We start from the raw sequence: 57671 nt of genomic DNA, 5'->3' as shown, positions 1-57671 counted from the left end.
ATAAGACTGATATCTTTAAGGTAAATAATTTTCATCTAGTAATTGAACAAGAGTGTAAGGACACTTTTCTAGAAAAATAGTTAAATCGGTTTTAATTTTCACAAAATCAACCGCACTTTGATAAATATTCTCTAAATCATCCTGTAACTTGTTTATTAAATTCGTCGTTAAATGATTATTTAAGTCATATCTAAAGGTTTTGATTTCTCCAATCCAATGACGATAGTTTCTCTCATATTCTATCTGCCAATATTGGAGTAATAATATATGAATAATAATTTGCCTTAAAAGACCTTTGGCTTTAGCTAAATCTCTTTTGCCCAAACTGATTAATTCCTCAATTAAGTTTTCTAAATCAAGTTGGTTAAACTGTTTTTGTTTTAATAATTCAATAGTTTTTTCTAACCATAAATTCTCATCGGTTTCATAAAGTTGCTTTAAGTTGGTAGTAATTGTCATATTTTTACCTTCTACCTACGTTCCATAATCTAATCATATATAATTATAAATTTATAGATGCAAACCACCAAAATCCAGAGAACTGGTAAAGACTATCAATGCACCAAGTTAATTTGAAAGAAGCTGAGACTCACCTAGCAGAATTAATTGAAGAGGCGGCTGGTGGAGAAGAAGTCATCATCACGCGTAATGATGGGACATCTTTCAGAATTGTGCCGCTTGGTGGAGTAGAAGCACGCCCAAAGTTTGGTAGTGCTAGAGGTTTAGTAAAAATGTCAGATGATTTTGATGAGCCGTTGGCAGATTTTGAGGAATACGCTCAATGAGGCTCCTGCTCGACACTCATACGTTTTTATGGTTTATTGAGGGCAGTTTAAACCTCAGTGACACAGCAAAAAACTTGATTGAAGATCGGGGAAATCAAAGATTTTTGAGCATTGCGAGTCTTTGGGAAATTTCTATCAAGGTCAGTATCGACAAGCTAAAACTGGAAATGACTTTTACCGAGTTGGTCAAGCAACAAGTTTATGGTAATGCTATTGAATTGCTTGAAATACGACCAGAACATTTAGATGAGTTAGCAAAGTTACCTTTTTACCATAAAGATCCATTTGATCGGCTCATAATTTCTCAAAGTTTAGTAGATAGCATACCTATAATTACTAAAGACAGTGTGTTTGAAAGTTATCCCGTGCAGATATTGTGGTGAATCGTACCACATTTATACACAATAGAAGTTATTAAGTTATTGGCAAAAGTTCAGGTCGGAAAGTGATGCCTACGACGGCAAGCGATGCTCAAGACTAGTATCAGCTTCAGCCTATACTAAAAAGGTAAGACTAGAACAATCTTGATCTCAAAATGCCACTGGTTTCAACAACTGACCCACTTCCGCTTGTAACCGAATTATGAAAAATATTGGGTTGACGCAAGGAAAAATTACAGTTACAAAAAGCACGATACTTACGGTAAGCGGCGCTAACGCATTGTATCTTGCTGCAAAGGTACTGGATCACGGCGTCTTCTGTAAGATAATTTGACACCGGATGTTTGTGTAAGTAGCGGAGAATGAACGACAATGGTCAGTTCTAATAGTGCGTTGAACATAGCAGAAATTTCCCTAGATGTTAGAGTCGCAAAGCAACAAGTCAGTGAACAAGAGTTACAACCTTTAACCCAAGGATTTCAACTGCAATACACACATCCTCATGGACAACTTTATCAAGGTAATTCAATTGATTGGCTTGCATCGCTTGATAATGAAAGCGTTGATTTAGTTTTTGCTGATCCACCTTATAACATTAAAAAAGCTGACTGGGACAACTTTGAAAATCAAGAGAAATATATTGAGTGGTCAATTCAATGGATTAGTCAAGCTTCACGTATCCTAAAGTCAACTGGCTCTTTTTATATTTGTGGTTTTTCCGAAATCTTAGCTGATTTAAAGCATCCAGCATCAAAATATTTTAAAAATTGTCGTTGGTTAATTTGGCACTATAAGAACAAGGCTAACTTAGGTAGTGATTGGGGACGTTCTCATGAAAGCATCATTCATTTTCGGAAATCTGATGCCGTTAAAGTAAGTATTGATGATGTGCGAATTCCTTATGGGGCACATACATTAAAATATCCATCTCACCCGCAAGCACAGACAAGCGCCTATGGAAAAGGAGCAATCAAAAAACACAATAACTGGACACCTAACCCAAGAGGTGCAAAACCTAAAGACGTAATAGAAATTCCTACTACTTGTAATGGAATGGGTGAGACAACACCCCATCCAACTCAAAAGCCAGAAGAATTATTGAGAAAATTTGTTCTTGCATCATCCAATGAAGGAGATTTGGTCATTGACCCATTTTCAGGTTCAGGAACAACTCTTGTGGTTGCAGAGCAACTTAACCGTCGTTGGATGGGATGCGATTTAAATATTGAGTACAACTGTTGGGCAACTAAACGATTAGAAAATGTCCGTCGGATGACAAAGGAAGAATGGATAGCCTTTGATCGTAAAAATGCAGAACGAAGAGAGTCTATCCGATGAGGCTAGAGGATTTGGTAAATGAAGATTAAATTTGACACTCAATGAAATGGTATTACTATTGTCTGCGATCGCCTTAAGCATTTGCTTCATGAACTTGCTCATCCCGCCACAATTGATATAGCCGTGTCGCTGGCATTGTCATATATAAAACATCACCAGCGCTGAGGTTAGTTTCTAGCAAATCCCAGCCATGAAGAGTTTGGTGATTTGTTTCTACATATAAAGGTACACAGTCAGCAGACATAGCTACATCTTTCACCCATTGACCACAAAAGGCGTGTGAAGGTGTAATCACAGTTGCAAAAGCTACCCAAAGACTATCCGCTGTGATGCCATTGCCAAGGATGCGTCCTCCTAGTGCAGCGGCGGCAAAGGCTGGGGCGGCTAGTTCAGCCGGACTCAGTACGGCCTCGAAGCCAAATAGCTGTTGCGCTATGCCAGCAAAATCAGGATCGGCGTAATGAACAATCACCGGAATGCTGGGTGTCAAACCTTTGGCTTTGAGGGCAATTTCCAGATTGGTCGCATCATTGCTAGTAACAGCAAGGACTGCGGCGGCAGATTCTATATTGCTGGCTTTGAGTATTGTACGGAAACTGGCATCGCCCTGAATCACGGGGATACCGAGTTCGCGGGCAGTGTTGATATATTTGTTGTTGGAATCAGGTTCAACCACTACAACTTCATGTCCGCTGGCGTGGAGTTGCTGGACAATTCTCACCCCAATACCACTCAAGCCACAGACAATGTAGTGATATCGCTGGGGAATTCGGGCTGCATCCCAAAATTGCTTAAAGCGGCTTCCCAAGACAAAATCGGTGAGCATGGCATACCAAATACCAATCACCACTGCTCCAACCAGCATCATCACAACGGTAAATAACTTAATACTGTTAGGAGCATTTTCTACTACTTTGTCATTCCCACCTGCTCCAGTAATCATGCCTACAGAAAAATATAGAGCATCGACAGGAGACAAACTCAACTCAGCCGACATATAGGTGAGTGTAGCAATGAGAATAACCGCCAATAGGACAATAGCACCCACCACAACCGATCGCCCATGTTGCTGAAACTGCCTAAAATTAGTCAGGACTTTCAGCAGTTTTCTAATTAATGATCTCCGTGGGGAACGGATGCGGGGTTGAGTGCCAACAATTAAGCGATCGCCTACTTTTATCTCTTGTCCAGATATGACGGCTGACACCAAATCCATCTCACCTTTTACTGGCAAGTAATAAATTAGCATCCGCGATCGGTCTTCCCACAATTCACTCAGCTTTCGACCCTTCCAGAAGTGCTTTTCATCAATGTATTCTTCGTGAATCGGCCAAGTTTGCTGAAATAATTTGATTTGTCCGATCGCTCGGTTTCCCAGTGCTGCAAAGGTGAATACGGGTGCTGCTAATCCGACAACACTCATACTCAAATGGTCTGGCAAACTTTGATCTAGGCGCTCGCCCAAATTTGTATTATAAAAACGGTTGATAATCCGAATCTGGGGATTCAGTACCCGCGCTTGCATCATAATAGACAAATTCAGAGCATCTTTAGATCCAGCGATGACTAAAGTGTGCGCCTGTTGAACTCCTGCTGCTGTTAGGGTAGAAGCTGCTTGTAAATCGCCAACAATCACATCTCCTGCTGTTTCGCCGGGGACAGATTGGTGATGAATGCCAACAACGAAGGCTCCCTGGTGTCTCAGCAAACGAAAGGTTTTATATCCGGTACGTCCTAAGCCACAAACAATAATTCGGGGTTTCATGAAACGGCAGCATCTTTTACAGGTAGGGCTGCATTTCTAGTTATTTATTAATATTGTTGCCCACTTTGTTGGAAGATAACTGTAGCTGACAACACGATTGTTTTAATTAGAGGTAGAAACTAGAAAGAAAGTAATGAGTAATGAGTTAGGAGTTAGGAGTTAGGAGTTAGAAGTAATGAGTGGATCAGAAATGGGTATTTACTCATTACTTATTACTTATTACCCCAGAATCCCCACTTTTCAAGGCTGGGGAGTATGTCAATCCTGCCTTCTTCACGTCTGTATTGAATTCAACTGCAAATCGCGTAGGCGTAGCCCGCCGCAGGCATCGCACAAGTAAATATACATAAGCTGATCACTTTAGCGAATCTAGTGGCTCACAAAAATTGTTTACGCCTTGCTTGAGGACATAAATCAAAACTGGCGTTGCCAAAATCTTCGGAAATGTCGGCATTGCTTTTAGACGTTCCATCATTTTTTGAGGTGAAGTATTCAGCAAATCTTCCCGATATTCTTGTTCGCAAATGACCGCACGCCATTTTCTAGCCAAAGCATCTAACCACTCGGCATTTGCTCTTTCTGGTTGTTGTCCTGCTCGGATAGCTAGCGTCATCGCCGCATCTTCTAAATCTCCATCACAGTCTTCAATCAAATCCAGCGCTTCCATATCGCTGGGATCATCTGCTAATTGAGAGCGAAACTGTGCAATTTCTTGAGATGTTACTTTGGTCATGAGTCTTTGACAAGGCGAGCGATGAACACTCAGTTATGCTACATCATTTCACAAAATTCTTGTTATCAAAAAGCCTCATCTTTCAATGAGGCTTTTAGAATTTTTAATTTGAAGATACAGCAGTTTGCAAGTAACTGAAATAAAGAGTTTCTACCTCCTGCCCCCTGCCTTCTGCCCCCTGCCTTCTGCCAAACCGATAGCTTTGTACTTCATGCAAAAGAAAACTGCTCTAAGTCAAGCAATACTAGCGTAGTGCTCTGAGGGTAACAGACCTTTGTAACTGAGCTAAAGCGCGGTTATAATCCAAAATTGCTGTGACTCGATTACCTTCAGCCCTTGTGAGGTCGTTTTCAGAGTTAATGACATCAGTTTGAGTGCCGACACCAGCTTGGAATCGCAAACGTGCTAAACGTAGAGCTTCTCTAGCTTGTTCTAAAGCGGTATTAGCGGTTTGAACATTCTCCAAGCTAGATTGCTGGGTAGAATAGGCTTGTTCTACCTGAAAGCGAATTTGGTTGCGCTGTTCAGCAAATTGAGTTTCTGCGATCGCAATATTAACTTTTGATTGAGCCGCCCTTGCTCTTGCTGCTCCTCCATCATACAAATTTAGGCTTGCTCTAACTCCCAATGAATAACCGTCAGTAACGCTGACACCATCATCGAACTGATCTAGTAGGTTATAGCTGGCTACCAAACTCACTTGAGGGCCTATTTCCCCAAGGGCCTGCCGACGCTGTTGCTCACTGATATTGCGTTGTGCCAACTGCTGTTGCAGTTCGGGGCGATTTTGAAAAGCCAGCACAATACTTTGTTCTAGCGACGGGTTCCAAAGACCAGCTAATTGTACAGGGTCAGCAGCACTGATATTTACCGCTTGGGGCAAACTTATCCGAGTTGCTAATTGACGACGGGAAATTGTCTGCTGGGATCTAGCATTAGTCAAATCTTGTTGGGCATTTGCTAAATTCACCTGCGATCGCAACACATCGAACCGTGTACCAACTCCTGCTCGCTCTAAAGCTTCTGCATCGCGCAAACTAGCCTCGGAGTTTTGCACAGCCGACTGGGCAATGCGTACTTGTTCATCCGCTTGTTGCAGATTGTAGTAGTCAGTGGCAACATTCAAACGGATTATCTCAGACTGAGTTTCTACAGCCAACTCGCTGAAACGTACCTGTTCTTCAGCCGCTCTGACACTAGCTCGCACTCTCCCAGAAGTGTAGATGTTATATGAAAGTTGAGCTTGACCGGAAAAAGATGTACCAGCTTCATCTGGAGATGCTATGCCCGTCTGTTGTTCTTGCAGTTCCGACGAGAGCTGACTACCAGCAGACTGACTGCGAGTAATATCCGTACTAACATCAAGAGTCGGCAACAAAGCGGCTTGCGCCTCTTTTAGAGCAGATCGATTGCGTTCTAGCTCCAATATAGTCACCTGTAAATCTCGATTGTTACGCCGTGCTAACTCCAAAGCCTGTGCCAAAGTAATCGGCTGATTTTCCTGAAGTCTCACTTCCTCCGGTTTAGTGGGAAATTGCAAAGGATTTGAGTTAGGAATCAGGTTATCAGGAATTTGCACCGCCCCTGACGGCACAGGAGTTACGGTTCTCGGCTCAGTGCTAGGTTGCACTGAATCCGCTGGTGCAGGAATTACAGTTTCCGGCGCAGTGGGAGTTGGCGTTGAATCTGCCGGAATTGGGGTATTGCTCTGAGCGAGGCGGCCAATTGCATTTTGTTGTAAGCAGGTGCTTGAGGCCGTTAGCAAAGCAGCCAAGGAATCCCTTTTGCTTTTGCCTAACTCCTGTGGACATCTTTGGGCTGACAACAGTTTTGCTGAACCTACACCTGTAGCTGAAGTTTGTAAAAATGTCTGTAATTCAGTAACAGTATTTACCTTTTGAGCCACTGGCTGCTGTGCAGAAGACAGGGACAAAATTTCTTTTTGGACAGAAGAGGGTTTTGAAGTGTAGTTAGGAACTACTATCTTCTTTAATTTCTGCCCAGATACGCTGGAATTACTCTGTTTTTTGTTATTTTGAGCAGAACGGCTGACATCAAGCTGTTGGGAAGAATTAGAGGTAGATGTCAAACTGAAAAATCTACCTTCGTCTTTCTTAAGTACTTGTTTTATTGGCACAACGGTATTTTCAGTCGTGAATACTGGAATACTGTTATTACTTAAAGGTTTCAGACTAAGTTTAGTGAAACCAAAAGCAGGTACTATGGTCGGAACACTAACATCTGTACCTTTAGGCAGTTGTGTATTCATGGTGTCCACAACCAAGTCTTGACCATAAGTAGAAGTCAAAACGCTAGGAGAAGACGCCAGTTGTGACCCAGTTAGTTTTGCAGTACCAGCCCAAGCAGGCTGAGTTGTTAAGACCGCTGCCGTTACACCAGGTAAGAAGCTATAAAAAAATAATTGCTGTCCTTTCACCGCATCCCTCACACGAAAATCAATCTAGCGGCAGAAAACCTTTCTTCACCACAGAATATAGCACGATACTAAACTTAGGAAAGAATATACTACGATACTAAATTTAGGGTTCGGAACTCTGTTTGTCTTCAAAACGTCTAACAATGCGAGAAAGTTCCGCCTTTTCATCGATACTAACGCGAGTAGGAGCACCGCTGATAATCCGTTCGTAGTTCCGGAAAGAATCTTTAATATCGGGCCCGTCAGCAGTGATATTATACTCACGAATTCCCTTATCGTGCCACGAACCTCTCATTTTAAATACGTTAATTGCCCGCGACATTTCTCCACGAATTTCTACGTACTGTAACATTATAATTGTGTCGGTGATCGTAGAGATATGAGAGTCAGTAATCGAATGCGCTCCCAGAAATTGGTCAGTTGTGTTAGTAAAGAAACCAGTAATTTCTTCTTGTTTAGCATAACCTGTTACACCAATTACAAACTGCCGAAATGCATTATTGCTCACTCCTCTAGCTAGTGCCGAAAGGGAATCAATGGCGATGCGAGTTGGTTTGAAGACAGAAATTTCTGATTTAATAATTTGTAAGTGGTCTTCTAAACCAGTTGATTCGGGATAGGTACAGATTATTTTGAGTAAACCTTGATCTTCTAATTCCTCAAAATCAATTCCCCAAGAGGAAGCATTACGAGATAGTTGGGCGCGTGATTCTTCATAAGCAAATAATATCGCCTGTTCTCCATTGAGGCAGCCATCTTGAATAAACTTACTTACTAACAAGGTTTTGCCCGTACCTGTGGCTCCGGTTGCCAAAATAATCGAATCTTTAAAGAAACCACCACCGCACATTTCATCTAAGGTTTTAACACCAGAAGATACCCTAACATTAGAAGATCGTTGAGTTAAGCGCATTGCTCCCAGTGGAAAGATGTTAACTCCTTCATTAGTAATTGTGAAAGGATACTCGCCTTTCATGTGAGTTGTGCCGCGCAATTTGAGAATTTCAATTGTGCGACGGCGGCGTTCTCCTTCTAAAACGTTGCGAACAATTACTACATTATCAGAAACAAATTCTTCTACTCCAAAAGAGGCAACTGGCCCATATTCTTCACTACGTTCAGTGGTAATTACAGTGGTGACACTCAGCAGTTTGAGACGGGCTACCAGGCGAAAAATCTCGCGTCGCACTACTCCCATCGCTTCATACTGCTGAAATACTGCTGTTATTGAGTCGATTGAAACTCGTTTAGCTTTGTATTTGCGGATGGCATATTGCAGGCGTTCAATGAGTGCAGAAAGGTCAAAGTTTCCAACTATATCTTGACCTTCCGGATCGGGAGATGCATCCAGAATAAACAACTTGCCTTCTTCAATTAAGCGCGGCAAATTCCAACCAAAAACATGGGCATTTTTAATAATATCACTCGGTGATTCCTCAAAGGTTACAAATACTCCTGCTTCATCAAAGTAGGTGATACCGTTATAAAGAAATTGAAGAGAGAATAAAGTTTTACCTGTGCCGGATGTGCCACTGATCAAGGTGGTTCTACCAATTGGTAAACCACCATGACTGATATCGTCAAACCCCTCAATCATCGTCCGAATTTTTTCTACACCCCCAATTTTTGGTGCTTGCTTTGGTTCTACTTGATCGTTTTCAGTCATTGCTTAATAAGAAATTGGTTTTAAACCTGTTTTTTATTACTAATTTTTTATGATTAAAATCTTACTCTTCAAAATCTTCTTCACTCAGTTCTTCATAGAGCAAATCTAATCCAATCAATACTCTTTCTCTATCTGAAAGATCCCCGATAATTTTGCGAACAGGTGGGGGTAAAATTTTCGATAGTGTTGGCGTCGCCAATATTTTATCTTCTTCCGCCAGTTGTGGGCTTTTTAGCACATCGATCACTTTTAAAGCATAAACACCTTCAAATTCCTGTTCTAAAATATCTTTGAGTGTTTTTAATGCCCGGACTGAATTAGGGGTGTTCCCTGCTACGTAAAGCTTAAGAACGTAGGTTTTTCTGGCTTTAATCATATACTTAATGGCTAGTCATCATAATAGAAATACAATATGCGATCGCAATTTGGGAATAACTTACAGCAGTAGCTTGTTCCAAGGAAAACATAGATAATTTTACTTTATTTAGGAATGGAACTCCTATAGACTTCGCACAGGTGAGCCAGGATGTCTATCAAAGTTAAACGGTAATCAAGTAAGGTTTCATTGCTCCTTCCTTCTAATTTTAGCTGGTTAGAAAATTCTTCAATTACCTCCATGTGAATTTCGATGATTTGGGGCACAGGAATATTAGCATAAAATATAGTATTGATAAATTTATCAATTTTTTCTTTGAGTGTTTTGTCTGTGGTAAAATAATCTATAAGGATCAGGCTGTAATCTAATTTAAGCTGTCTTAATAATCCTTGCCTTTCTGCTGGAGTCATCTCCTGGAAATGCTGCTGGCTTTTTTGCATCTGACTGGCAAATACATAGATGTATTTGCTAGTGTATGGCTTACTTGGATTTTGTTGCGGCCAATTTGGTAAATAGTTGATTTTTCCAGTGGTAGTTGCAGCAACAGGTAGGTAGGAAAATTTGGCAATAATCGCGTCAATAAACCTCCACACCAACGTCCTCAAACCTTTTTGGTTGGTTAAGTCAACTGGATTATCTAAACATTTGTTAACATTAGGCGGCAGAATCAATATCGGTAATAACATTTACTCTTGAATATATCTCCTTGATCTTCCTGACCAAGAAACGTGTGCTGATAAGTTTGGCTAACGCTTCTAGGGGAATACTGGGTGTGTAGTAAACTGGTGATTCCACCCAAAAATAACGCTCTGTGTTAGCAGATAGTGCTAGCCACTCAACAACAAAAGTGCAACAACTGAGTAGTAAGACTTAGTAGGTATTTGATGATGAAGGATTTGTGGGGATAGCAAGACACAGTAGCTAATTTATTATTTGCATATTTATGTATATAGATAGATAGATTTTTTTATTTTGCTCCTTGATAAGATACTTAAACGAACTTAAAGGATTGTCGCATTCTAAATCATTATAATTCCTCAAGGTTCTAAAGCGAATCTTTGGGGCCATAATTGTTTTAGCTGTCGCTATCGATGAGGAGTTTAAACACCAGTAAGAGACTGGAGAGGTTAGTTGCTAAAAATAAGAAACGTGGTCTCTTAGAAAAATGCACTCGTCCACAAGCAAGTGTCCGTGAGGGGAGATACCGTTGTTTTAATGGCGTTGAAATAACCAGAGTTGCTTATATGAGTCTTCTTAGAGGATATGACTTCAGGCGAAAAGACCATCAAAATTTGGCAGATGGAAATGCCGGAGGGTTCCACAGGAAGAATGACCCCCAAAGCCCTATGTTAATGCTAGATTACCCGCTTTATGACTTTCAGGCAACCGTACCTAGCTGCCCTCAAACAAGTTCTCTGGCAGTGGTGTTAGAGATTTTTGAGCAAGAGCAGTGCGATCGCTTGGTAGTAGTGAATCAACAGCAATGCCCGATAGGATTGCTGTATTCTGCCCGTTTAATCCCAAAATTATTAACACATCGTGACGATAAAAATCTAAATTTCAACCAATCGCTCTCTACCTGGGGTCAAGGTCTGATTGAGCCAATACAGACAATATTAGCTTCTGAGCGTGTAGAGCAATTAAGCTTGCATTTGTGTGATCCACAAGCCGAAAAACACCAAAACTTAGATTGGGCACTGATTGACTCTGAGGGTCGATATTTGGGGCTGCTAGATAGTTCACGTCTGTTGCGATCGCTGGCTCAGGAACGCATGGCTGGGTTACAAAGTTCAACCGCCCAGAGATCGTCTTATGATGCTGGTAGGCAGACGCCAAATGAACCCAAATCCTTGGGACATCAGCCATTGGTACAGTTGTTGGAAAGACTGCCTTGGCCTTTGATGTTGCAAACGGGTAATGGCCAGGTGATAGCACGAAATCCCGCTTGGTGGCAGCAATTAGGAACCTTGAAAGATCCAGAAGGAGTTAGGCAACAGGTGGAGGCAATACTTGTGCCTAACTCCTCCGAAAAATCAGAATATGTCACCCAACGAGCAGTCAAGGTGCATCCCAATGGTAGGGAAAATGAGTATGGTGATGAACAAGAACTGACCCAGCAAGAAGCCTCATCTGATGCTGTATACAGTCGTTGCTATTTGGATAGTCAAGTGGGTACTTGTACCTGCGTTGTCGAAGTGCAAAACGGTCAGGAGCGAATTTGGCAGTTTGCCAAAATTCCCTTAGATAGCCCTGAGTTTAAAGTTATGAGTGCTGAAGAGGAGGTTGCACTCAGCACTGATTTGTGGTTGGTCTTAGCTACTGATGTCACTGAACAGCAGCAGCTTTGCAAAGAATTAGCAGCGAAGAATGCCGATTTAATTCAACTAAATCGGTTGAAGGATGAGTTTTTAGCTTGTATTAGTCATGAACTTAAGACTCCCCTAACTGCCGTTTTAGGATTATCGCGCTTGCTTGTGGATCAGCAGTTAGGAGAACTCAACGAGCGTCAAGCCCGTTATGCAGGACTGATTCATCAAAGTGGACGCCACCTGATGAGTGTGGTTAATGACATTTTGGATTTGACCCGCATGGAGACGGGACAAATGGATTTGACGCTGACTCCGGTGAAAATTCGGGCTGTGTGCGATCGCGCCCTATCGGAAGCCAAAGCCATCCACACTCAAACCACCAAAGCTACATCAGCCTCGCCACCTCCAAATGCCCGTTCATCTGCTCCCCAATTCTGCCTTTCCATTGAACTAGGCTTAGATCAGATGGTGGCGGATGAGTTGCGCTTACGCCAAATGCTAGTACACCTGCTTTCCAACGCCTTTAAATTCACCGAAATATCTGGCGAAATTGGGCTGCGGGTAAGTCGTTGGGAAGGATGGATTGCCTTTACGGTTTGGGATACAGGCATTGGTATTCCTGAACACCAGCAACACTTAATCTTTCAAAAATTCCAACAACTAGAAAATCCTCTCACCCGCCAATTTGAAGGCACTGGTTTGGGGCTGGTGTTAACTCGCGCCTTGGCTCGTCTCCACGGAGGAGATGTCAGTTTCTTGTCGCGTGAAGGAAAAGGTAGTCAGTTTACACTACTTCTGCCACCCAGTCCGCCAAAAACAGGCTTTTCTGAACCAGAGATGGGAATTGGAGAAGACGAAGAAACACGATATCAACAGATACGAGAAATCCCCGCACCAGCTCGTCAGCAAGTTAGTACATCCACACAGCATCATCCCGCTAGTTCGCAACGGTTAGTCTTGGTAGTCGAGGCAGTAGCCCGATATATTGAAGACTTGACCGAACAACTCAAAGGTTTAGGATATCGGGTAGTGATTGCGCGATCGGGGACAGAAGCAGTCGAAAAAGCTCGGCGCTTGCAACCAATAGCGATATTTTTGAATCCGTTGCTACCCCTGCTATCAGGCTGGGATGTGCTGACTTTACTGAAATCTGACACTGCAACCCGTCATATATCTGTAATTGTGACCGCGACGGGAGCCGAAAAGGAGCAAGCATTTGCTAATCGAGCCGATGGTTTCTTAAGTTTGCCAGTAGAGCATCAGGTTTTGACACCAGTCCTAGAAAAATTATGTACTGTACAAGCAGTTCCACAGCAAGGGTTAAACAACAGCGCAAGTATCCCAACTAAAACCCCACTGCGAATTCTTAGGTTGGTGAATCCCCAGTTGGAATCAGTCAATCCCCACCCCTCACTTCGAGAACACCGGGTGATTGAAGTAGATGACCTAGATCAGGCAGAACTTTTGGCGCGGGTATGGCAATTTGATGTCATTTTACTAGATGTCGAAAGTACCACCGCCCAAATTTATCTGCAACAACTAATTCAGCACTCGCGTTTGGCGGCTATACCACTAGTTACTTGCGATGTTGCAACTACCTTAATAGCTTCTAAAATCCCAGGGCTATCTGTATTTCCTTACTTAACACCATTTACCAAAGACAACAGCAGTCGCACTGAGAAAACCGATGCCTTACTATCAGTACTGCAAATTGCTTCTGGTATTTGCTGCCCTCCTAACATCTTAGTAGTGGATTTGACAATGCTACGTGACTTTCCACAGGTAAGACGTAAGCCAGCGAAGGGTTATCGGACAGAAAAAAATTGCTCAATTAGTAGTGAAACTGCGGAACGGGGGTCTGAATGGTTCCAAGCTTTAATTCAGTACCTCCAAACAGCAGGTTTTAAAGCGGCGATGAGTCCCTGTTGGGCAGAAGTGTTACAACAAATTCGCCACCAAAGCGTTGACTTACTGCTAATTTGTTTAGGAGAATCCGCTATCCACAAAGACGTGCTCAAAGCACTGAAAACATTGGGAGATTCGCCTTTAAAGTTACCACCAATTTTGGTACTTAATCAGCGATTAAATAGCCCAGAGACAACTTTACAGCCTGGGGTAGCTTATAAGGCTATTGACAAGCAGAAGAAGAATGGTTTGGAATCTATAGAAACTGTTGTTGGTGCGATCGCTACCCAAATATTACCGCGATCAATCTCAATGGAAGACCTATTAAATCAGATCAATCAGACTTTAGCTGTCAATGGTTACAACGGCAAATGTTAATGGGAATGGGGAATGGGAAAGATGAGGAGAATAGCCATACCCAATGCCCAATGCCCAATGCCCAATGCCCAATTACGATATATCTATTTTTTCATTTTTCTTTTTCTTAAAAGGAATTCTAACCAAGTTATAAGCACCCTTGGTCGATAAACTCTTATAATCATCTGGCTGTAAGTCCATTTGTAAAAACTTTTTCTGTTCAGCCAACAGCAGGAGCGAGGGAGGTTGTAGTCCCTTTGCAGCCTGGTTTTGAATGTGTTCTGTAGCTTCTTGAGGAAATCTTAAATAATTGATGCGGATGTTGCTGTAAAATACCACACTAGGCTTTTTGAAGCCAAGCATGATCAATTCTTCATTCGGTTGTTTTGCTTCTAGGATGACGGCAGACAACTCCCTTAAGGGTAATTGACGTTCTCGATCAATAAAGAAGGAAGCAGGTGTTAGAACAAAAATCAAAAACGCCACAAACCCCAGCAAGTTAATACTGATAATGTACTTCCAGCGGCGACTCAATAGTAACCCTGCAACTACAACGGCACAAACAAGCCAAATTACACCAGCGATTACTGGTAAACCAGATTGTTTAATTAGTTCGTGGAAGTTGGTTATAGCTGGATCGCTACCTAATATCTGAGTTATGTTAAACAGTGCTGTTGACAGAACTGATAAAAATATTACATTCACCCAACCACTCACTCGCAGAAAAGAGGTGGAAATAGGAGGAGTGGGAGAGGAAGAAACAGAATTTGTTTGCCGTGTATCCTTATCTTGGAAAAGGTCGCTCCATAACAGGGCTACCAGGATTGCTGCTGCTGGCATTAAAGGCAATACGTAGCTAGGAAGTTTGGTGACAGCAATGCTGAAAAAGCTAAAGATGCCAGCAAACCAGAACCACGCAAATAAACCAAATTGCTGAAAACGTTCTTGGGAACTCCAATGCGATCGCTGCCAAAACTTTAGTCTTACTATAGAGGCTGGTAAATACACGGAGTATGGAGCAAAGCCCAACAGCACCACCAAGAAGTAAAAATACCAAGGTGCTGAGTGACCATTAACTACTTCTGTAAAGCGTTCTAGGTTGTGATAACCAAAAAAGGCATTAATAAAATTCCAGCCATTGCGCCAAATTACTAAAGCATACCAGGGCACTGACAAACCGATAATTATCAGTATACCTACGAGGACGCGCATTTCCCGCAACACCTCTAGGAACTTTCCTACATACAGCAAAAAGGCGACAACAATTAGCCCAGGCAAAACAATCCCCACTGGCCCTTTAGTTAAAATTGCGCCAGCAATCAGTACATAAAATGCTAAATACCACTTATTTGGGAATAGGGAGGTCGCTTCGCTCCGAGATTGGGAAAAGTTCTCCCCAGTCCCCAGTCCCAAGTCCCCAGTCCCTCCCTTCCCCGCGTACCCTAGAAAGAAACATAACAAAGCTGATGCCATGCATCCGGTGAGCAGCATATCAGAGACGCCGATTCTCGCCCAAATAATAGTTTCGCCATTGAGCGCCATGAGCGCTGCGGCCATGAAAGATGTTGAGTAGCGGCGAGTAGGACGTGAAACTTGTTCTAATTCGTCTTGTTTACCCAAGTACCAGTGTACGGTGTAAAAAGCCAAACAAACTAAGCCGAAAGCTGCGATCGCAGAGGGAAGGCGTACTGCCCACTCATTTACACCAATAATGTAATATGCGATCGCTTGACACCAGTAAATTAAAGCCGGTTTATCGAAACGAGTTTCACCATTGAAAAATGGGGTAATCCAATCACCTGTGAGGAACATCTGGCGGGAAGCTTCGGCAAACAACGGCTCTGTCTCATCAATCAAGCCAATATTGCCCAAATTCCACCCAAAAGCTATCCAGCCAATCACTATCAACCACAAAATCGACACAGTTAAACCAAGGGCTGGATTCTTTCCTATTTTGTTGAACCACTGATCAACAGTGCGATTAACACTCAGTTTCATTCTCATTTAGTCAATAGTCAACAATCACTAATCAATAGTCGTTGGTTATCTATATTTTGTTCTTCTTCAACAAAACAAGTGTTAAATACTGAGTTATAAACTTAAAATTTAACATTTTTACTACTTAGCACTGGCGCAACGCGCCGCTACCGCATTTATTGACTCAGCACTAGTTGCCATTCTCTGTTTTGAGAATTCCATTTAGGTAATTGAGTTTCGCCGACAACATAAGGGCCCCAGTAACGACGGGAACCATCTTGTGCAAAAGCAACTAAAATATCTCCTTTCTCCAGCTTTAAATTATTCTGAGGTAAGGATAGAACCAATCCCTTCTCACTACCTTCTTGGGGAGCAAAATCCCAATGTGCCGGTAGGTCATAGTTAGCTTGTTTACTACTAGTTCCTTTTGCTACCGACTGTCGCGCCAGTAGAGCCAGCCGTACAGGCTGATTTGTTTGATTGCTCATCCGCAAAGTCCCTTGATCTTTGGCAATGCTTGCTGATTTATCACGCTCTGCCAAGACAGGATAAGTATTCTCTTTACTACTTTGTTCTACCTGATTGGTTGGAGTAGTTGCTGGAGTAGATAAATTAGCGGAAAGACTTTTTTCAGGTGAAACAGAAGTTGCTTCCCACTCTCGAGTTTCATCTGGCAGTTGTGAAGATGTATCTGGGTTTGTAGACTCAAAGGATATGCTAACTCCAAAGTATCCCACCAGAGCAACAAGCAGTCCCAAGCAAGAAGCGGTAACACCGACGTTACGATATACTGAGGATTTCATATTGATAGTTATTAGAAATAAATATTTTGTCTAGGCTTGACCAAATACTAGCCTATTATCACAAAAGCTAATCACAGAAAGTAGCTTATTATAGACTTTCTTAAAATTAGGCAAGCAAATGTATTATAAACATCATTGTGAGTACAAAATATGTATATCAAATAATTTCCTTGATGTTTGACAAACAAGGATTACAGACACTATTTGCTTTGTATATTCACTGTAGGCTTGGATAAAAATAATGAAATTTGATACCGAGCCAGCCCATAATATGTACAAATTTAAATCAATACTGGAAGCCCAGTAGATATTTATAATATTAACAAACAAGCTTATGCTAAAACCAATACCCTCCTTAATATAGAAGAGATATTTCAAGATATCTTGACTTTTCCCCAGAAGTCCTTTTCATGCAAAACACTCGTCTGAATAACTTGTTAGATGCCATTGCTACACGCTTGGGGCAATGGTTTTTAAATCCTTGGCGGCGGCTATCGTTACTAATAATTAGTTTTTTGTTCGGTTTTTTTCTGGGAAACGCGGTTTCCACCACAGCTGGACAACAGGGTGTATTAGACATTGTGGTAGCTGCTTTTTTAGTACTATTGACGGAAATTACTAGTAGGATATTTTACAGTCAGAGTTTTTTCGCCAAGCGATCGCTCTTGGTAGAATCACTAAATCTCCTTAAAGTTGGTTTCATGTACAGCCTGTTTCTCGAAGCCTTTAAGCTGGGATCGTAGGATGGGGGATGAAAGAGATGGGGAAGCAGGAAGCAAGAGAAGCGGCGTTAGCAGATAAGTCAAGGGCTAAAGCTTTTGGGATCACGCCGGAAAATGTAGATGAAGTGATCGAAAGGCGATCGCATTTACTAAAATCTGTTTTACCAGCTTTTAACGAATTCTGCGAAACTAGCCTGAAAATCGAACCCAAGGAAATGTTACAGGTATTGTGGGACTTGTGGCTACCTTTGGGGATCAAACTAGCATCGCAGCGTCAACAGTTGGAACGTCCTCTGATTCAGGGAATTTTGGGAGGACAAGGTACTGGTAAAACTACAACGTGCAAAATTCTCAGTTTGATTCTCGATCAGTTGGGATATCGGACTGTGAGTTTATCTTTGGATGACTTATATAAAACTTACAGCGATCGCTTACTTTTAACACAGCAAGATCCCCGCTTAATTTGGCGCGGGCCACCAGGAACCCACGATGTAGATTTAGGTTTAAATGTACTAGATCAAATTCGCCAGTTGCAAAGTCCAGTGATGGTTCCGCGCTTTGATAAATCTGCTTTTGGAGGTGCTGGCGATCGCACTAATCCAGAAATCGTCACAAACATAGATATTGTACTATTTGAAGGCTGGTTTGTGGGTGTGCGACCAATTAACGCAGATGTATTTGATACTGCACCGCCGCCAATTGTCACAGATGAAGATAGAGCATTTGCCCGTGATATGAATCTTCGCCTCCAAGATTATCTACCACTCTGGGAGCGATTAGACAGCTTAATTGTGCTATATCCCACCGATTATCGCTGTTCTTTAGAGTGGCGCAAACAAGCGGAACAGCAGATGATTGCTGCGGGTAAGTCGGGGATGAGCAATGCAGAGATAGAGAAATTTGTCAATTATTTTTGGCGATCGCTCCACCCGGAATTATTCATCAAACCGTTGGTAAAAGATGCAACAGCAGTTGATCTAGTGATTGAGATCCATACTGATCATAGCTTTGGTGAAGTTTATTGCGATCGGGTTTAGGGGGTTAGCTCTCAAGCAAATCAGGTAAAAACACTATAATTTGCTTAAAGCGTGATTTATCCTACTCCTTAGACCAAAAATGCCAGAGGAATCGTTAAAGCTTTTCTTTTCTTACTCTCACAAAGACGAAACTCTACGGGATGAACTAGCTAAACACCTGGCTATCTTAGAATGGCAGGGTGTGATTTCAAGTTGGTGCGATCGCAGGATACTACCTGGAGAGGAGTGGGATCACCAAATTAATGATAATTTAAAAACCGCCGACATCATTCTTTTGCTCATCAGTTCAGATTTTCTTTTTTCTAAATATTGCTGGGATGTCGAAGTTAAGAGGGCAATAGAACGTCACCATGCTGGAGAGGCTTGTGTTATCCCAGTTATTCTGCGAAGTGTTGATTGGAATGGCGCACCGTTTGGAAAACTTCAAGCTTTGCCTAAGAATGCTGAACCTGTAGTATCAAAGCATTGGCACAATCAAGATGAAGCCTTGACAGATGTAGCTAGAGGAATTCGGGCGGTTGCTGAGAAGCTAAAGAAGGAAAGAGACGAACTAAGGCAGAAACAGGAAGCAGAAAGACTACGAAGAGAACAACAACAAAAAGAGGCAGATAGGCTACAAAGACAAAGAGAACAAGAAAAAGCCGATAAGCTGCGACTAGAACAGCAATCTACCGATAACGATCTCCTTTCTGAGAAAGGTGTAGACTATAGGCGGTTGCGCGATTTACTTAAAGCAGGGAATTGGAAAGAAGCGGATCAAGAAACTCTGGCTGTTATGCTTAAAGCCACTGGCAGAGAACAAAAACGCCACCTTGATTCTGAATCTATCAATAACTTTCCTTGCACTGACTTACGCACCATTGACCAACTGTGGGTAAAATACAGCAATGGGCACTTTGGGTTTAGTGTGCAAAAGCGGATTTGGAAAAGCGTTGGACAAGACTACCAAAAGTTTGGCGATCGCGTCGGATGGCGAAAAGAGAATGAGTGGCTAATGTACTATGACTTGACCTTCACAACAGCCTCTCCACAGGGACATTTGCCCGGCGGCTTCATGGGTTTGGTGGGGCTGGGGAGTGTGGGTGGGCTTCGGCTGGGCCGCTTGGGTGGGGGTGTGTTTTGTCGGGAATTCTCTTTTCTCGCATCGAGAATTATAAACTGTAACATATAAGGCTTACAGGAAATTGTAAAGATTCACAAACAAGTCATTTAGCACGAAGTATTGCGGTTTCTATGTTTCCGTTACCTGGCACTGTGGCAAAAAAACGTCTTCTTGTTGTGCTTGTAGTACAATGCTAGCTTTTTGGGTGTCATAGCAATTAGCAAAGATAAATTTGCTCACTACTTGTACTTGTACTTGATTCAAATGAAAAATATTTGTCATTCAACCAGATATTAACCTACAGCAAAATCTGTAAACTGTCTTTTGTAAGGCGAATGAAATCCTAAAACAATATTTTCTTTAGGAACGCCCAAAGCAACTAATTCATCACCAATATTAGCTTCAGTTCCATTATGCTGAATCCAAACCTTTCCATTCTTAATATCTAAATGTAATACACAGCCATATACACGCCGCTTATTTTCCCAACCCACATATACTAATTGGTAGTGGTCGTGTTCGGTATCAAAGATAGTCTGTGCTTCCACTTTACTATCAGATTTTTCATACTGACTATATAATGTTAATAGTTGCTTAATATACTTTCTATATTCCTCTAAGTTAGCCATTTGACAATCACCTCATTTTCGATATCATAAATTAGCAAACGTAATTGATATTGTTGAATTATCATCTGAGGAAATGGCAACTGAAAGAAAATTTGATATGTATCTGAAGGAACCGCTAAATATAAAATACGTTCTGGTTGTTCTTGGGAAAGTGCAAAGCGATAGTTAATAAACTGTCCAAGTGCAGTATGAAATTCTGAAATAGTTGATTGACCAAGAAAACTTTTAACCTCTACAGCGATTTTTTGCCCTTCTCTTTCAGCCGCAATAATCTTTTCTGCTCCTAAATCAATATATAATTCAACCAAACCCCACTCTATACGTAAAGGGTCATCTGTAATAGTCCAGCCATCTTTTTGTAAGCCTAATTTTACAATGTCGTGAAATTTATCTTTTGCTGACATAACATATTTGTTTGCTCTGTGAAGCATTCTATCTACATATTATCTCCCTTCTCAAGCCGGGGACTTAATATGCCAAATTAGTTAACCGAGTAACACACTATCTTCATCTCATCTGTTCAGGTGCGTTAGGCTGCGGGATAACACACCCTACTGAAAATTATTATGTATCGTATTTCTTTTGGCGTTTAACGGGATTCATCCACATTTCTAAACGGCTAAATGCCTGTGAAGAAAGTAACGTCAAACATAAATAAACCACCGCTACACCCGCATAAATTTCAAAAGCGCGATAGTTATCAGCGACAATTAGCTGTCCTTTGCGGAACAATTCTTCAAACCCAATCACTGCAACTAAGCTAGTATCTTTCAACAAACTGATAAACTCATTACCCAACGGTGGAATCATCCGCCGGAAAGCTTGGGGAAAAATGACATAACTCATGGTTTGCACAGAACTCAAACCTAATGATTGTGCTGCTTCTGATTGTCCTGTTTCAATCGATTGAATCCCCGCACGCACAACTTCGGCAATATATGCAGCGCTATTCAAACTTAAAGCAATTACTCCAGCAGTGAGGCGATCAAAAGTAAATGTCAAACCAAGTTCTTGCAAAATTGCTGGTAAGCCAAAGTAAATCATAAAAATTTGCACCAGCAAAGGCGTTCCCCGAAAAAAATCTACATACGCCCTCGCCATCCAACGCATAGGTGCGATACGAGAAAGGCGTGTAATACCAATCAGCGAACCGCCAATTAAACCAAACACTACAGAAAGTATCGTCAATTGCAATGTTACCAATGCACCCTGCAATAGACTTGGCAAAGCCTGTAAAATCACGCTAATTGAAGTAAATATGTTAGATGCGTTAGTGTTAGTTTGATTCTCAAATGGTGATTTATCTGGTAATGATGGCGGTTCGATTTGAAACCATTTTTGGTAAATTTGGGCATAAGTGCCATTTTTCAGCACCCGATCCAAACCATCATTTATCAATGCCAAATTCGGCGAATTTTTAGCCGTAGCAATTCCATAAAACTCTTCTGTCAGTAATTGCTCTACTACTTTAATTCCCTTGAGATTGCCCGTTTTAATAGCATATAAAGTAACAGGTGCATCATTAATTACTGCATCCACATTACCATTGGATAATTCTTGCAGGGCTATAGGTGCTGAATCAAAACTGCGAATTTGCACCCCAGGAACACTTTTAGCCTTTGTAGCCCCAGTTGTGCCAATTTGGACTGCGATTTTTTTATTTTTGAGACTGTCAAAACCAGTAATATCTTGATTGTCTGCACGAATTGCGATCGCTAACCCAGCCTTAAAATAAGGACGGGAAAAAGAAATCGTCTTCGCCCTCTCCTCTGTAATCGTGATCGAACTAAGGGCCGCATCTACCGTTTTGGCTTGCAAAGCTGAGATCATCCCATCAAAAGGCAGACTTTGAAAATCCACTTTAAAGTTAGCTGTAAGTGCGATCGCATTCATCAAATCAATCGAAAAACCCTGCAACTCACCACCTTGTCTTTGAAACTCAAAAGGTGGAAACGTCGGTTCCGTAGCAACCCGCAGAGTTTTCCCCGCGCTAGAGTTTATAGCACAGCTAATCAGTAATAAACAGCTAAAACCTACGAAGACACATAAATACAGCCAACGCGCAAAACCAAATTTAGCCATATTATTTTCTCTCTCCCTCTGCGCTCTCTGCGCCTCTGCGGTTACTTAAAACCTTACAATCAACTGTAGAGCAGCTTGACATAAGTAATGAACAATACCATCCCCGCCATTATTTTTGACAATATCGAAAAAAACTTTGGTTCCCTCAAAGTCCTCAAAGGAATCACCGGCGAAATCAACCGGGGAGAAGTCGTTGCAGTTATCGGTTCCTCCGGTTGTGGTAAAAGTACTCTACTACGCTGCTTTAACCGGCTAGAAACCATTGACAAAGGGCGTTTAATAATTAATGGTATCAACTTATCCCGACCCACCGTCAAATATAACCAACTGCGGGAACTACGGACACAAGTAGGCATGGTTTTCCAGCAGTTTAACCTGTTTCCTCATCTCAGCGTCCTGGAAAATATGACACTCGCACCGCGTAAAGTCTTGGGTAAAACACCGAAAGAAAGCGCCGAAATAGCGAGATTATATTTAGAAAAGGTTGGCTTATCTGACAAAGCCTCTGCTTATCCCGAACAACTTTCTGGCGGACAAAAGCAACGAGTAGCGATCGCCCGTAGTTTGTGCATGAATCCCCAAATCATGCTATTCGACGAACCCACCAGCGCCCTAGATCCCGAACTTGTCGGCGAAGTTCTGCAAGTAATGCAACAATTAGCCGCAGAAGGGATGACAATGGTGGTTGTCACCCATGAAATGCAGTTTGCTAAAGAAGTAGCCCATCAGGTGATATTTTTAGATAAAGGTATTGTCACAGAACAAGGCCCAGCTTATGAAGTGCTGACTAATCCCCAAAGCGATCGCCTACGTATTTTCCTAAGTCGCCTTCAAATAATTCGTAATTCGTAATGACGCTCGTGGACTCGCTACCGCTGCGCTAACGTAATTCGTAATTAAAGACTTCCTTGAAACTCCTCACTCAGCACTCCTCACTCATCACTCAGCACTAATTAAAGGTACTCGCGTAAGAAATCAAAGGGATCATCTTCCCAACAAGGTTCAGGTATTAGCCAAAACAAACTACCACTGATGTCGGCTTCAATTTCATCACCGTCGTCTCTATCAAATAGTTCTATCAAAGCTGTCCAATCACGTTCTCTCAGAGACGTTAGCGATGGGGCATATACCTGAAAATTATTTGAGTAATTCACGCGCAAAGTTGTGCTTGATAGCCGTAAATAGTTAATATAGGATATTTGTAAATAATTATACCAATTTGAAAAAAGAATGCGACAAATAGACCATTTGTAGAGACGCGATTCATCGCGTCTTCACCCAAAGATGTGTTGTAATCATTAATTGAATTGGTATTAGATTTTAGTTTTGACAACCGCAGTGAAATAGTTGTTTTTATACTATTAAATATGGACTCATATCATAAGTGTCTCACAATTTAAATAGGACTGCTATAGTATTTATTACATAATTACAAGCTGAATTTACTCAGACCGGAACAATCCTTAAGGCTGCGACTCTACTAATTCCACTCCAAATACTTCAGCAAAGGACTGCGCTACATAAAAACGGACTTCTTGGCAAGTGATACCTGGAATCCACTCGGACAAACTGCCTACAGGTTTATCAGAAATACCACAGGGTACAATGCGTTCAAAGCCTGTCATGTCTGGACAAACATTTAATGCAAAGCCGTGCATGGTAATCCAACGGCTGACTTTAATCCCAATCGCCGCAACTTTTCGCCCTTGCAACCAAACGCCAGTAAAAGCCGGAATTCTTTCTCCCTGCAACCCATAAACTGCTAATACGCGAATTATGACTTCTTCGAGTTGGCGTAAGTACCAATGGAGGTCTTTACGATAACGTTGCAGATTTAAAATTGGATACCCGACCAGTTGACCAGGACAATGATAAGTAACCTCGCCACCTCGTTCAACTCGTTGCACATCATATTCACCTTTGTCAATATCAAATTTGAGAAAATCTGAGTTGCTTCCTTGTCCCAAAGTATAAACAGGTGGATGTTCTAGCAAAATTAACACGTCATCTAGACTGGGGTCATGGATGCGCTCAGTGAGGAGCGATCGCTGCCATCCATGAGCTTCTAAGTAAGGCATCAATCCTTGGTTATACAGCAAACAACGGTTTATGTGTGGTTCCATACTACGGATAATGCCAAAAATCAACTGTATTAAGAACGAAATATATTTCAAATTAGAAGATTGGAGTCAAAAAATGTAAAGATTTGCAAAGGATTTTAAAGGAAAGTCAAGGGAATATGCATTAGAAAATACAAAGTGCTAGCTTGAATATACAACCTCAATAGGTTTTAGGAGGAATTCTCTGCAATAAGCATCATGCCAAGACGATAAAGACGAATGTACTGGCTGATGACTCTCATAAAGTTAGTTTGCATTTCAAACAGAATCAAATTTCCACAAAGACTTGTATTATTGAACAACAGCAAGCAAACTTCAACCGAACACAGAAGGAGCAAATATCAACAGTTCTGTAAGCGTTGTTTTAACACAAAAGACAGTTACAGGAGCTACTGCTCAAATTTCCTCACTAAAGAGTTCTAGGTGAATATCCAATTGGATATCAGCGCAGAGATGAGGAGGAAAATCAAGGGTATAATGAGCAAAAACCCAGACGTAGTAAGCTTAGAGAGAGCTTACAAGCAGTACATAGATAAAGTTCACAATTTGTTTTGGCGGGAGTAATAGACCTTACCGCAATTTCTTTTCATACAAAGCAAATTCACACATCAAATATTCAGTGGGAGAGTTTACATGAAGCTTGTCATCCACGGCAAAAATATTGAAATCACCGATGCAATTCGTGAGTATGTACATCAAAAGATTGAGAAAGCAGTTAGTCACTTTCAGAGCATTACAAATGAAGTGGATGTGCATCTTAGCGTAGCCCGTAATCCCCGAATTAATCCAAGACAAGCGGCTGAAGTAACTATTTACGCTAATGGTAGCGTTATCCGTGCCGAGGAAAGTAGCGAAAATCTATACGCCAGCATTGACTTAGTTGCAGATAAAATTGCCCGTCAACTGCGGAAGTACAAAGAACGGCGTCAAGATCAGAAAACTCATGCCCTACCAACAGAAGTAGTTGTTGCAGATGCGGTAGTCACAGATTTAATTGGCGATCGCACCCCCGAATTGCCTAACGAAGTCGTCCGCACCAAATATTTTTCCATGCCGCCAATGACCCCTACAGAGGCCCTGGAACAACTACAACTCGTGGGACACGACTTTTATATGTTCCGCAATTCTGAAACTGGAGAGATTAATGTAATTTACGAACGCAACCACGGCGGTTATGGTGTGATTCAACCCCGCAATGGTAACGGCCATACCAATGGCAAGAATGGCAAATCAACTCACGCAAGTATTGGTATGCCGGAAAAGTCGCATTCGAGTAAATAGGGACTAGGGACTAGGGACTAGGGACTGGGGACTAGGGACTGGGAAAGAGTTTCCCAATCTCCAATCCCCAATCTCCAATCCCCAGTACCCAGTACCCAATCCCCAGTACCCAATCCCCATTCCCTCATTTCGCAAGCTGTTGCAAAGTTTTCAGCGCTTCCTCAACGTGACCTTTAAAGTTAAACATTGAATCAAATACGTATTGCACAACTCCTTGTTGGTCAATGACGTAAGTAACGCGACCAGGGAACAAGCCAAAGGCAGCTGTTGCGCCATATAGCTTCCGCACTTGGTCGCCTTTATCAGTTAACAGAGTAAAAGGGAGATTGTATTTCGCAGCAAATTTTTGGTGAGATTCGCTAGAGTCGGCACTCACGCCGACAACTTCAGCACCAGCGGTTTTAAACACTTCATATTGATCGCGAAAGGCGCATGATTCAGCCGTACATCCAGGTGTGTCGTCTTTGGGATAAAAATATAGGACAACAGCTTTTTGTCCGCGAAAATCCTGTAGGCTAACTGTTGAGCCGTTTTGAGCAGGTAGACTGAAATTAGGAGCGGTATCTCCAACTTTGATTGCCATAATAAGTGGTGGTAATTACTTAACAAAATTTTACCTTGTATCCAAGTCCATAAATTTTGCTTGATTACTTGCATCAAGCGGAGTAGCTTAGATACTCATCTAACACAAAATTCCGTTTATGCGCCTGACTTCACTGGATGTTTTTCGCGGCATTACCATCGCTGCTATGATTCTCGTCAATATGGCGGGAGTTGTAGATGATGTATATCCTCTCTTAGCCCACGCCGATTGGCACGGTTGCACACCAACTGACTTGGTATTTCCCTTCTTTCTCTTCATTATCGGTGTAGCGATGACTTTCTCACTGTCAAAGTACACCGAAGGCAATAAACCAACCTCAGCTGTTTACTGGCGGATATTGCGCCGTGCCGCCATTCTCTTTGCCTTGGGATTGCTGCTAAATGGCTTTTGGAATCAGGGTATTTGGACTTTTGATTTGAGCAGCATCCGCATTATGGGAGTGTTGCAGCGCATCAGCCTTACCTATCTGCTAGCTTCTTTGGTAGTTCTCAACCTACCGCGTAAAGGTCAATGGATACTAGCAGCAGTGCTACTGATCGGCTACTGGGTGACGATGATGTATGTACCAGTGCCAGAATATGGTGCAGGAGTTGTGACGCGGGATGGTAATTTCGGCGCTTATGTTGACCGCTTGATTATTCCCAAAGCACATTTATATAAAGGTGACGGTTTCAACTTTATGGGAGATCCAGAAGGACTTTTCAGTACTATTCCCGCCATAGTAAATGTCCTCGCTGGCTACTTCACTGGTCAATGGATACGCAGCCAACCTGTACAGTCACGCACAAGTATAGGTTTAGGATTATTTGGAGTCGGTTGCTTAATTATTGGTTGGGCGTGGGGGTGGACATTCCCCATCAACAAAAAGCTGTGGACAAGTTCTTATGTGGTCTTTAGCAGCGGTTGGGCGTTACTGTTGCTAGCGGCTTGTTATGAACTGATCGAAGTACGGGTGATGCGTCGCTGGAGTAAGCCTTTTGAAATTATGGGCTTAAATGCGATCGCTCTTTTCGTTGCATCGGTTTTATTGATTAAAATCTTAGTCAGAACCACTATCGGCACTGGCAAAGACGCTCCCAGTACTTACAATTGGATTTACCAGAATTTTTTCGCATCTTGGGCGGGGGCGTTGAATGGTTCTCTGTTGTTTGCCCTAGTCACTGTGTTGTTGTGGTGGGTTGTTGGTGTTTTGATGTATCGGCAACGTTGGTTTCTCAAAGTGTAAATTTGAAGGCAGCCGTCAGAATATAAAAAGATTTTTGTTGTTATTTACGTTTTAGTGTTATCAAGGTTACAACAGGTATTAAGTGATAGATTTGTCACATTTTAGGAACAAAGGCGATCGCAACTTTATCTATATTATTAGCGCATTAATCTGCGCTTTTTTTAGCGAACTCACTTAAGTTCTAATATCGTTTCTAACGGCAGAATAGTCTACAAACTTATCTGTGCGTTGAAAATTCTTATTTCTTCTAATTCACTAAATTAATCCATAGCAAAATTGTGAGGTAATGGATGCGTCGCATAAGATTTTGGCTATTTTTTCCAATTGCTTTAATATTTGGCTGCTCAGATCAACTGTTTCAATCTAATCCATCTGTCGCCAACCCTAACCCAACGGTAGTTCCACAACAAACTAGTCCGACATTGTTAGCAAAGGCGAGTTACCTTTCCCCGTTGGAACAACAGGTAATTATTGAAACAAATAAGGTACGAACAAATCCCAAAGCATATCTCCCGATTCTGGAAAATTATAGAAAGCGATTTGAGGGGAACCGAGTCAAAATTTCTAATAATACCTATTTGCGAACTCAAGAAGGAGTTAAAGCAGTTGATGAAGCGATCGCATTTTTGAAAACAGCGCGTCCTGTAGGAGCATTGAGTGCATCTAAAGGTATGTCTTTAGGAGCAAAAGACCACGTTAAAGACCAAGGCCCAAAAGGTGCTACAGGTCATAATGGTAGCGATGGTAGCAATCCTTTTACTCGCATCAACCGCTATGGTAAATGGCAAACAACCGCAGGCGAAAATATCAGTTATGGCCCAAGCACTGCTCAAGATATCGTGATGCAGTTAATTATTGATGATGGTGTGCGCGATCGCGGTCATCGAAAAAGCATTTTTAACGGCGCTTTTAAAGTCTCCGGTGTTGCTTATGGAACTCACAAATCATATAGAACAATTTGTGTAATTAACTACGCTGGAGGGTATCAGGAAAAATAACTTGAGATGGGGAATGGGAAAGAAGCAGGAAGCATGGAAAAAGGGAGAAGAGTTTTCCCCTCTGCACAATGCCTCATTCCCAATCTAAAATCAAAAATATAAAATATAAAATCCAAAATTGTATGTTCTATGTCTAGAGACTTTATTATTTTTATAGTATTTTTTACTCTTGTAGCTGTTGTTATAAATGTTTTATGTTTTCAATGGAAAACCAAAAAATAACAACACATAAGTGACAAAATAAAACTTATTGCTGCTCAGTTAAAAATGAAATTTGTTATTTGATTTATTGAGAGCAAAAGTATCCGACGATTAAAGGATACTGTCAAAATTATCCCAAACTGAAAGCTTGGCGATCGCAGGTAAACTAGAAAATATCCCTTTCAACATGGTGATTGCGGTTTTTGCTCTGAGTTGCGTCCTCGAAGATTTTGACAGGAGAAATCTAAAGCTATGTTCCACTTTACGGAGGTGAGCAAATTTTAATACACCCTTACCCCTGTAAATTCAAGAATAGTTAGATATATTTCTAAGTTGAGTTGTTTAAAAGGCGCAACTTCGAGGTTCAGAGGCTCAATATTCAGGTACTACAATGCTTTAAGAAGCAAAAGTAGGTGTAATTGTAATGCAATCAATTTTCTGGAGTGTAGAAGAAGTAGCCCTAAGAGCTAAACAGTTTTACGAAAACGGTATTCGTCAAAATGTTGAGTGTGGTGACAATATCGGCAAGATGATTGTGATTGATGCTGAAATGGGTGAATACGGGATAGATCCAACTGGTGTAGAGACAGCGTTAAAGTTAAAACAGAAAAACCCTAATGCTAGATTGTTCACCATCCGAATTGGTTATGATGTTGCTGTAAGTTTTGGTGGTGCGATGGAGCGTACTGCTGAATGATTTATGGCAAAGTAATCAATGGTAAGGTAATAATTCCAGTGGTTTTTCGTTTACCTTCCCAACCAGCTTTTTCTCTAGATTTTGTCATTGATACTGGATTTAATGATCTGAGGCTAAAAGGTGCAACTTCGAGGTTCAAAGGCTCAACGCCGAGGTTCAAAGACGCGATAAATCGCCGTCTCTACAATAATTAGTCCTTTGTAGAGACGGCGATTCATCGCGTCTCTTGCCTTAAGCGAACAGTATTATCTACCTAACTTATTCCTCAGCAACCCAAGCACCATGAAACCCATAAGGCACCCGCTGGGGAATTATTACTCGCGCTACAGGTTTAGCTGTTATGTCTTGGGCATTCACCACTACCAATTCGGAAGTATCTGAACCCTCATCATGGACGAAAGTCATAAGCCAACCATCGTCCTCAGCCGTTGCACCAGGACGCGGCGCAAACACAGCTTCACCGCCATAGCGTCCTTCTCCAAATTCATGGGTTTGGGACTTTCCACTGCTGAGGTCGTACTTAATAATACCTTCAAATAAAGGTAGGGGACTGTTTGCCGCTTTATTACTGTAGCCATATCGGGTTTTTCGCCCCAATAGGTTTTCGTTGACGCGAGGAAATTCGGAAGCTACATCATCCAACATTTCTTCACGTACTGTACCCGTGCTGAGGTTAAATCGCCAGCGATGTAAACGGGGGATATTTGCTTCTGGGTCGGGTTGAGAATCATCTAAACCCAAAACAGTAGTAGAAGTCATGCGACAGGCAATCAGCACTACTTCGTCTCCATCTTCGTAGGCGTTGAGGGTATGGAAGACGTAGCAAGAGGGACTTTCAAACCAGCGGACATTACTGTTGTCACCGTGACGTGGTAGAATTCCAAAGCGACTGGAGCGATCGCGCTCAAACATCATTACAGGTTCTCCCCGTTGCGCTCTTTCCGGATTAAAAGTCAGCGGCAAATCCATGAAAATTGTGTAGTTTTCAGTGATGGCGAAGTCGTGCATCATCACCCCTATGGGCAATTCAATTGGCACTGTCCACAACAGTTCGCCTTGTGCTGAGACTACACTATATTGCAGGTACGGTGGCACAAACACAGAGTAGCCAAAGAAGATCATTTCGCCTGTAATTGGGTCTACTTTGGGATGGGCTGTGAAGGCAGAAACCAGCTTCCCATTGTAGCTATACTCACCAATGGTTTCTAATTCAGGCAGCTTGATTGCGTGAGGTTTACCCCCCTCATTCAGTGCCAACATTTGACCAGCGTGCCACACTAAGGCAGTATTGGCAGTATTTTTGTAGCCACCGTGAGGATTATCTATTTGCGGTGGTTCTAATAACCCACTCCAGATAGCTTTACCCGCTTCTCGTTCTTTTTTCCATCCGGCTGTCTGCACGTAGCGGTTACGATAAGTGGCTATGCCGTTGCTAATTTGCACACCATGCAACATTCCATCGCCATCAAACCAATGATATTGACCGATGGGTGTCCATTGAGGATTAGGGCCATTCCGCACAAACATCCCCGATAGTTCAGGTGGTAATTCACCGATAACTGACAATTTTTCGGTGGTGATTTCTTCACGGATTGGAGCAAAGTTGCGATCGAGATATGGATTGACTGCTATTGTTGGCATTGTTTTGATTTAAATGTACATTTCGGTTTGCTATCAATGCCCACGGAGAACTTTTGAGGGCGTTGGGGAATTTTTGCAATCTGTCTACAAATTAAACCTTTTTCTCTAACTGTTTAATTCGTTTTATTTGCAAGAGGTTCCACTCATCATCAGAAAAGGGTGTGCTAAACCAGGTATCTAATATTTCTTTAGCGATCGCTTCTGTAGTAGCACGTAAACTTAATACTAGAACATTCGCATGATTCCAGATCCGGGCCCCACGTGCCGTCTCAGCATCATGGCACAAGGCTGCACGTATCCCAGAGACTTTGTTGGCGGCAATAGATGCGCCAGTACCAGTCCAACAAAAGACAATCCCCTCATCTGCTTTCTGGGTTGCCACTGCCAAAGCAACTTTACTACAACTAAGAGGCCAATCGACTTCAGGATCATTCTCGGCTAGGGAACCGAAGGGTATAACTTCATGCCCACGCTGCTTAAGTTCTGCCAGTACCCTATCGGTAAGGTTGGTGCGTTCATCACTGCCAATAGCGATTTTCATGCATTCCCCTTTGAAATTAGTCTTCCCCATCTCCTCATACTACGATGTTTATAGGAGACAGGGAAGAATTACAAATTACGAACTACGTAGCTTGCTTCTCGCCCTTGGCGAGTATTACAAATTAATCCTCAGATTTTGTTGAATATACAGCAGTGTTACCATTCAATGGCACTGCTTCTGTTTGTAGTTCTTGACGCCGATTTGGTTTGAAAAAACGCTCTGTTGTCGTCTTAATCACAATATACAAAATCGGGACTACAAACAAACTCAAGAAAGTCGCAATTAACATCCCTCCAAATACTGTTGTTCCTAATGATTGACGACTTCCCGCCCCGGCTCCTGTGGCAATAGCTAGGGGGAAAATCCCCAATAGTGTAGAAAAGGCAGTCATCAAAATTGGACGTAGACGCTCTTGTGAAGCCTCAATTACTGCTTTGGTAATCGAAAGTCCTTGATCTCGCAATTGGTTAGCGAATTCCACAATCAAAATTGCGTTCTTACTAGCTAAACCAATCAACATTACTAGACCAATTTGACAGTAAACATCATTCGCAAAACCCCGCATTGATTGAGCTATCAGCGCTCCAAAGATAGCTAAGGGAACTGATAACAGAATGATAAAAGGGTCAACGTAGTTCTCGTATTGAGCAGCTAGTACCAAAAACACAAAGATTATTCCTAATCCAAAGATCAGGGGTGCTAAACCACCAGAGTCTATTTCTTCTAATGCAGTTCCTGACCATTCATAACCATAACCTGCGGGTAAAACTTCTTGAGCAACTTGTTCCATTGCTTTAATTGCGTCTCCAGAACTAGAGCCAGGAGCGGCGGAACCATTAATTTCAATTGAACGGAACAAATTGTAGTGATTTATCGTTTGTGCTCCCACAGTCGAAGTAACTGTGACTAAGTTACTCAAAGGAATCATTTGATTCTTTTGGGAACGAACGTACAGTTTACCAATATCCTTGGGGTTAGAACGAAACTGTTGATCTGCCTGGATATATACACGGTAATTGCGCTGCTGGAGATTGAAATCATTTACATATTGTGATCCCAAAGCAGTTTGTAATGTACTGAAGACATCATCTATAGAAACTTGCAATGATTTGGCTTTATTGCGGTCTACTTCCACAAGTAATTGTGGTGTATCTGCGGCAAAAGTACTAAATACAGCTTGTAATCCTGGTGTTTGATTGGCTTTACCCAACAACTGACCCATCGACTGCACCAAACTTTCTAAGCCACTGTTACCTCTGCGGTCTTGCAGTTGAAAGACGAAGCCACCAAAGTTGCCTAAACCCTGAATTGGCGGTGGATTCACAGGAAAAACCCTGGCTTCTGGAATTGCCAACAACTTCCCTTGCAAGCTGCCAATAATCGCTTGTACTGATTGATTGGGTCTTGAACGTTCTGCCCAAGGTTTTAAAGTTGTAAAGATGATGCCACTATTGGCGGTACTACCACTAAAACCAAATCCTCCCACGGCGAAAGTCCCTAGTACTTCTGGAACTTGCAGGATTTCTTTTTCTACCTGTGCCATGACATCGCTGGTATATTGCAGCGAAACGCCTTGGGGGCCTTGAATAATTGTGAGGAAGTAGCCTTCATCTTCGTCTGGGAGAAAGGCTGTAGGTACTGTGGTGTAGAGCCAAGCAGTCATACCCAAGGAGACAATAAACAACCCAATTACGACGCTTTTAAATCGTGTGAGAAAGGTAAGCGATCGCTCATAGCTTGACCTGACCCATTCTAGAAACCGATTAATCAGGTCAAACAACCAGGCAATCCACCTGGGAGGTCTTTGTTCTTGACGCAGTAGCACGCCACACAAAGAAGGTGTTAAGGTCAAAGCCAAAAAAGTCGAAATCGCAATGGAAAAGGCGATCGTTAGCGCAAATTGCCGATAAAGTGCGCCTGTAGTTCCCGGAAAAAACGCCACTGGCACAAACACTGCCATCAACACTAGTGAAGTGGCAATAACCGCGCCAAATAGTTCCGCCATTGATTCACTAGCGGCTCGGCGAGGATTTATACCTTTATCCTGAATAAAACGGCTGATTTGTTCCACCACGACGATCGCATCGTCTACCACCATCCCCGATGCTAAAGTTAGACCAAACAAAGTCAAACTATTAATGGAAAAGTTAAAAATTTTGATGAAGGCAAATGTCCCAATCAGTGCCAGGGGAATAGTTAGTGCGGGAATTAAAGTGGTTCGCCAATCCTGCAAGAACACAAAAATTACAATCACCACCAACACCACCGCTTCAATCAGAGTCTTGATCACTTCTGCCAAAGACTCTTCTACAAAGGATGTTGTGTCAAAAGCTACTTGATATCGCATCCCTGGCGGAAAATTCGGAGCCAATCGCGCTATTTCGGCTTTGACTCCTCTAGCTACATCCAAGGCATTACTGCCAGGAACCTGATAAATCCCTAAACCGACAGCATCGTTGCCACGAAATCGTAGAAATGAACTGTAGTTTTCTGCACCCAGTTCGGCTCTACCTACATCTTTGAGCTTAACTAAGGTGCCATCCTCTTGAGTTCTGAGGACAATTTCTTCAAATTCTGATGGTTCTGCTAATCGGCTGACAGCACGTACATCAAGTTGATACCTTTGTCCTTCAGGAGCCGGTTCTTGTCCAATTCTCCCTGCACCGACTTGCAAATTTTGTTCAGATAAAGCATCGGCTACATCCTGAGTTGTTAGTCCGCGACTAGCAAGGCGACTCGGATCTAACCACAGGCGCATTGCATAGCGACGTTCGCCAAAAATCCGTGCGTCACTTACACCTTTGACTCTTTTTAAAGCATCCGCTAAATAAAGGTCAGCATAGTTGCTTAAAAATATATTGTCGTACTCTTTATTTTCAGCATATAAACCAATTGCTAAGAGAATATTGCTTGACTGTTTTGATACCTGCACTCCCGTGCGTTGTACACTCTCTGGTAGTTGTGGTTGAGCAACAGAAACACGATTTTGCACATCCACAGCGGCAATATCTTTGTCTCGTGAAGAATCAAAGGTGGCTGTAATGGTACTCGTACCATCGTTACTGCTGCTGGAAGTGAGATATCTTAGTCCTTCAATCCCGTTGATTTGCCTTTCTAAGATATTTGTCACTCCGCTTTCTACGACTTCTGCACTAGCTCCGCTGTAGTTGGAAGTCACACTGATTTGGGTAGGACTAATTTCTGGGAACCTAGCGATCGGCAGTGTAGGAATACTGATTAATCCTATTAGAAGGATGACGATCGCACAGACCGACGCAAAGATTGGCCGCTTAATAAAGAAGTCAACAAACATAGTTTAAAAATTGGGCATTGGGCATTTGGCATTGGGTATGGGGCATGGGGCATTGGGCATTGGTGCAAGGGAAAAGCTTCTCCCCCCTGCTCCCTCTGCCCCTCATCTCCCCCTGCTCTCTCATCTTCAACTAAGGCCTCCGACTACCTACTTGTTCTGGTGCAGGAGTGATGGGAGCGCCATTGGTTAGGTTGAGAATACCGGAAACAACAATTTTGTCCCCAGCTTTTAATCCTTCGATAACTTGATAATTATTCCCCTCAATAACTCCCAATTTCACGGGCTTTTGTTGAGCTACTAAAGATGGCGCTCCAGCTTTGGTTTTTTCTGCCGGTGCTTCAGCTTTAGGCTTTTCCTGCGGTGCTTCAGCCACAAATACAAAAGTCTCTCCACCTAGGCGAGATACTGCTGTAACTGGAATTAAGATTCCCGGACGTTCGTTCCAGATGACTTTGGTTTGCACTGCCTGACGATTAACCAGTTGACTTCTGGAATTACCAAAGTTGGCTTTAGCCAAAACTGTCTGCGAATCTGAACTAGCATTTGGAGAGATGAAACTCACCTTACCAGTAGCGATGGGTTTGCCTTGGGTGTCCAACATTTGCACAGGTAATCCCAAACGCAGCTTTTTGGATTCAGCTAAGGGAACGGAAATATTCAGTTCTAAAGAGTCATTTCTAGTCAGTGTAGTGAGTTGATCTGCTTGTTGCACATAATCTCCCACCTTTGCTGGAATATCACCAACAATACCGGTGAAAGGTGCAAGGACTTTTGTGTATTGCAGTTGAACTTGGGCAGATTTGACTTGGGCTGCTGCTTGAGTTACTTGCGATCGCGCTTGGGCAATTTCTTCTGGGCGAGAACCATTTTCTAGCTGCCTTAAGTTTTGTCTCTGTTGTTCTAAAGCACCAGCTAGCTCATTGATACTAGAATTTCTGCTTTGGCGAAGTTGGTCTAGGCGTTTCTGAGCCACAACCAGGGCAGCTTCAGCACTTTGCTGTTCTTTGACATATCCTTCTAAGGTATCTTGAGAAACTGCACCCTCTTTTCTCAATTGTGCGTATCGCTTGGCGCGTGATTGTGCTAGTTCCACATCAGATTTAGCTGACTGAATTTGAGCTTCAGCTTGAGCAATTTCTTCTGGTTGTGATCCAGATTGGGCATCTCGAAAACGAGCTTGGGCTTGGGTTAACTGCGCTCTAGCTTGGGCAACTTCTTCTTGTCGCGTACCCGCTTGCAGTTCAGCAAGCCTTGCTTGGGCTTGTTCTAGTCCGGCTTTTGCTTGTAATAATTGAGCTTGGACATTATCACTTTCCAAGCTAAGAATGACTTGCCCTTGTTGAACACGGTTGCCCTCTTGGATGAAAATCTGGGTAACTCGTCCGTCAACCTGTGGTCTAATGATTACCGAACGTGGAGCCTCTAAGGAGCCAATAAACTCCGAACTTTCCTGCACGGTTTCAGTTTCCACAGTTGCTAGCTTGACGGGAATTGCCATCGGTTGACCAGCTGCGGCCCCAGCAGGTGCATCACTAGCGCTACTAGTTTGCCACCAGCGCCAACCAAAACCAACACCTGCAACTAACAAAACAATTCCCAAAATTAGCGGCCAACGGCGTTTTTGCGGTGGCTTTGGCGATCGCTCCAACAATGGTTGCGATTCTTGACTAGAATCATTAACAGCTGGCTGTTCTATTTCAGCAGGCAGGTGAGAATCAGGGAACTCAGAATGGGACATCTTCGGTTTCTCGTCTTATGGATTTAGACTTGGGCAATCTACTCTTCGCTAAAAAAGCATTATTTGAATAGTTTTTTAGCCCTTGTTTCTTGATGTTGGTGCCAAATCAAATATATATTTGGGTATTTGGGCGATCGCTCACTATATCTAGCAACTCAAACCAAACAATATCGCATATCACTTTATGGTTAATTTGTAAATTACTTAACTCCTGTCAATTTTTTAAAGTGTAATTTATAAAACTTTTTTAGTCAGTGTAAAATCAGAGCCTTAACTCTAAGAGAAAACACGATTTATCTTGTTGCAAGGAAATCAACTGAACCTCTAGCCTCTTTCAATGGCAAAGTGCTAATACCGCGCACAAATAAATTGACACAAGTTTCTATGTAACATTGACGACTGTAATCTAGTGTGGTAGAGATATCGCTAAAACGCAGCATACCGTGAAGCAACATACCCGTAAAACTATCTACAGATGCTTTCAAATCTATATCTGAGGACACTGTGCCCTCCTGTTGACTGTTTTGCAGATACACAACCAGATGTTCACGCATCGATTTGTTAGCTTCGTATAACATCAGACTGGCTGCTTGGGGGTGTCGCTTCGCTTCTCCAATCAATGTCCGAATCAGGTCTTCATGCTCCTCCATCATCTGGTTGCAAAGTCTTGCATAATTCTTGAGGTCAATGTACAGGTTTTGAGTCCAGTCCTTGTGAGCAGCTAAAGTTTTGGATTGGGAAGCGATCGCTTCGGTAATCACAGCAGCTAGTAGTTGCTCTTTGCTGTGGAAATGACGAAATAAAGTTACCTCATTGACCGCAGCAACACGAGCAATTTCTCGCGTTGTCGCTCCTGTTAAACCTGCCGTTGCAAACACCTTAGTTGCCGCCTTGATCAAGCGTGCACGAGTTTGTGCCGTCCTTGATACTAAGTTTTCCATGAGGGTTTGCAAGTACTTGCTTGCACATGTAAGTGCTTGCTTGCATTATAACCACATAGAAGACAAGATTGGTATAAGTTACAGATGAGTTTATCGGTCTTGATTCATAGTGAATAGTGATCTTAGGGAGGAAAAGTGATACCTTCTCTACGAAAGACTTGTCTGCGATACACTGCGCGTAGCTTGCTTCGACCTAGGGGTTATGCCTACACTGATTAATCCAGCTCTACTAATCAAGGTTACGAGTTTCATCAAGTTATCCTCACCAAGAACGACATCCAATCAATCAGTGTTCTCTAGAGTCCTATTTTTCAGCAGTCTCAACTTCCTACACTTAGGTCACCCGATCGGTTGATTTTTAACTCACCCGAATGGGTGATTTAATTTATCCAAATCAGGGTTTTGTCTGTGCAGTCGCCTGGTGTTCGCTAATTAATTGACATCCTCACCGACCTAAAGACGCTCTTAAGAAGGAGTAATGAGTAATAAGTAACAAGTAATGAGTAAATACCCATTTTTCATCCACTCCTTACTCCTTACTCATTACTCCTTACTCATTACTCATTACTTTAAAGCATTGCGTGAAGCCTTAGGATTCAGACCCAAATATGTGGTGAGCAGTCCTCAACAGTCTTCAACCATCTACAACTGATTCCTTAGAATCCAAATCCGGCAATATCCTCAGAGTAGATTTCCGGTTAGTAACAATATAAGAAAGCAGCCCTTCATACCGATCAAGTGCTTGCTCCAAGGAATAGTTTTCTTCGGCAAACTGTCTTCCTGTATTACCAAGCCTTGCCCCTAGAGTAGGATTAGTATATAAATCATGCACCGCAGCAGCCATTGCATCGGGTGATTCTGGCTCAACAATTATCCCACCACCACTGAGTTGGATTGCTTTTGCAGCAGTACCAGTGGCAGGAACAGAACCCACAATCGGGCGACCACTCGCCAATAGCAATGGTATTTTTGAAGGCATATTGAACGAAATCACATTATGCTTTTGCACAATCAGCCCTACATCAGATGCGGCTAGCATTTCGGGAAGTGTTTCTCGTGGCTGTAATGGTAGCAGCAAAACATTATCTGCTCCATTTAAAAGACAATATTCCTGCAACCTTTGCAATGCTCTTGATTCGCCAACGATGACAAAGACAATATCTTTGATATGACGCAAACAAACGGCTGCTTCTATTACTGTTTCTAAACCTTGTGTTAGAGCAATGTTGCCCGAATAAAGTACTACAAATTTTCCATCGAGTTGATGGCTAGATATCCAAGAGTTGTTTTGTTTCGGTAAAGGTCGAATAAAATTTACATTCACCCAATTGGGAATACAAACGATTTTATTAACAGGTACTCCCTTATTCACTAAATTCTCACGAAACCCATCAGCGATGACACTAATAGTGTGTGCCGTCCGATATGCAAACTTCTCTAGGATTGCAAGACTTCGGATCATCCACTTGTTTTTTAATAGCCCGATACGTACCGCAGCTTCTGGTAAAATATCTTGCACATTTAGAACTACCGGGCAGTTGTATAACCAACCAAATATTGTTACTGGTAACGTACCGAATAGAGGCGGAACTGTTAAGATAATTACATCGGGGCGTCCGCCTTTAAAGGCTTGGGGTAAGCTCGTAAAAACAAAACTTAACTCCAGCAACAGCCGATCTACGAGGTTAGGTTTAGACTTAATTCGCAAATAACTTCGCTGAATGGTTACGCCATTTTTTTGTTCAGTAATATACCACTTACCCCGATATCCATCGTAAATTTCGCGCTGAGGATAGTTGGGCATTCCCGTAATCACTCGCACTTCATGACCTCGCTTTACTAGTCCTTCCGCCAATTCAGTCATTAATGGAGCAATTCCAATCGGCTCTGGATGATAGTTGTAGGAATAGATCAGAATGTGCATGAGCTATTTGTGAATTTTGTAAAGACAGCTTGAGATCAGCGGACTTATTGCTAATTTCAGTAATGGCTGCCACTTTTATTACTCAATTTAAGTTTAAAGATTTGTTGATTAAGATTGGATTAAGCTCTGTTTATAAATTTTCTGAATAATTTTAATTTTAAAAGATAGTTTTTGTATTGCATAAAAGACTTAAAAATTAAAATATCAGATTGTGTAAAGACTTTAGGCTCTTTATAAACACAGACTTTAGACTTTGGTGATGATCACAATAGTTGATTTGCTAGCTCCTGAATCATGCATAATGTCTAAATTTAAACTTCGGGGATTGTAGCATTATATTTAAGCTTGTGCATATAACCCTCATACCGCCCTTTCAACTGGCACATGAAGTATTTTTAACCAAGTTATCAGTGATTGCTCGAATACTTGTTGACATAAGTATTCGAGCGATCGCGAACTGATAAGGCTGGATAATAGACTCACCAACTCACTTAATCATTGGAGCTAGAATAGAGATTCATTAAACTAAAATTGGCAACCTCTAACTAGAAAGCCCTACTTCCTAGCAAGAGGCTTGCTTTTTCTTCAGAGTTGAGCCTACACCCAATATCCCAAAGGCCAGTAAACCCAACATAGAAGCAGGTTCAGGGACTTTGGATACCTGAATAGAACCAGAATTTTGATCTAATGTTATGAATGCTGTCTGTTGATCGATATCCTGACGTAAGAACAAAGAATCACCAACGGTTCCCTGGAAGAAATATTCTCCGATTACACCCGTCCCTCCTGCTACATCAAAGGGGCCAAACAAGGTATGAGTGGAAGTATCAAAGTTGAAAGCGAAGAAATTAGATTCTGAGACTCCACCAGCAACGGTGTTATAAGTTCCAAGCAGATTATTCGATGGGTCTAAGAAAGAGACATTCAAGGATTGTAAAAAAGTGGTCGCTCCACTACCACTTTCTGAAATAATTGTAGGTGCTGTAGTCTCGTCGTAGCTGAATGAACCGATTGCTGAATAACCAGCATTACCTAGCCAGTTGAAGTTGAAATCAATAGCTTGGGCTGGGTTGTTAGCACTAGCTGCGATCGCAACACTAAAAGCAACACTGGTTGCTGTGGTAGCAGCGATTTTGGCAAAAATATTTGTCATTGTCATAACTCCAAAATTGAGTGACATGATGCATTGATATATGCATCACACAACACTAAGCTTAAGATAGAAATATGTATACGTAAATACCGCATAAAAGTACGCTAGCAAATGTAATAAATCAATAAAGAGAAACACTTTTTTTGTGAAGTTTTATATAAAATATCAAGTCTGTAGCGATGTCTTACGACAAGCCGCTCCGCATCTACGCTCGTTTATATGTAATATATTCTGACCTCTTCCCTAAAAAGCTATACCTATCAAGCGTTACGGGATTATTTTAAGTATTTTCCCTGTTTGTAAAAATGCAGTCAATTCATTACCTGTTACTAATTACTTATAAAAAATAAATATGAGCGATGCTTTTAGCCGACTCGCACCCTTCATCCAAGAATATATTTATCATCACCAGTGGACTGAATTACGGCCAGTTCAAATTGCCGCTTGTCAAGTCATATTTGATACTGATGCTCACTTGCTAGTTACTGCTGGAACTGCTGCTGGTAAAACAGAAGCAGCCTTTCTGCCAGTTTTGACTCTATTACATGCCAACCCGGCTGCAACCATAGGGGCATTGTATATTAGTCCAATCAAAGCTTTAATTAATGATCAATTTGAGCGTCTCAACGACTTACTCAAAGAAGCAGATATTCCCGTTTGGCACTGGCACGGTGACGTTTCGCAAACTCGAAAAAACAAGCTTTTAAAGAATCCTCAAGGCATTCTCCAAATTACACCAGAATCTTTAGAAAGTTTGTTAATCAACAAAAATAACGACCTACTTCGCTTATTTGGTGATTTAAAGTTTGTCGTCATTGATGAAATTCACGCTTTTATGGGTTCAGAACGCGGTTGTCAAATTATTTGCCAATTACAACGTTTAGCAAAGTTGACGCAAAAACAACCACGCCGTATTGGTTTGTCAGCAACTCTTGGTGATTACTCAATAGCTGAAAAGTGGTTGCGTTCAGGAACAGACAAGCCAGTTATTACACCGAAAATCGACAGCATAAAACGCCAGATAAAACTAGCTGTAGAACATTTTTATATTACTGATCAAGTAGATGAATCAGAGGCGACAGATGATGAACAATATATTTTCAACCTTAGCAAATCTCGCAAATGTCTAATATTTGCTAATAATCGCACACGTACCGAATCTGTAATTGCATCTTTACGAAAAATTGCCACAGAACAAGGACTACCAGATATATATCATGTACATCATGGGAGTATATCTTCTAGCTTGCGGCAATCTGCTGAAAATGCAATGCGTGAATCCAACAATCCAGCTGTTACCGCTGCCACTCTGACTCTAGAATTAGGCATAGATATCGGTCATTTAGAGCGAGTTATTCAGTTAGAATCACCCCTCTCTGTAGCTAGTTTTTTACAGCGTTTGGGACGCAGTGGTAGAAGAGGTGAAGCTGCTGATATGCGCTTTGTCTGTGCTGAAGATCAGCCATTAGCAGAAGCTTCTCTACCAGAGCAAATCCCTTGGCAACTTTTGCAGTGTATCGCTATTATTCAACTTTATTTAGAGGAGAAATGGATTGAACCAATCAAACCAATTAAATATCCTTTGAGTTTGCTTTATCACCAGACAATGAGTATTTTAACAGCAACAGGTGAAATTTCAGCTAATGCTTTAGCTAAACAAATTTTTAGTCTGCCGCCCTTTGCTGCTATTTTAAAAGAAGATTTCCAACTATTGCTACGCTATTTAATTGATATTGGTCATATTCAGCATACCGAACAAGGTAAATTAATCCTGGGTTTGGCAGGAGAAAAGGTGGTGAGGAAATTTCAGTTTTATGCTGTCTTTGCTGAACAGCAAGAATATATTGTTAAGCAAGGTGCAACAGAAATTGGCAGTATCGTCACCCCGATTCCGGTTGGCAATCAATTTGCTTTAGCTGGGAGAACTTGGGAAGTTTTAGAAGTTGACTTTAAAAAGAAAGCTATTTTTGTTAAACAAGCCGAGGGTAAAGCGAGTATTTACTGGCGTGGTGGCAGTGGTACTATTCATACCAAAGTTTTACAACGAATGCAGAAAATTTTATTGGAAAATTTTGAGTATAGTTACTTGCAAAAAAATGCCTTGCAACGATTACGTCAAGTTCGCCAGTTGGCACAGCAGGTTGGATTAGATAAGCAGAATATTTTGCAACTGGAAAAAGGTAAATGTTGCATTTTTCCTTGGATGGGTACGGTTGCTTATCGCACCTTAGAAAGATTACTCAATTCCTACTGCCGAGAATCGTTGGAAATTACAAGTATTGGCGGAGTAAATCCATATTATTTGACAATTAAATTAGGCAAGAATAAATTTAAACATCTTTACAATGAAATTGCTTCATTGTGTGAGCAAAGAATTACATCAGAAAATTTAGTCAGTACTTCAGAAGCACCAGAACTTCAAAAATATGATGGGTTTATTCCTCATCCACTTTTATGGAAAGCTTTTGCTAACGATTATTTGGATATGAAGGAACTGAAACAGCAAGTGGCAATGTGGAGAGAATAAACTAATCCGTCTTTAAGTTGCATAATCCTTACCTCAGAAAGACGCTCTTACGCAGAGAGGGAAGACACCAGTAACCCCAAAAACAGAGTTTTTGAGTTTACGTATTTTTCCTGATTTCAGTGCTTCTTGAAGGTGACTACGATAGAGCGCATAACAAATATGACACACATTCAATTGTGTGGTGTGTTATGACTCAACTGTAAATAGTTTAACTTATTGGTTAATTATGATAGAAAAGTTGGTTGATACAATCAACCTTCAAAACTAGCCAATTCAAAAATTAAATAATTACTGGTGAAGCTTTTCTAAACAATCAGCGCTATAGCTGATTAATTTTTTGTTGCCATCTAAAAATTCTCCAATTATTTTAAAGCAACAATAAAAAGCTTGCTTAGTTTGTGCATCAATTTGCTATAAATAGGAAGAAAAATTATGGCAGTTTCACTAACAAAAGGACAAAGAGTTTCACTTGACAAAGTTGCTCCTGGCTTAACAGATGTCTTTATTGGACTTGGATGGGACGTTAAAGCTACAGATACAGGTTATGACTTTGATCTAGATTCCTCAGTGTTCATGTTGGGTATTAACGAAAAACTTATTTCTGATAACCACTTTATTTTTTATAATAACCTCACAAGTCCCGATCCTGATAAATCGCTTCAGCACATGGGAGATAATCTTACCGGTGTAGGTGAAGGAGATGATGAAGTCATCAAAGTTAACCTAAAACAAGTACCCGCAGATGTTCAAAAAATAGTTATTACTGTAACTATTCATGAAGCACAGCAACGTAATCAGAACTTTGGTCAAGTTAAAAATGCTTTTGTGCGTATTGTCAATGCCCAAACAAAACAAGAAGCAGTCCGCTATGACCTTGTTGAAGACTACTCTGTAGAGACAGCATTAATCATGGCAGAACTTTACCGTAAAGACGGTGAATGGCGTCTTAATGCAGTTGGCTCAGGCTATCAAGGTGGCTTGAAATCACTACTTGACCGCTATAGCTAGGCAATGTATTAGAACTCTCTAAGATATTTTACAATGTTGAGATAAAACTGAGTTTATAAAACTCTATTGCTCTATATTTAATACTTAGTGTAAAAGCTATAAATGAAGATAATAATATTAAAAATATAGAGCAAAACTTAGATATGATCTTGTCAATTCAATACATCTTGAAATAACTTACATGGGAATCAATCTACAAAAAGGACAACGCATCTCACTTTCTAAAGAAGCTCCTGGGCTAACAAAGCTGATGTGCGGACTGGGTTGGGATATAGCAAAACATTCCGGTGGCGGGTTTTTTGGTGCTTTTAGTAACGCTCCAGACTTTGATTTAGATGCCTCCATAATCTGTTTAGATCAAAATGGTAAAATCACAGATATAAGCAATCTTGTTTACTTTGGTAATCTATCTCATAAATCAGGAGCTATTACCCATCTGGGTGATAATCTCACAGGTGCGGGAGAAGGTGATGACGAGCAGGTTCTTGTAGATTTAGCTCGACTACCAAAAGAGATTGTAAAATTGGTTTTTACAGTTAATATTTATGATTGTATTACTCGGAAGCAAGAATTTGCACAGGTAAAAAATGCCTTTGTACGCCTAGTCAATACATCTAATAATCAAGAACTCGCTAAGTATCATCTATCCGGTTCTGAATATAAAGGAATGACCGGAATGGTTATGGCTGAAATTTACAATCATAATAACGAGTGGAAATTGGCAGCTATTGGCAACGGTATTAACGTTAATGGTTTGGAAGGACTTGTGAAAGTTTATGCTTAAGTACATCTTAAGTTACTCAAATCCATAGCAATTCAGAATAAAATTAATTTTCAAAAATAGGTAATAATCATGTCAATTAACCTCAGCAAAGGCGAAAGAATCAATCTTTCAAAAGAAGCACCAAGCTTAAAAAATGCTGGAATTGGTTTAGGATGGGATATTAACGTTACAGATACAGGTTCAGCTTTTGACCTAGATGCTTCTATATTTATGTTAGGTGCTAACGGAAAAATCCCTAACGAAAAGTACTTTGTATTCTACAATAACTCACAATCACCAGATGGTTCTGTGAAACATGAGGGAGATAGCAGAACTGGAGAGGGTATAGGAGACGATGAAACAATTCAAGTTGATTTAAGCAAAGTTGATGCTTCAGTTCAAGAAATAGTTTTTGTGGTCACTATTCATGAAGCAGAGCAAAGAAAGCAAAACTTTGGGCAAGTCAGAAACTCGTTTATCAGAATTTATGACAACACCACAGAAAAGCAAATTGCTAAGTATGAATTAGATGAAGATGCCTCTGCGGAAACTGCAATCGAATTTGGTAAACTTTATCGAAAAGATGGAGAATGGAGATTCCAAGCTGTTGGGGCTGGTTATAAATCAGGGCTGCAAAGTTTTGTAGACCAATATGCTGCTTAGTAAATATCTCAAAAGTTAATCCAAAGGGGGTATTCACTGTTATTACCCCCTTTTTTTTGCATAAATTAATTAAAAAAGTTTAATTTATAGGATGTATATGAGATGGAAATTGAATTAACCAAAGGTAGCAGGTTTAATCTTTATAAGGAAGCTCCAAATTTAAAGAAAGTAGCTATTGGCTTGGGTTGGCAAGTAAATCAAGCTGGGCAAAGCTATGATATTGATGCTTCTGTGTTTATGTTAAGTGCAGATGGGAAAATTCCCAATGATAAATATTTTGTTTTCTATAATAACCTTCAATCACTCGATGGTTCTTTAAGACACTCAGGAGATAATAGAACTGGGGAAGATAACGGAGATGATGAGACAATTTATGTTGATTTAGCAAAAGTCAATCCAGCTATTCAAGAGATAGTTTTTGTTGTCACTATTCATGAAGGGCAAGAAAAAAATCAGAATTTTAGCCAAATCAAAAATGCCTTTATCAAGATTTACAACCACGAAAACAAAAATTCTCTGGCTCGGTACAATTTAAGAGAGGCTTTTTCTCAAGAGACAGCTTTGGAATTTGGACGCTTATATAAAAAAGAGAATGAATGGAGGTTTCAAGCGGTAGGAGAAGGCTATAGTTCTGGACTACAAAGTTTTGTAGATAAATATGTGACCAAAACTAAACAGGAAGAATCTACAAAAGTAGAAAGTGTGCAAGAAAACTGTAAAACGAAACTAAATATATCGTTAGAGAAAAAGCTTGAGCGAGAAGCACCACATATTTTCAATCTTGTTAAAAAAGCAGATATATCACTACAAAAAGCAAATTTGACGAATCATAAGGCTAAGGTTGTGCTTTGCCTTGATATCTCTGGCTCAATGAGTGCGCTCTATACTTTAGGTAAAATTCAGCGGTTTGCTGAAAAAATTCTAGCTTTAGGATGTCGTTTTGATGATAACGCTTCCATTGATATATTTCTATTCGGAGCTAAAGCCTATAACGCAGGTGAAATGACTATTGAAAATTTTAAAACCTTTATTCCAAATCTCTTGAAAGAGTATCCACTAGAAGGTGATACTTACTATGGTAAAGCTATAGATATGATTAGAAAATTCTATTTTCCAATCTCTAAAAAAGGTAACCAAAAAAGTGCTAATCCAGTTTATATCATGTTTGTGACGGATGGAGCAACCTCTGATGAGTCACAAACAGAACAATATCTTAAAGAGTCTTCGTATGAGCCTATTTTTTGGCAATTTATGGCAATTGGCAAGTCACGCAAGGATGTTAAAGGTAAAGGTATTTTAGGTTGGCTAGCTAAAGCAAAGACCAGTGATTTTACTTTTCTAGAGCGGCTTGACGAAATGAGCGATCGCTATCTTGATAATTCAGATTTTTTCAGTTTAGAAGACCCAGAAAGTATACCAGATCAAGAGCTTTATGATTTACTGATGACTGAATATCCAAACTGGGTCAAATTGGCTAAAACGAAGAATCTATTGCAATAAAAAATCAATGTCTCTCTACGATCGCCTGGATTTAACTAGACCCAATCGCAAGCTCAAAGTCCCGATTTGGGAACGCATAGATTTGACTAGACCCCCTAAACTCCGTTGTCAGGGATGTAGTTCACGCATTCAGCCTCAGTGGGAGTTTTGCCCTTGCTGTGGAAAAATTCTTATAGAGAGAAATAGCGAGTTTCGCCGTTGCATCTGGGTAGACGTTTCGGGAATGGATATCGAAGAGGAAAATACCGAAGCAATCAATAGTATTCTCAGCGATGCCTTTTCTAAGCTCTACGGTGCTTTTAGAAGCGTTGAAGTATTTTTGACATCAGATCCACCTGAACCCAAGGAATGGGGAGACAACTTTACTCACGTTTATATATTTGCTGATAAGCAGCCAGTTGACTATTTAGGAGTAGCTACTTTTAAATTAGGAATGGTTACAAACCGTGCTATCATCCGCATTGATCAAGTATTATATGCGTCTTACAATGCCAGTCTTCATGTTAATCAATTGTCTAACTTAATTGCCAATACGATTGCCCATGAGATTGGACATACATTAGGGCTGGATCACTCTGCGCTACCAACAGATGTAATGCATGATGGACTTGATCATATCATTCATAGCTCAATGCCTCCATCATTTCACGCATCGCAAATCAACTCGATGAATAATGCAATTCGCAGAGAAGCAGGATTGAGATAATTCGTAATTTCGTAATTAGTTAAAATAAACTATTTTTTAATTAAAGACTGGAGCGATCGCAAATCATAATTTAAGATTTTTCCAGTACTAGAAAGTTGATATCCGGCGAAGAATAAAGCAGATGATGCCAAAACAATTAAAAGATTGACTGACGCGAATACATTACCAGTAAAAGCGATGACTACAATTCCTAACGCCATCAAAATCCATCCTAAGTTAGGGTTTATTCGCTGTTGACAAAGGACGAAAATACCAGATATACATAGCAATAAACCAGGAATACCAAAAAATATCCCAACTCGAATATTTGCGGTTAAAATTATCATACCTGCAACCATCAAAGCAAAGCCTACAAATTTGGTTGTCTGAGTTACCGAAGTTTGTCTGTTTTGCGGAGGAATTCGAGCCTGCATTGTTGTGGTATTTGCAGAAGAGATAGGATTTTGCTGATATTGTATCTGATCTTGGAATATAAATGTGACTTTTTCTTCTTGACCAAGGTCTATTCTATCTCCTAAATTTATTTGATAGGGTGTTCTAGGTTTTAATCTAATGTTATTTACAAATGTCCCATTAGAACTTCCTAAGTCTTCAATAAAATAATTATTTATGTGCTTCTGAATCTGTGCATGGATGCGAGAAACTACATCTGCATCTGGCAAGTTGGAAACATCAATATCTGGTGGAATTTGGTCGTTGGGTTTACCGATATGAAACACCGCAATATTTGGTGGTAATTCAAAAGCAGTGTTGCTTTGGACATGAAAAAGCTCTAAATTCAGCCCTATAGCATTGGATGTACTTAAATTTTGCATAGTTTTTAGTCAATAATTTTTCTAGACTTTTGACTCTTGCAAAGTAGTAGGTAATTTAAATCCGTTATAGTTTACCGATTTTCCTATCTGATGTAAAGGAATCTCAATCAAAAACTCGCTTCCTTTGCCCAATTCTGATTCACACCGCAGGATTCCAGAGTGTTTCTGCACCACAATCTGATAGCTAATTGATAAGCCCAATCCTGTTCCTTGTCCCACAGGTTTAGTAGTAAAAAATGGATCAAATAGTTTCTTTTTAACTTCTTGGGTCATACCTGGCCCATTATCTGCAATTCTTACTACTACTCGGTTATTACTAACAAGTTTAGTACTAATTATAATCTTACTAGGATTGCTCTCAATATCTTGCTGAGAACTTTGAATATTACACATATCAAGGGCATCAATCGCATTATTAATCACGTTCATAAATACTTGATTTAACTGTCCTGCATAACACTCTACTAGAGGTAGCTGGCCATACTCCTTAATGATTTCAATTTTGGGATGCTCTGGCTTGGCTTTCAATCGATTCTGTAAAATCAGCAGTGTACTATCAATACCTTCGTGAATATCAACCTCTTTCATGTCTGCTTCATCTAAATGGGAGAAGGTACGTAAAGATAAGACAATTTGCTGAATTCGTTTAGATCCCATTTTCATCGAAGACAAGATTTTGGGTAGGTCATCTAGCATAAATTCTAAATCAATATCCTCTACCTTTTCCTGAATCTTTTGTCCAGAATTTGGAAACTCTTCTTGATAGAGACTTAGTAGTTCTAGCAATTTTTGAGTGTATTCACTGGCATAGGTAATATTGCCAGAAATAAAGTTAACTGGGTTATTAATTTCGTGTGCAACCCCTGCCACAAGCTGACCCAGACTAGACATTTTCTCAGTTTGAATCAATTGAGCTTGAGTGCTTTGGAGTTCTTGTAAGGCTTTCTGAAGTTCTGATTCTGCCTGTTTGCGTTCAGAAATTTCCAACTCTAGGCGTTGGTTCATTTGGGTTAATTCAGTGTTCTTAATTAGGGTTTCACGAGATTCAGCTAGCTTCAGTGACATATAGTTAAATGACTTAGCAAGGTCTTCTACTTCATCCCCTGTCTGAATATCTAAACGATAATCTAGGTTTCCATCTGCAATTTCTGCTGTTCCTGCTTGTAATTTATGCAAAGATTTAATTGTTGGACGCCAAATAACTATAAATTTCCCAACAAATAAAATTATAATTACTTGCACAACTACAAAAGAAATAATTCTCTGCATTTGATATAGGTTTTCCAATTCATCTTCAACTAAGAGATTCTGCTGATTAGCACGCTCAATTAGCTGGCTGAGGAACAATTCAATGTCTCTATCAAAGGAATTAATGGCTCTAAAATACTGCTGAGAATCTGCTAAAGAAGTGTCGCTAGAATTCCAGTGGATTAGTTGAGTTGACAGCTGGCTGAGAAACTGGTGACGACGGCGAATGACTGAGATTTCTTTGGCATCTGGCATCAAGCGTTCTAACTTGTCAAGAGAGTCAAGAAACTTTTTTGAAGATTGAATCATTTCTATATTTTGACTTTTAAGTAGAACAATATCCTTGAGTTCAATAATTTCAGACTTCAAGGCATTTTCCGCAGTCAAAGCGACTTTGATAGTTTCGGTAGTTTGATTGCTTTTCTCACGAATAGTCTGCTTTATTTGTTGAACAGCTACAGTATTGCCAACGAGAATAGCTATTATCAGTCCGACAGACACAACTGAACCTGTAAAAAACTTTGTGGAGATTTTCATTTTGTCGGAACAGAAATTAAGTTGAGATATTTTCGGAGTTGCTCGATAGGAGTGTAGTCTGAAGGAGTCACAAGGGTGTATCCGGCTGACTCAGTTCCGATAATATCCTGAAGTCCTTCTGGGCTACTAATAAAAGCCTGCTTTAGTCGTTTGATTAACTCAGGTGAGAGTTTTTTGGACACTACTATTGGAGAATTTGGTATGGGAGCAGATTCCCACAGAATTCTGGAGTTTTGAGGTGTTAGCTTACCAGTTTTTTGCCGCTTCAAGTAGGAGGAAATATTAGTTGCTGCGGCATCAACAATGCCATCTTCTAATGCAGCCATACTATTGCTATGGCTACCAGCATAGAGGACTTGAGCAAAATTTCGATTATCATCAATTCCTAGTTTTTTGAACGTTGCCAGCGGCATCAAATACCCAGAGGTTGATAATTTATCTACAAAGGCAATACGTTTACCTTTGAGGTCTTTTAAGGTTTTGATGCGACTGTCTTGTTTGACAATGATACACGCCCGATACCAGGGTTGTCCCGTATGTTTATCAATGGGAGCAACCAACGGCTCTACTTTAGCACCCCGATCTACTGCCTCCAAATAGCTCATAGGCCCTAAATAAGCCATGTCCAGCTTATCCTGCAATAACCAGTCAATGATTTGCTGATAATCCTGAGCAATCTGGAAATCTACTGAACTGGCGATCGCATTTTGTACTTTCTGGATCTCTAGTTTTTTGTGTCTCCCTTGTCCCCCGATTGTCTTTGATTGCGACTCAGTATCAACCCTTCGTCCAAGGGATTGCTCTAAGTATTCTTTTAGGGGTTTAATCATCCCTTCTTGCTCTGTCCGGCTTTGCGTAGGTAGCACCCCAATTTTTAAAGCTGGTAACTTTTGTTTACTTGAGACACTATCTACAACAGACTGATTTTTTTCTGATACTTTTCCAGTACAGCCTACACTCAGTAGTGCCATAATTATCGCTACAATTAGAACTCTACTTTGACTAGATAAGCGATATCTACCAAAGAGCCACGGTGCTACTAAATATTTGCTCATAAAATTCAAATTATAGATAGCTAAAAAATTCTAGGACTGTCGTGGCATTTTTAAACGCAGAGTATTTTAAAGCCGAGCAAAGCTAAGACTTTAAATTGGGATTTGAATGCAGAATTCTGTGCCTTTTCCTAGTTCTGATAGACAATTCAAAATTCCACCATGTTTTTCTACTATAATTTGGTAGCTAATTGACAGTCCAAGTCCTGTCCCTTTACCTACGGGTTTTGTAGTAAAAAATGGATCAAATAATCGCTTTCTAACGTCTTCCGCTATTCCTAATCCGTTGTCGGCAATTCGGATGACAACAAATTTACTCTCTAAAATTTCAGTCCGAATGAGAATTTGCGGTTTATCAGTTATTTTTTTGCTGACTCTTGACTCTTCTAAAGCATCGATCGCATTAGTCAAAATATTCATAAATACTTGATTAAGCTGCCCAGCATAGCAATCAACTAAGGGCAAATCAGCATATTCTTTAATGATAGATATATCCAACCCAATTCCATTATCTTTCCAGCGGTGATGCAAAATTAATAGTGTATTTTCAATTCCTTCATGAATGTTAACTAGTTTTTTATCCGCCTCATCATGACGAGAAAAGTTTCGCAGTCCCAAAACAATTTCACGGATGCGATTAGTACCCATGTTCATCGAAGATAGGAGTTGGGAAAGGTCACTAGTAATGAATTCTAAATCAATTTTTTCAGTGTAATCTTCAATTTCTGCTTGAGGCTGAGGATAGTGTTGCTGATAAAGGTGCAAGAGATTTAACATCTCTTGAAAGTATTCGTTAGCATAGGTTAAGTTGCCATGAATAAAATTAACTGGATTGTTAATTTCATGGGCAACTCCAGCTACTAATTGTCCCAAGCTAGACATTTTTTCATTCTGGATCAGTTGAGATTGAGTTTGCTGCAATTTATGCAAGGTTTCGGTAAGTTTTTCGGCTTGAGTTTGAGCTATTAAAGTAGCAGAGCGACTTTGGGTATAAAGTTGTGCATGATCGATGGCGATCGCTAGTTGATCGCAAACAGCTTGTAGCAAGTTAATTTCACTGTTAGTCCAAATGCGATCGCCACTACAATGACTGCACACAATTGCCCCAATTTCTCCAGAATTACTCTTAACTGGTAGCATTAGTTGAGATGTGATACCAAATTCAGTTAAAAGTTCTTGAATATCATGATCGAGATGTGATTTGCTAGTAATATTGTCGATGCAACTTAGTTCTTGAGATAGAAGAATTTGGGTCAAAAAATTGCTCTTTTGGAGGGGAATACTACCTAACATGGTGGGCAAGTTAGGGTTTCGTGCTTCATAGGTAATAGTCAGGCTTGCTTGTGATGGGTGCGGTAAATAAGAAAGAAAGTAGCAACGGTCAATTTGTAATAAGCTGCGAATTTCATTAACAGCAGTTTCTAGGATCATATTTAAGTCAAGAGAACTGCGGATTTGACTAGCTAGACGCAGCAATAAGGCTTCCCGACGGCTGAAGAGTTCTTCTCGTGCCCAGATTCGGTCAATAGCCACAGCAATATTATTCGCAATCCAATTTAATAGGTTATGAGTTGGTTCGGTAAATAATTGCTTACTAAATAAAGCTATGATGCCAATTATTTGCTGCTCTACTATCAAGGGATAAGCAGAAAATCGAGAAATTGAGAATGTAGAATCGATAAGTTTGTCTGAATGATTAATTGATAATTCTTCGTTAAAAATAGCTTGATGGTTTTGAATCATTAATCCCATAATATTATTGACTAAAACCATGTGATCGGGGAAATCTTGGGTATCACTCAAAGCACTACAAGTAATATCTGTGCAATGAACACCAGCTTGCAATTGTAGCTGGTTTGTCTGTCGTTCAAATGTCCAGATACAAACAAAGCCGATATCAAGATATTGGGAAATAGTATTTGTACAGTTTTGCAAAATTTCTGAAAGTGTACCACTTTGAGATAAGGCTAAACTCACTTCTGCACTCAAAACTGACAAGCGCGATCGCTCCAATAAAGCTAACTCTGAAAGCTTACGCTGTGTAATATCTGTACGAATTGATACGTATTGATAGGGCTTTCCATCTTGGTTCAACATTGGGGCGATCAGAGTATCCACCCAATAAAAAGTGCCATCCTTAGCTTTATTTTGAATTTCTCCTTTCCAGATTTTTCCTTGGGTAATAGTTTTCCACAAAATTGTAAAAAATTCTTTTGTGTGGTGTCCAGAATTGATAATCCGATGGTCTTGCCCTAGAAGTTCTTCTAGAGAATATTTAGAAACCTCACAAAATAGTTCGTTAACATAGGTTATTCTCCCAGTTCTATCAGTAATAGCTACTAGTGAATGGGCATTTAAGGCAAATCTAAAAGCTTCTAATTCTTGGACAGATTTTTCTAGCGCGATCTCGTTCTGTTTATTAAGAGTGATGTCACGTGCTACTGCATAAATCAACTTTTCTTCAGTAAAACTAGTTGCATTCCATGAGAGCCATTTATAAGAACCATCTCGACAAAGATAGCGGTTTTCAAAGCTGATTGCATCTACAGATTGTATAATTTTTTGGGCTACGACAATTGTGGCTTCACGGTCTTCAGGGTGAACAAATTCGATAAAGGGTTTAGCAACGAGTTCCTGAGTTGACCAACCTAATGTTTTTGTCCATACTGGATTTAAATATTTAAAATAACCTTCAAAATTAGCAATACACAATAAATCTATAGAAAGTGAGAAAAATCGAGAGTATTTTTCTTCAGATTTTTGTAACTCAGATTTAGCTAGTTTCATCAGTTTGTTAGGTGTAAAGCTTTTTTTGAGAAAGGTTAAATAAGTTAATACGTTTATCGTGAAAATTGAGTAACCCTTGCAATAGGGTGTTTTAAGCTAGGAATTGCCTCATGTCAGTTCTGAGGAAGACTGTTTAGCTTACGAATAAAAACGTATTTAATACCAATTTAATGTGAAGTTGCACATATTTCGATCCCCCTAAATCCCCCTTAAAAAGGGGGACTTTGATAGATGTTTTTCCAGTTCCCCCCTTAAAAAGGGGGGCTAGGGGGGATCTAATTCTATGCAGCTTCATACAAAATTGGTATAACTTGATGTAGAGGCAAAAAGTATCTACTAGTTTGTACTGAGTAAACTAGCTAGCTGTTGACTTCATTATCTACTAAATAAAGGATTCCCAAAAAATCTATAAAGTAAACACTTCTTATCTTAAATTTAAGATAAGAAGTGTTACTTAAACTGAATTAAACCTTATCTACCTTGAGAACCGTACTTTTGTAGGTTGGGTACAGCGATAGCGTAACCCAACATAAAATTTGGTGGTAATGTTGGGTTGCGTTTCACTCCACCCAATCTACATAAATATATCTTTTAAAAAACTTTAGGTTTCAACATAGATGAGGTTTAGCTAGGACTTTTATCTGCCATTGTCCTTAAACAAGGAAGTAATCATTTAAGAAACGTAACAATTATTAAGGTTTTTGTATTCCCTCATATATAAACTTAATGTTTCAACCCTCGCTCATCTGAAAATTTACCATTTCATAAATATCACTGAATGAAATTTGGAAATTTATAGAAGCTAGTGTTAACAATGAATCGGGAGATTCATATTCAGTTAATACCCATTTCCCATCCGAGTTTTTAGCAAATTGCTCGACGTAAAACTTGTATTGATCAATCAGAATATATTCTTTAAATTCAGGAATTGAACGATAACAACGAAACTTATCTGATTCGTCATAACTTCTGGTTGATTTTGATAAAACCTCAATAATTATTAAGGGATTTGTAACAGTGGTCGTGCTGTCATTCTCATACATTGGTTCTCCCGCGATCGCCATCACATCTGGATATGTGTATCTTCTGTAGCCCGGTATCCACAAGCGCACATCACTAGTAAATAAGTTATAATTTTGCCCTCTTAAAGCAAATTTTAAATGAGCAACTAAATTAACGATGATATGGTTATGATTAGTTGTACCTCCTGCCATTGGCACTATTTCTCCATCTAAGTATTCACTTTTGTATTCGGCTGTTTCTTCCAGTGCTAAATATTCTTCACGAGTGTAGTAGCGTTTTTCTGCCTGTGTTCGCATAAAAACCTCCATAAACGAAAATAGATAAATACAATTTATTGCGGCTTATCAGTCAATAATCTTAATTGCTATAGCAATCCGATTTGATTTCTGAATCACTCGTAGAGGTAAGGGACTGGGGATTAGGGACTGGGGACTGGGAAGAAGGAATAAAGGTGTACTGAGTTTTGTTCAAAAATCAAATATGAGTCCTATAGTTCCTGCCTTCTTCACGCAATACTCCCGCGCTTTCTGGCTTCTTTGTAAGAAGTTCCCACATTTTTTAAACCAGCTTTAATCATTTGTTGTTCGAGAAGGGCAAAGAAACGCGCTCTGTCGCCACCTTTTACCACTGCTTGATTATGGGCTTCTGCGATCGCTACAGGATAGCCATATCCTTTTTGAACTTGTGCTAACATCAGTCCCAGTGCTTGGTCTAACATGGTTGCATTCTGGGCTACCCATGCCGGAACTTCGATTCGGGCGATTTCAGTACCAACGTGGACGTAGCAAAAGTAAATGGTTTGATCGCCGTAAAGTTCGAGAATGGGGGAATTACTCCGCCACAGGGTACTGCGTTGTCCTGGTTTGAGTCGGGTTGCCCAAACTGAAGTATCTCGCAATTGTTCAAAAATTTTACAAGGTACTTTTTCTAGCTGATTTGGGCAATGACTTTTACAGTCTGGCACTGGATGGGGACAAGCCAACAGGCGTAAAAAGTTCATTGTTTCGATGCTGCGAGAGGCGCTAAGATAACCCATCAACGGAATTTTAGCATCACGCATCTGCTGCCAAGCTTCCAGAATCGGGGGTAAAATGCGATCGCGTGCATCCATTGGCAACTGTTCTAAAAACCAGTAAATTAGCGAACCATCTACCATCGCCAGCGCTGGCGTTTCCCCTTGCGCTGCACCACACGCAAGTTCTGCTAACACCGTTGTTTCTGAAGCAGTGCGGCGAAAACTCATCCATTCCTCGGTTCTAATTCCCCACTGCCGAGACATATATAAATCTTCTGGGCGGTAAAATACTTCTGGCAAACTATCGAGTAGCGGATGGCGATTTTGTCCGTAATGCAAGACAACTCTGCCGATATTTAGGAGATAACAGTAAGCAATTTCGTGATGATTAGGGGCAATTTGCGAACCATCGGTAGCGATGACAGTATGAACTTTTGGAGGAACTGGGATATCAATGCAGGTTTCTAGCGGTTCAATTGGGGTAGCATTAGCGAAGAGAATGCGATCGCGCCATTTTTCCTGGCGATCGATTAAATCTTGTTGAGACTCGTAAGCATTTTTTAAATGTTGTTGCGCCAACTCTAAACGCTGGCGACTAGCAGCAGCTTCTAATGTTAGATGCTGACTTAAACCCTGCATTTGTCGCGCTAGTTTTGTTAGATCAAGCATAAAAGTAAGTGCTAAGTTAGGAATTAGGAGTTAGGAGTTAGGAGTTTTCCTAATTACTTATTATTTACCTACATCTTTTAAATATGTCACTTTGCTGCAATTATCCCAGTAAATTAAAATAATTTGTAATTGGTAATAACACTCTAATACTCGCTACAGTTCTTGCAGAAGGCAGGAGAAAGAAAATATTTTTTTGCCCTATGTGACAGGGTTTAGAGCAAATAAATTTATTTATGGTGATTCCTCCTGCCCATTGGTGTCAACTTAACGCAAAAACTATGTCCCGCAAGGAACTGAAGTTTCAAGAATCATAGCGAAAGTCATCTTCAGATGACTAGATATCCCCAAAAATATTCAGTCTACTTCAGTAGACTTTAGCTATGAGCCAGAGAATTCATTCTCTGGCGGGTTATGAAGCCCGCAGCGAAGCTATTTCTAGCTTAAGTTGACACCAATGCCTCCTACCTCCTGCCTTCTGACTCCTTAATTAAAGCCAAGCTGAGAATGATCTTTGGCACACTGAGCAAGTGACAACACATATCTACGCAGACCATTTTTTACAGATTCCATCTGATCTT

Annotated in this window: 48 protein-coding genes; 19 read left to right on the top strand and 29 right to left on the bottom strand. The window is 40.7% G+C overall.

The window, feature by feature from the left end; translation table 11 throughout:
- Positions 1–15: 15 nt before the first annotated feature.
- A complete protein-coding gene (locus RRG12_RS12715; RefSeq protein WP_420759530.1) occupies positions 16–459 on the bottom strand; it encodes a DUF29 domain-containing protein in 444 nt (147 codons plus the stop codon).
- A 98-nt stretch (positions 460–557) separates the two neighbouring features.
- Here RRG12_RS12715 and RRG12_RS12710 point away from each other — a divergent pair, with 98 nt between their 5' ends.
- The 3 genes from RRG12_RS12710 to RRG12_RS12700 all read left to right on the top strand — a co-directional run bounded on the left by RRG12_RS12710 (position 558) and on the right by RRG12_RS12700 (position 2503).
- On the top strand, positions 558–785 hold the full coding sequence (locus RRG12_RS12710; RefSeq protein WP_420759529.1) for a type II toxin-antitoxin system Phd/YefM family antitoxin: 228 nt from the start codon (positions 558–560) through the stop codon (positions 783–785).
- Positions 782–1168, top strand: a complete 387-nt coding sequence (locus RRG12_RS12705; RefSeq protein ID WP_420759528.1) for a type II toxin-antitoxin system VapC family toxin — start codon at positions 782–784, stop codon at positions 1166–1168. The genes RRG12_RS12710 and RRG12_RS12705 overlap by 4 nt, the downstream gene beginning before the upstream one ends.
- Positions 1169–1537: 369 nt before the next feature.
- Entirely contained in the window at positions 1538–2503 is a 966-nt protein-coding gene (locus tag RRG12_RS12700; protein WP_420759527.1) for a DNA-methyltransferase, read from the top strand.
- Between the two features lie 73 nt (positions 2504–2576).
- Here RRG12_RS12700 and RRG12_RS12695 read toward each other — a convergent pair whose 3' ends face one another.
- The 6 genes from RRG12_RS12695 to RRG12_RS12670 all read right to left on the bottom strand — a co-directional run bounded on the left by RRG12_RS12695 (position 2577) and on the right by RRG12_RS12670 (position 10166).
- Positions 2577–4268, bottom strand: coding sequence for an NAD-binding protein (locus RRG12_RS12695; protein ID WP_069069128.1), 1692 nt, complete (start codon positions 4266–4268; stop codon positions 2577–2579).
- A gap of 355 nt (positions 4269–4623) precedes the next feature.
- Positions 4624–5001 (bottom strand): hypothetical protein, encoded by a 378-nt coding sequence (locus RRG12_RS12690; protein ID WP_069069129.1) that lies wholly within the window; start codon positions 4999–5001, stop codon positions 4624–4626.
- A 244-nt stretch (positions 5002–5245) separates the two neighbouring features.
- A complete protein-coding gene (locus RRG12_RS12685; RefSeq protein ID WP_420759526.1) occupies positions 5246–7438 on the bottom strand; it encodes a TolC family protein in 2193 nt (730 codons plus the stop codon).
- Positions 7439–7541: 103 nt separating this feature from the next.
- Entirely contained in the window at positions 7542–9104 is a 1563-nt protein-coding gene (gene kaiC / locus RRG12_RS12680) for a circadian clock protein KaiC (RefSeq protein WP_069069131.1), read from the bottom strand.
- Positions 9105–9165: 61 nt separating this feature from the next.
- Positions 9166–9480, bottom strand: a complete 315-nt coding sequence (gene kaiB, locus RRG12_RS12675) for a circadian clock protein KaiB (protein ID WP_069069132.1) — start codon at positions 9478–9480, stop codon at positions 9166–9168.
- 104 nt (positions 9481–9584) lie between these two features.
- Entirely contained in the window at positions 9585–10166 is a 582-nt protein-coding gene (locus RRG12_RS12670) for a KaiA family protein (protein WP_420759525.1), read from the bottom strand.
- 558 nt (positions 10167–10724) lie between these two features.
- On the opposite strand from RRG12_RS12670, the gene RRG12_RS12665 reads away from it, so the two are divergent.
- Positions 10725–14072, top strand: coding sequence for an ATP-binding protein (locus RRG12_RS12665; RefSeq protein ID WP_420759524.1), 3348 nt, complete (start codon positions 10725–10727; stop codon positions 14070–14072).
- A 72-nt stretch (positions 14073–14144) separates the two neighbouring features.
- On the opposite strand, the gene RRG12_RS12660 is transcribed toward RRG12_RS12665, so the two are convergent.
- The gene (locus RRG12_RS12660) at positions 14145–16055 is read right to left on the bottom strand and encodes an ArnT family glycosyltransferase (protein WP_420759523.1); all 1911 of its coding nucleotides are present in this window, start codon (positions 16053–16055) and stop codon (positions 14145–14147) included.
- Positions 16056–16204: 149 nt separating this feature from the next.
- Complete coding sequence (locus RRG12_RS12655; protein ID WP_420759522.1) at positions 16205–16831, bottom strand: hypothetical protein; 627 nt, start codon at positions 16829–16831, stop codon at positions 16205–16207.
- A gap of 410 nt (positions 16832–17241) precedes the next feature.
- On the opposite strand from RRG12_RS12655, the gene RRG12_RS12650 reads away from it, so the two are divergent.
- The 3 genes from RRG12_RS12650 (at position 17242) to RRG12_RS12640 (ending at position 19761) form a co-directional block, all read left to right on the top strand.
- Complete coding sequence (locus tag RRG12_RS12650; RefSeq protein WP_069069137.1) at positions 17242–17574, top strand: DUF565 domain-containing protein; 333 nt, start codon at positions 17242–17244, stop codon at positions 17572–17574.
- 8 nt (positions 17575–17582) lie between these two features.
- A complete protein-coding gene (locus RRG12_RS12645; protein ID WP_420759521.1) occupies positions 17583–18590 on the top strand; it encodes a glycerate kinase in 1008 nt (335 codons plus the stop codon).
- Positions 18591–18669: 79 nt separating this feature from the next.
- Positions 18670–19761: a GUN4 domain-containing protein gene (locus RRG12_RS12640; protein WP_420759520.1), complete on the top strand. Its 1092-nt coding sequence runs from the start codon at positions 18670–18672 to the stop codon at positions 19759–19761.
- Between the two features lie 60 nt (positions 19762–19821).
- On the opposite strand, the gene RRG12_RS12635 is transcribed toward RRG12_RS12640, so the two are convergent.
- The 4 genes from RRG12_RS12635 to RRG12_RS12620 all read right to left on the bottom strand — a co-directional run bounded on the left by RRG12_RS12635 (position 19822) and on the right by RRG12_RS12620 (position 22403).
- The gene (locus RRG12_RS12635; RefSeq protein ID WP_420759519.1) at positions 19822–19974 is read right to left on the bottom strand and encodes a hypothetical protein; all 153 of its coding nucleotides are present in this window, start codon (positions 19972–19974) and stop codon (positions 19822–19824) included.
- Between the two features lie 11 nt (positions 19975–19985).
- The gene (locus tag RRG12_RS12630) at positions 19986–20321 is read right to left on the bottom strand and encodes a XisI protein (RefSeq protein WP_420759518.1); all 336 of its coding nucleotides are present in this window, start codon (positions 20319–20321) and stop codon (positions 19986–19988) included.
- Positions 20309–20725: a XisH family protein gene (locus RRG12_RS12625; RefSeq protein WP_420759517.1), complete on the bottom strand. Its 417-nt coding sequence runs from the start codon at positions 20723–20725 to the stop codon at positions 20309–20311. Before RRG12_RS12625 ends, RRG12_RS12630 begins: the two co-directional genes overlap by 13 nt.
- Positions 20726–20885: 160 nt before the next feature.
- Complete coding sequence (locus tag RRG12_RS12620; RefSeq protein WP_420759516.1) at positions 20886–22403, bottom strand: ABC transporter permease subunit; 1518 nt, start codon at positions 22401–22403, stop codon at positions 20886–20888.
- Between the two features lie 87 nt (positions 22404–22490).
- Between RRG12_RS12620 and RRG12_RS12615 the strand changes: the two genes are divergently transcribed.
- On the top strand, positions 22491–23255 hold the full coding sequence (locus RRG12_RS12615) for an amino acid ABC transporter ATP-binding protein (RefSeq protein WP_420759515.1): 765 nt from the start codon (positions 22491–22493) through the stop codon (positions 23253–23255).
- A 101-nt stretch (positions 23256–23356) separates the two neighbouring features.
- Here the strand turns inward: RRG12_RS12615 and RRG12_RS12610 are convergent, their stop codons facing one another.
- On the bottom strand, positions 23357–23557 hold the full coding sequence (locus RRG12_RS12610; protein WP_181929187.1) for a hypothetical protein: 201 nt from the start codon (positions 23555–23557) through the stop codon (positions 23357–23359).
- A 309-nt stretch (positions 23558–23866) separates the two neighbouring features.
- Entirely contained in the window at positions 23867–24526 is a 660-nt protein-coding gene (gene lipB, locus RRG12_RS12605) for a lipoyl(octanoyl) transferase LipB (protein ID WP_420759514.1), read from the bottom strand.
- Between the two features lie 630 nt (positions 24527–25156).
- Here lipB and hpf point away from each other — a divergent pair.
- Positions 25157–25804, top strand: a complete 648-nt coding sequence (hpf, locus tag RRG12_RS12600) for a ribosome hibernation-promoting factor, HPF/YfiA family (protein WP_069071312.1) — start codon at positions 25157–25159, stop codon at positions 25802–25804.
- Positions 25805–25928: 124 nt separating this feature from the next.
- Here the strand turns inward: hpf and RRG12_RS12595 are convergent, their stop codons facing one another.
- A complete protein-coding gene (locus RRG12_RS12595) occupies positions 25929–26387 on the bottom strand; it encodes a peroxiredoxin (protein WP_069071311.1) in 459 nt (152 codons plus the stop codon).
- Positions 26388–26505: 118 nt separating this feature from the next.
- Here RRG12_RS12595 and RRG12_RS12590 point away from each other — a divergent pair, with 118 nt between their 5' ends.
- The 4 genes from RRG12_RS12590 (at position 26506) to RRG12_RS12575 (ending at position 29723) form a co-directional block, all read left to right on the top strand.
- Positions 26506–27633, top strand: a complete 1128-nt coding sequence (locus RRG12_RS12590; protein WP_420759513.1) for an acyltransferase family protein — start codon at positions 26506–26508, stop codon at positions 27631–27633.
- A 290-nt stretch (positions 27634–27923) separates the two neighbouring features.
- Positions 27924–28631 carry a CAP domain-containing protein gene (locus RRG12_RS12585; protein ID WP_069071309.1) on the top strand — a complete coding sequence of 236 codons (708 nt, stop codon included), beginning with the start codon at positions 27924–27926 and terminating at the stop codon, positions 28629–28631.
- A gap of 625 nt (positions 28632–29256) precedes the next feature.
- Positions 29257–29529, top strand: coding sequence for a hypothetical protein (locus tag RRG12_RS12580; protein WP_420759512.1), 273 nt, complete (start codon positions 29257–29259; stop codon positions 29527–29529).
- Positions 29526–29723: a hypothetical protein gene (locus tag RRG12_RS12575; RefSeq protein WP_420759511.1), complete on the top strand. Its 198-nt coding sequence runs from the start codon at positions 29526–29528 to the stop codon at positions 29721–29723. Before RRG12_RS12580 ends, RRG12_RS12575 begins: the two co-directional genes overlap by 4 nt.
- 64 nt (positions 29724–29787) lie before the next feature.
- On the opposite strand, the gene RRG12_RS12570 is transcribed toward RRG12_RS12575, so the two are convergent.
- From RRG12_RS12570 to RRG12_RS12540, 7 genes are all read right to left on the bottom strand, one after another.
- Positions 29788–31170, bottom strand: coding sequence for a carotenoid oxygenase family protein (locus RRG12_RS12570; RefSeq protein WP_420759510.1), 1383 nt, complete (start codon positions 31168–31170; stop codon positions 29788–29790).
- Positions 31171–31261: 91 nt separating this feature from the next.
- Positions 31262–31711 carry an RpiB/LacA/LacB family sugar-phosphate isomerase gene (locus RRG12_RS12565; RefSeq protein ID WP_069071306.1) on the bottom strand — a complete coding sequence of 150 codons (450 nt, stop codon included), beginning with the start codon at positions 31709–31711 and terminating at the stop codon, positions 31262–31264.
- Positions 31712–31832: 121 nt separating this feature from the next.
- Positions 31833–35024, bottom strand: a complete 3192-nt coding sequence (locus RRG12_RS12560; protein ID WP_420759509.1) for an efflux RND transporter permease subunit — start codon at positions 35022–35024, stop codon at positions 31833–31835.
- 130 nt (positions 35025–35154) lie between these two features.
- On the bottom strand, positions 35155–36762 hold the full coding sequence (locus tag RRG12_RS12555) for an efflux RND transporter periplasmic adaptor subunit (RefSeq protein ID WP_069071304.1): 1608 nt from the start codon (positions 36760–36762) through the stop codon (positions 35155–35157).
- Between the two features lie 293 nt (positions 36763–37055).
- On the bottom strand, positions 37056–37703 hold the full coding sequence (locus tag RRG12_RS12550; protein ID WP_420759508.1) for a TetR/AcrR family transcriptional regulator: 648 nt from the start codon (positions 37701–37703) through the stop codon (positions 37056–37058).
- 634 nt (positions 37704–38337) lie between these two features.
- Positions 38338–39627 (bottom strand): glycosyltransferase family 4 protein, encoded by a 1290-nt coding sequence (locus RRG12_RS12545; protein WP_420759507.1) that lies wholly within the window; start codon positions 39625–39627, stop codon positions 38338–38340.
- A gap of 562 nt (positions 39628–40189) precedes the next feature.
- The gene (locus RRG12_RS12540; protein WP_420759506.1) at positions 40190–40780 is read right to left on the bottom strand and encodes a PEP-CTERM sorting domain-containing protein; all 591 of its coding nucleotides are present in this window, start codon (positions 40778–40780) and stop codon (positions 40190–40192) included.
- A 352-nt stretch (positions 40781–41132) separates the two neighbouring features.
- On the opposite strand from RRG12_RS12540, the gene RRG12_RS12535 reads away from it, so the two are divergent.
- From RRG12_RS12535 to RRG12_RS12510, 6 genes are all read left to right on the top strand, one after another.
- On the top strand, positions 41133–43307 hold the full coding sequence (locus RRG12_RS12535) for a DEAD/DEAH box helicase (protein WP_420759505.1): 2175 nt from the start codon (positions 41133–41135) through the stop codon (positions 43305–43307).
- 432 nt (positions 43308–43739) lie between these two features.
- Entirely contained in the window at positions 43740–44315 is a 576-nt protein-coding gene (locus RRG12_RS12530) for a TerD family protein (protein ID WP_420759504.1), read from the top strand.
- Positions 44316–44496: 181 nt separating this feature from the next.
- Complete coding sequence (locus RRG12_RS12525) at positions 44497–45099, top strand: TerD family protein (RefSeq protein ID WP_420759503.1); 603 nt, start codon at positions 44497–44499, stop codon at positions 45097–45099.
- 66 nt (positions 45100–45165) lie between these two features.
- Positions 45166–45741, top strand: a complete 576-nt coding sequence (locus RRG12_RS12520) for a TerD family protein (RefSeq protein ID WP_370684467.1) — start codon at positions 45166–45168, stop codon at positions 45739–45741.
- Between the two features lie 102 nt (positions 45742–45843).
- On the top strand, positions 45844–47241 hold the full coding sequence (locus tag RRG12_RS12515; protein WP_420759502.1) for a TerD family protein: 1398 nt from the start codon (positions 45844–45846) through the stop codon (positions 47239–47241).
- A gap of 7 nt (positions 47242–47248) precedes the next feature.
- Positions 47249–47947, top strand: a complete 699-nt coding sequence (locus tag RRG12_RS12510) for a zinc-dependent metalloprotease family protein (RefSeq protein WP_069071295.1) — start codon at positions 47249–47251, stop codon at positions 47945–47947.
- 29 nt (positions 47948–47976) lie between these two features.
- On the opposite strand, the gene RRG12_RS12505 is transcribed toward RRG12_RS12510, so the two are convergent.
- The 6 genes from RRG12_RS12505 to RRG12_RS12480 all read right to left on the bottom strand — a co-directional run bounded on the left by RRG12_RS12505 (position 47977) and on the right by RRG12_RS12480 (position 57093).
- Positions 47977–48762, bottom strand: coding sequence for an FHA domain-containing protein (locus tag RRG12_RS12505; protein WP_420759501.1), 786 nt, complete (start codon positions 48760–48762; stop codon positions 47977–47979).
- 21 nt (positions 48763–48783) lie between these two features.
- Entirely contained in the window at positions 48784–50547 is a 1764-nt protein-coding gene (locus tag RRG12_RS12500; RefSeq protein ID WP_420759500.1) for an ATP-binding protein, read from the bottom strand.
- A complete protein-coding gene (gene phnD / locus RRG12_RS12495) occupies positions 50544–51602 on the bottom strand; it encodes a phosphate/phosphite/phosphonate ABC transporter substrate-binding protein (protein ID WP_420759499.1) in 1059 nt (352 codons plus the stop codon). The genes RRG12_RS12500 and phnD overlap by 4 nt, the downstream gene beginning before the upstream one ends.
- Positions 51603–51692: 90 nt before the next feature.
- On the bottom strand, positions 51693–54386 hold the full coding sequence (locus RRG12_RS12490; RefSeq protein WP_420759498.1) for a PAS domain S-box protein: 2694 nt from the start codon (positions 54384–54386) through the stop codon (positions 51693–51695).
- A 731-nt stretch (positions 54387–55117) separates the two neighbouring features.
- On the bottom strand, positions 55118–55705 hold the full coding sequence (locus tag RRG12_RS12485; RefSeq protein WP_069071290.1) for a Uma2 family endonuclease: 588 nt from the start codon (positions 55703–55705) through the stop codon (positions 55118–55120).
- A 209-nt stretch (positions 55706–55914) separates the two neighbouring features.
- Positions 55915–57093, bottom strand: a complete 1179-nt coding sequence (locus tag RRG12_RS12480; protein ID WP_069071289.1) for a DNA double-strand break repair nuclease NurA — start codon at positions 57091–57093, stop codon at positions 55915–55917.
- Positions 57094–57671: the final 578 nt, after the last annotated feature.

The organism is Nostoc sp. CALU 546, from assembly GCF_048836525.1.
The sequence above is the reverse complement of the archived record's forward strand: the minus strand, read 5'-3'. Positions and strand labels throughout refer to the sequence as shown.

Excerpts from the sequence above, each read along its gene's own strand:
- RRG12_RS12565 (WP_069071306.1), bottom strand. The coding sequence starts at position 31,711 with ATGAAAATCGCTATTGGCAGTGATGAACGCACCAACCTTACCGATAGG.
- hpf (WP_069071312.1), top strand. The coding sequence starts at position 25,157 with ATGAAGCTTGTCATCCACGGCAAAAATATTGAAATCACCGATGCAATT.
- RRG12_RS12630 (WP_420759518.1), bottom strand. The coding sequence starts at position 20,321 with ATGGCTAACTTAGAGGAATATAGAAAGTATATTAAGCAACTATTAACA.
- RRG12_RS12715 (WP_420759530.1), bottom strand. The coding sequence starts at position 459 with ATGACAATTACTACCAACTTAAAGCAACTTTATGAAACCGATGAGAAT.
- RRG12_RS12580 (WP_420759512.1), top strand. The coding sequence starts at position 29,257 with ATGCAATCAATTTTCTGGAGTGTAGAAGAAGTAGCCCTAAGAGCTAAA.
- kaiB (WP_069069132.1), bottom strand. The coding sequence starts at position 9,480 with ATGATTAAAGCCAGAAAAACCTACGTTCTTAAGCTTTACGTAGCAGGG.
- RRG12_RS12530 (WP_420759504.1), top strand. The coding sequence starts at position 43,740 with ATGGCAGTTTCACTAACAAAAGGACAAAGAGTTTCACTTGACAAAGTT.
- RRG12_RS12550 (WP_420759508.1), bottom strand. The coding sequence starts at position 37,703 with ATGGAAAACTTAGTATCAAGGACGGCACAAACTCGTGCACGCTTGATC.
- phnD (WP_420759499.1), bottom strand. The coding sequence starts at position 51,602 with ATGAGCAAATATTTAGTAGCACCGTGGCTCTTTGGTAGATATCGCTTA.
- RRG12_RS12525 (WP_420759503.1), top strand. The coding sequence starts at position 44,497 with ATGGGAATCAATCTACAAAAAGGACAACGCATCTCACTTTCTAAAGAA.
- RRG12_RS12700 (WP_420759527.1), top strand. The coding sequence starts at position 1,538 with ATGGTCAGTTCTAATAGTGCGTTGAACATAGCAGAAATTTCCCTAGAT.
- RRG12_RS12705 (WP_420759528.1), top strand. The coding sequence starts at position 782 with ATGAGGCTCCTGCTCGACACTCATACGTTTTTATGGTTTATTGAGGGC.
- RRG12_RS12570 (WP_420759510.1), bottom strand. The coding sequence starts at position 31,170 with ATGCCAACAATAGCAGTCAATCCATATCTCGATCGCAACTTTGCTCCA.
- RRG12_RS12620 (WP_420759516.1), bottom strand. The coding sequence starts at position 22,403 with ATGGCTAAATTTGGTTTTGCGCGTTGGCTGTATTTATGTGTCTTCGTA.
- RRG12_RS12690 (WP_069069129.1), bottom strand. The coding sequence starts at position 5,001 with ATGACCAAAGTAACATCTCAAGAAATTGCACAGTTTCGCTCTCAATTA.
- RRG12_RS12540 (WP_420759506.1), bottom strand. The coding sequence starts at position 40,780 with ATGACAAATATTTTTGCCAAAATCGCTGCTACCACAGCAACCAGTGTT.
- RRG12_RS12640 (WP_420759520.1), top strand. The coding sequence starts at position 18,670 with ATGCCAGAGGAATCGTTAAAGCTTTTCTTTTCTTACTCTCACAAAGAC.
- RRG12_RS12560 (WP_420759509.1), bottom strand. The coding sequence starts at position 35,024 with ATGTTTGTTGACTTCTTTATTAAGCGGCCAATCTTTGCGTCGGTCTGT.
- RRG12_RS12650 (WP_069069137.1), top strand. The coding sequence starts at position 17,242 with ATGCAAAACACTCGTCTGAATAACTTGTTAGATGCCATTGCTACACGC.
- RRG12_RS12635 (WP_420759519.1), bottom strand. The coding sequence starts at position 19,974 with ATGACAAATATTTTTCATTTGAATCAAGTACAAGTACAAGTAGTGAGC.
- RRG12_RS12590 (WP_420759513.1), top strand. The coding sequence starts at position 26,506 with ATGCGCCTGACTTCACTGGATGTTTTTCGCGGCATTACCATCGCTGCT.
- RRG12_RS12665 (WP_420759524.1), top strand. The coding sequence starts at position 10,725 with ATGAGTCTTCTTAGAGGATATGACTTCAGGCGAAAAGACCATCAAAAT.
- RRG12_RS12535 (WP_420759505.1), top strand. The coding sequence starts at position 41,133 with ATGAGCGATGCTTTTAGCCGACTCGCACCCTTCATCCAAGAATATATT.
- RRG12_RS12480 (WP_069071289.1), bottom strand. The coding sequence starts at position 57,093 with ATGCTTGATCTAACAAAACTAGCGCGACAAATGCAGGGTTTAAGTCAG.
- RRG12_RS12645 (WP_420759521.1), top strand. The coding sequence starts at position 17,583 with ATGAAAGAGATGGGGAAGCAGGAAGCAAGAGAAGCGGCGTTAGCAGAT.
- RRG12_RS12515 (WP_420759502.1), top strand. The coding sequence starts at position 45,844 with ATGGAAATTGAATTAACCAAAGGTAGCAGGTTTAATCTTTATAAGGAA.
- RRG12_RS12510 (WP_069071295.1), top strand. The coding sequence starts at position 47,249 with ATGTCTCTCTACGATCGCCTGGATTTAACTAGACCCAATCGCAAGCTC.
- RRG12_RS12500 (WP_420759500.1), bottom strand. The coding sequence starts at position 50,547 with ATGAAAATCTCCACAAAGTTTTTTACAGGTTCAGTTGTGTCTGTCGGA.
- RRG12_RS12615 (WP_420759515.1), top strand. The coding sequence starts at position 22,491 with ATGAACAATACCATCCCCGCCATTATTTTTGACAATATCGAAAAAAAC.
- RRG12_RS12660 (WP_420759523.1), bottom strand. The coding sequence starts at position 16,055 with ATGAGAATGAAACTGAGTGTTAATCGCACTGTTGATCAGTGGTTCAAC.
- RRG12_RS12585 (WP_069071309.1), top strand. The coding sequence starts at position 27,924 with ATGCGTCGCATAAGATTTTGGCTATTTTTTCCAATTGCTTTAATATTT.
- RRG12_RS12670 (WP_420759525.1), bottom strand. The coding sequence starts at position 10,166 with ATGTTATTACCGATATTGATTCTGCCGCCTAATGTTAACAAATGTTTA.
- lipB (WP_420759514.1), bottom strand. The coding sequence starts at position 24,526 with ATGGAACCACACATAAACCGTTGTTTGCTGTATAACCAAGGATTGATG.
- RRG12_RS12575 (WP_420759511.1), top strand. The coding sequence starts at position 29,526 with ATGATTTATGGCAAAGTAATCAATGGTAAGGTAATAATTCCAGTGGTT.
- kaiC (WP_069069131.1), bottom strand. The coding sequence starts at position 9,104 with ATGACTGAAAACGATCAAGTAGAACCAAAGCAAGCACCAAAAATTGGG.
- RRG12_RS12505 (WP_420759501.1), bottom strand. The coding sequence starts at position 48,762 with ATGCAAAATTTAAGTACATCCAATGCTATAGGGCTGAATTTAGAGCTT.
- RRG12_RS12695 (WP_069069128.1), bottom strand. The coding sequence starts at position 4,268 with ATGAAACCCCGAATTATTGTTTGTGGCTTAGGACGTACCGGATATAAA.
- RRG12_RS12655 (WP_420759522.1), bottom strand. The coding sequence starts at position 16,831 with ATGAAATCCTCAGTATATCGTAACGTCGGTGTTACCGCTTCTTGCTTG.
- RRG12_RS12710 (WP_420759529.1), top strand. The coding sequence starts at position 558 with ATGCACCAAGTTAATTTGAAAGAAGCTGAGACTCACCTAGCAGAATTA.
- RRG12_RS12595 (WP_069071311.1), bottom strand. The coding sequence starts at position 26,387 with ATGGCAATCAAAGTTGGAGATACCGCTCCTAATTTCAGTCTACCTGCT.
- RRG12_RS12490 (WP_420759498.1), bottom strand. The coding sequence starts at position 54,386 with ATGAAACTAGCTAAATCTGAGTTACAAAAATCTGAAGAAAAATACTCT.
- RRG12_RS12485 (WP_069071290.1), bottom strand. The coding sequence starts at position 55,705 with ATGCGAACACAGGCAGAAAAACGCTACTACACTCGTGAAGAATATTTA.
- RRG12_RS12545 (WP_420759507.1), bottom strand. The coding sequence starts at position 39,627 with ATGCACATTCTGATCTATTCCTACAACTATCATCCAGAGCCGATTGGA.
- RRG12_RS12555 (WP_069071304.1), bottom strand. The coding sequence starts at position 36,762 with ATGTCCCATTCTGAGTTCCCTGATTCTCACCTGCCTGCTGAAATAGAA.
- RRG12_RS12625 (WP_420759517.1), bottom strand. The coding sequence starts at position 20,725 with ATGTCAGCAAAAGATAAATTTCACGACATTGTAAAATTAGGCTTACAA.